Annotated in this window: 57 protein-coding genes (2 of these 57 only partly in view); 31 read left to right on the top strand and 26 right to left on the bottom strand. The window is 40.4% G+C overall.

Annotation, left to right across the window (positions count from 1 at the left end; translation table 11 throughout):
• Window positions 1-321 carry the 5' end (the start) of a 2-ketocyclohexanecarboxyl-CoA hydrolase gene (gene badI, locus AC5YCD_RS06215; RefSeq protein ID WP_496129218.1) on the bottom strand. The gene continues 462 nt to the left of window position 1, outside the view, so the window shows 321 of its 783 coding nt (coding positions 1-321); its start codon is at window positions 319-321; its stop codon lies beyond the left edge, outside the window.
• 66 nt (window positions 322-387) lie between these two features.
• The gene (locus AC5YCD_RS06210) at window positions 388-1155 is read right to left on the bottom strand and encodes a glucose 1-dehydrogenase (RefSeq protein ID WP_496129194.1); all 768 of its coding nucleotides are present in this window, start codon (window positions 1153-1155) and stop codon (window positions 388-390) included.
• 534 nt (window positions 1156-1689) lie between these two features.
• On the opposite strand from AC5YCD_RS06210, the gene plsB reads away from it, so the two are divergent.
• The 11 genes from plsB to AC5YCD_RS06155 all read left to right on the top strand — a co-directional run bounded on the left by plsB (window position 1690) and on the right by AC5YCD_RS06155 (window position 14841).
• Entirely contained in the window at window positions 1690-4164 is a 2475-nt protein-coding gene (gene plsB / locus AC5YCD_RS06205) for a glycerol-3-phosphate 1-O-acyltransferase PlsB (RefSeq protein ID WP_496129193.1), read from the top strand.
• A 171-nt stretch (window positions 4165-4335) separates the two neighbouring features.
• Complete coding sequence (locus AC5YCD_RS06200; protein WP_496129191.1) at window positions 4336-4647, top strand: metalloregulator ArsR/SmtB family transcription factor; 312 nt, start codon at window positions 4336-4338, stop codon at window positions 4645-4647.
• 68 nt (window positions 4648-4715) lie between these two features.
• Window positions 4716-6404, top strand: coding sequence for a SulP family inorganic anion transporter (locus AC5YCD_RS06195; protein ID WP_496129190.1), 1689 nt, complete (start codon window positions 4716-4718; stop codon window positions 6402-6404).
• 207 nt (window positions 6405-6611) lie between these two features.
• Window positions 6612-7808 (top strand): serine/threonine transporter SstT, encoded by a 1197-nt coding sequence (gene sstT / locus AC5YCD_RS06190; RefSeq protein WP_496129189.1) that lies wholly within the window; start codon window positions 6612-6614, stop codon window positions 7806-7808.
• A gap of 32 nt (window positions 7809-7840) precedes the next feature.
• Window positions 7841-8509 (top strand): YoaK family protein, encoded by a 669-nt coding sequence (locus AC5YCD_RS06185; protein ID WP_496129188.1) that lies wholly within the window; start codon window positions 7841-7843, stop codon window positions 8507-8509.
• Between the two features lie 10 nt (window positions 8510-8519).
• Window positions 8520-9053 (top strand): DUF2058 domain-containing protein, encoded by a 534-nt coding sequence (locus AC5YCD_RS06180; protein WP_496129217.1) that lies wholly within the window; start codon window positions 8520-8522, stop codon window positions 9051-9053.
• Window positions 9054-9214: 161 nt separating this feature from the next.
• Window positions 9215-10429 carry a mechanosensitive ion channel family protein gene (locus tag AC5YCD_RS06175; protein WP_496129216.1) on the top strand — a complete coding sequence of 405 codons (1215 nt, stop codon included), beginning with the start codon at window positions 9215-9217 and terminating at the stop codon, window positions 10427-10429.
• Between the two features lie 184 nt (window positions 10430-10613).
• Entirely contained in the window at window positions 10614-12452 is a 1839-nt protein-coding gene (locus AC5YCD_RS06170; RefSeq protein WP_496129187.1) for an ABC transporter ATP-binding protein, read from the top strand.
• A gap of 9 nt (window positions 12453-12461) precedes the next feature.
• Complete coding sequence (locus AC5YCD_RS06165) at window positions 12462-12905, top strand: MaoC family dehydratase (RefSeq protein ID WP_496129186.1); 444 nt, start codon at window positions 12462-12464, stop codon at window positions 12903-12905.
• 115 nt (window positions 12906-13020) lie between these two features.
• Window positions 13021-13395, top strand: a complete 375-nt coding sequence (gene gcvH, locus AC5YCD_RS06160; protein WP_496129185.1) for a glycine cleavage system protein GcvH — start codon at window positions 13021-13023, stop codon at window positions 13393-13395.
• A gap of 279 nt (window positions 13396-13674) precedes the next feature.
• Window positions 13675-14841 carry an MFS transporter gene (locus AC5YCD_RS06155; RefSeq protein WP_496129184.1) on the top strand — a complete coding sequence of 389 codons (1167 nt, stop codon included), beginning with the start codon at window positions 13675-13677 and terminating at the stop codon, window positions 14839-14841.
• Between the two features lie 389 nt (window positions 14842-15230).
• On the opposite strand, the gene AC5YCD_RS06150 is transcribed toward AC5YCD_RS06155, so the two are convergent.
• Complete coding sequence (locus tag AC5YCD_RS06150) at window positions 15231-16280, bottom strand: 3-deoxy-7-phosphoheptulonate synthase (RefSeq protein WP_496129183.1); 1050 nt, start codon at window positions 16278-16280, stop codon at window positions 15231-15233.
• Window positions 16281-17020: 740 nt separating this feature from the next.
• On the opposite strand from AC5YCD_RS06150, the gene hppD reads away from it, so the two are divergent.
• From hppD to AC5YCD_RS06135, 3 genes are all read left to right on the top strand, one after another.
• Window positions 17021-18079, top strand: coding sequence for a 4-hydroxyphenylpyruvate dioxygenase (gene hppD / locus AC5YCD_RS06145; protein WP_496129182.1), 1059 nt, complete (start codon window positions 17021-17023; stop codon window positions 18077-18079).
• Window positions 18080-18197: 118 nt separating this feature from the next.
• On the top strand, window positions 18198-19583 hold the full coding sequence (locus AC5YCD_RS06140) for an amino acid permease (RefSeq protein ID WP_496129181.1): 1386 nt from the start codon (window positions 18198-18200) through the stop codon (window positions 19581-19583).
• 4 nt (window positions 19584-19587) lie between these two features.
• Window positions 19588-20799 (top strand): amino acid aminotransferase, encoded by a 1212-nt coding sequence (locus AC5YCD_RS06135; protein WP_496129180.1) that lies wholly within the window; start codon window positions 19588-19590, stop codon window positions 20797-20799.
• A 37-nt stretch (window positions 20800-20836) separates the two neighbouring features.
• On the opposite strand, the gene AC5YCD_RS06130 is transcribed toward AC5YCD_RS06135, so the two are convergent.
• Complete coding sequence (locus AC5YCD_RS06130) at window positions 20837-21952, bottom strand: S-(hydroxymethyl)glutathione dehydrogenase/class III alcohol dehydrogenase (RefSeq protein ID WP_496129179.1); 1116 nt, start codon at window positions 21950-21952, stop codon at window positions 20837-20839.
• A 134-nt stretch (window positions 21953-22086) separates the two neighbouring features.
• On the opposite strand from AC5YCD_RS06130, the gene AC5YCD_RS06125 reads away from it, so the two are divergent.
• Both AC5YCD_RS06125 and AC5YCD_RS06120 read left to right on the top strand, forming a co-directional pair.
• On the top strand, window positions 22087-23631 hold the full coding sequence (locus AC5YCD_RS06125) for a phospholipase D family protein (protein ID WP_496129178.1): 1545 nt from the start codon (window positions 22087-22089) through the stop codon (window positions 23629-23631).
• A gap of 142 nt (window positions 23632-23773) precedes the next feature.
• On the top strand, window positions 23774-24211 hold the full coding sequence (locus AC5YCD_RS06120) for a hypothetical protein (protein ID WP_496129177.1): 438 nt from the start codon (window positions 23774-23776) through the stop codon (window positions 24209-24211).
• A gap of 8 nt (window positions 24212-24219) precedes the next feature.
• On the opposite strand, the gene AC5YCD_RS06115 is transcribed toward AC5YCD_RS06120, so the two are convergent.
• The 8 genes from AC5YCD_RS06115 to AC5YCD_RS06080 form a co-directional block, all read right to left on the bottom strand.
• The gene (locus AC5YCD_RS06115) at window positions 24220-24804 is read right to left on the bottom strand and encodes a uracil-DNA glycosylase family protein (protein ID WP_496129176.1); all 585 of its coding nucleotides are present in this window, start codon (window positions 24802-24804) and stop codon (window positions 24220-24222) included.
• Window positions 24794-25255, bottom strand: coding sequence for a hypothetical protein (locus AC5YCD_RS06110; RefSeq protein ID WP_496129175.1), 462 nt, complete (start codon window positions 25253-25255; stop codon window positions 24794-24796). The genes AC5YCD_RS06115 and AC5YCD_RS06110 overlap by 11 nt, the downstream gene beginning before the upstream one ends.
• 53 nt (window positions 25256-25308) lie before the next feature.
• Window positions 25309-26019, bottom strand: a complete 711-nt coding sequence (locus AC5YCD_RS06105) for an SGNH/GDSL hydrolase family protein (RefSeq protein ID WP_496129174.1) — start codon at window positions 26017-26019, stop codon at window positions 25309-25311.
• A gap of 113 nt (window positions 26020-26132) precedes the next feature.
• A complete protein-coding gene (locus tag AC5YCD_RS06100; RefSeq protein ID WP_496129173.1) occupies window positions 26133-27185 on the bottom strand; it encodes a fatty acid desaturase in 1053 nt (350 codons plus the stop codon).
• A gap of 283 nt (window positions 27186-27468) precedes the next feature.
• Window positions 27469-28215 carry an SDR family oxidoreductase gene (locus tag AC5YCD_RS06095; protein WP_496129172.1) on the bottom strand — a complete coding sequence of 249 codons (747 nt, stop codon included), beginning with the start codon at window positions 28213-28215 and terminating at the stop codon, window positions 27469-27471.
• Window positions 28216-28219: 4 nt separating this feature from the next.
• A complete protein-coding gene (locus tag AC5YCD_RS06090; protein ID WP_496129171.1) occupies window positions 28220-28918 on the bottom strand; it encodes a histidine phosphatase family protein in 699 nt (232 codons plus the stop codon).
• Complete coding sequence (locus tag AC5YCD_RS06085; protein WP_496129170.1) at window positions 28915-30036, bottom strand: phosphotransferase family protein; 1122 nt, start codon at window positions 30034-30036, stop codon at window positions 28915-28917. The genes AC5YCD_RS06090 and AC5YCD_RS06085 overlap by 4 nt, the downstream gene beginning before the upstream one ends.
• Before the next feature lie 44 nt (window positions 30037-30080).
• Window positions 30081-31313 (bottom strand): acyl-CoA dehydrogenase family protein, encoded by a 1233-nt coding sequence (locus AC5YCD_RS06080; RefSeq protein ID WP_496129169.1) that lies wholly within the window; start codon window positions 31311-31313, stop codon window positions 30081-30083.
• Window positions 31314-31395: 82 nt separating this feature from the next.
• Between AC5YCD_RS06080 and AC5YCD_RS06075 the strand changes: the two genes are divergently transcribed.
• Window positions 31396-32298 (top strand): LysR family transcriptional regulator, encoded by a 903-nt coding sequence (locus tag AC5YCD_RS06075; protein WP_496129168.1) that lies wholly within the window; start codon window positions 31396-31398, stop codon window positions 32296-32298.
• A 21-nt stretch (window positions 32299-32319) separates the two neighbouring features.
• Here AC5YCD_RS06075 and AC5YCD_RS06070 read toward each other — a convergent pair whose 3' ends face one another.
• The 5 genes from AC5YCD_RS06070 to AC5YCD_RS06050 all read right to left on the bottom strand — a co-directional run bounded on the left by AC5YCD_RS06070 (window position 32320) and on the right by AC5YCD_RS06050 (window position 36345).
• Entirely contained in the window at window positions 32320-33120 is an 801-nt protein-coding gene (locus tag AC5YCD_RS06070) for a hypothetical protein (protein WP_496129167.1), read from the bottom strand.
• A gap of 118 nt (window positions 33121-33238) precedes the next feature.
• Complete coding sequence (locus AC5YCD_RS06065; RefSeq protein ID WP_122897694.1) at window positions 33239-33346, bottom strand: DUF2474 domain-containing protein; 108 nt, start codon at window positions 33344-33346, stop codon at window positions 33239-33241.
• A gap of 9 nt (window positions 33347-33355) precedes the next feature.
• Entirely contained in the window at window positions 33356-34363 is a 1008-nt protein-coding gene (gene cydB / locus AC5YCD_RS06060; RefSeq protein ID WP_496129166.1) for a cytochrome d ubiquinol oxidase subunit II, read from the bottom strand.
• Window positions 34360-35781: a cytochrome ubiquinol oxidase subunit I gene (locus tag AC5YCD_RS06055; protein ID WP_496129165.1), complete on the bottom strand. Its 1422-nt coding sequence runs from the start codon at window positions 35779-35781 to the stop codon at window positions 34360-34362. Before AC5YCD_RS06055 ends, cydB begins: the two co-directional genes overlap by 4 nt.
• A 114-nt stretch (window positions 35782-35895) precedes the next feature.
• Window positions 35896-36345, bottom strand: a complete 450-nt coding sequence (locus tag AC5YCD_RS06050; RefSeq protein WP_496129164.1) for a DUF2946 domain-containing protein — start codon at window positions 36343-36345, stop codon at window positions 35896-35898.
• Window positions 36346-36539: 194 nt separating this feature from the next.
• On the opposite strand from AC5YCD_RS06050, the gene AC5YCD_RS06045 reads away from it, so the two are divergent.
• Both AC5YCD_RS06045 and AC5YCD_RS06040 read left to right on the top strand, forming a co-directional pair.
• Complete coding sequence (locus AC5YCD_RS06045) at window positions 36540-36983, top strand: MarR family winged helix-turn-helix transcriptional regulator (protein WP_496129163.1); 444 nt, start codon at window positions 36540-36542, stop codon at window positions 36981-36983.
• Window positions 36976-38169, top strand: coding sequence for an MFS transporter (locus AC5YCD_RS06040; protein WP_496129162.1), 1194 nt, complete (start codon window positions 36976-36978; stop codon window positions 38167-38169). The genes AC5YCD_RS06045 and AC5YCD_RS06040 overlap by 8 nt, the downstream gene beginning before the upstream one ends.
• Here the strand turns inward: AC5YCD_RS06040 and AC5YCD_RS06035 are convergent.
• On the bottom strand, window positions 38147-39145 hold the full coding sequence (locus AC5YCD_RS06035) for a GlxA family transcriptional regulator (RefSeq protein WP_496129161.1): 999 nt from the start codon (window positions 39143-39145) through the stop codon (window positions 38147-38149). The two genes, AC5YCD_RS06040 and AC5YCD_RS06035, sit on opposite strands and share 23 nt — an antisense overlap.
• Window positions 39146-39247: 102 nt before the next feature.
• Here AC5YCD_RS06035 and AC5YCD_RS06030 point away from each other — a divergent pair, with 102 nt between their 5' ends.
• Entirely contained in the window at window positions 39248-41032 is a 1785-nt protein-coding gene (locus tag AC5YCD_RS06030) for an acyl-CoA dehydrogenase family protein (RefSeq protein WP_496129160.1), read from the top strand.
• A gap of 33 nt (window positions 41033-41065) precedes the next feature.
• Here AC5YCD_RS06030 and AC5YCD_RS06025 read toward each other — a convergent pair whose 3' ends face one another.
• Together AC5YCD_RS06025 and AC5YCD_RS06020 are read right to left on the bottom strand one after the other, a co-directional pair.
• On the bottom strand, window positions 41066-41671 hold the full coding sequence (locus tag AC5YCD_RS06025; protein ID WP_496129159.1) for a nitroreductase family protein: 606 nt from the start codon (window positions 41669-41671) through the stop codon (window positions 41066-41068).
• A 151-nt stretch (window positions 41672-41822) separates the two neighbouring features.
• A complete protein-coding gene (locus AC5YCD_RS06020; RefSeq protein ID WP_496129157.1) occupies window positions 41823-42314 on the bottom strand; it encodes a hypothetical protein in 492 nt (163 codons plus the stop codon).
• Window positions 42315-42511: 197 nt separating this feature from the next.
• On the opposite strand from AC5YCD_RS06020, the gene AC5YCD_RS06015 reads away from it, so the two are divergent.
• A complete protein-coding gene (locus AC5YCD_RS06015) occupies window positions 42512-43108 on the top strand; it encodes a hypothetical protein (protein WP_496129156.1) in 597 nt (198 codons plus the stop codon).
• 86 nt (window positions 43109-43194) lie between these two features.
• Here AC5YCD_RS06015 and fumC read toward each other — a convergent pair whose 3' ends face one another.
• Both fumC and AC5YCD_RS06005 read right to left on the bottom strand, forming a co-directional pair.
• Window positions 43195-44589, bottom strand: a complete 1395-nt coding sequence (fumC, locus tag AC5YCD_RS06010) for a class II fumarate hydratase (RefSeq protein WP_496129155.1) — start codon at window positions 44587-44589, stop codon at window positions 43195-43197.
• A 108-nt stretch (window positions 44590-44697) separates the two neighbouring features.
• A complete protein-coding gene (locus AC5YCD_RS06005; protein WP_496129154.1) occupies window positions 44698-45705 on the bottom strand; it encodes an NAD-dependent epimerase/dehydratase family protein in 1008 nt (335 codons plus the stop codon).
• 56 nt (window positions 45706-45761) lie between these two features.
• Here AC5YCD_RS06005 and tusD point away from each other — a divergent pair, with 56 nt between their 5' ends.
• The 6 genes from tusD (at window position 45762) to AC5YCD_RS05975 (ending at window position 50613) form a co-directional block, all read left to right on the top strand.
• The gene (gene tusD / locus AC5YCD_RS06000) at window positions 45762-46130 is read left to right on the top strand and encodes a sulfurtransferase complex subunit TusD (protein WP_496129153.1); all 369 of its coding nucleotides are present in this window, start codon (window positions 45762-45764) and stop codon (window positions 46128-46130) included.
• Window positions 46131-46174: 44 nt separating this feature from the next.
• Window positions 46175-46525: a hypothetical protein gene (locus AC5YCD_RS05995; RefSeq protein WP_496129152.1), complete on the top strand. Its 351-nt coding sequence runs from the start codon at window positions 46175-46177 to the stop codon at window positions 46523-46525.
• An 11-nt stretch (window positions 46526-46536) separates the two neighbouring features.
• Entirely contained in the window at window positions 46537-46806 is a 270-nt protein-coding gene (locus AC5YCD_RS05990) for a hypothetical protein (protein WP_496129151.1), read from the top strand.
• Between the two features lie 12 nt (window positions 46807-46818).
• A complete protein-coding gene (locus AC5YCD_RS05985; RefSeq protein WP_496129150.1) occupies window positions 46819-47130 on the top strand; it encodes a TusE/DsrC/DsvC family sulfur relay protein in 312 nt (103 codons plus the stop codon).
• A gap of 81 nt (window positions 47131-47211) precedes the next feature.
• Window positions 47212-47727 (top strand): lecithin retinol acyltransferase family protein, encoded by a 516-nt coding sequence (locus tag AC5YCD_RS05980; protein ID WP_496129215.1) that lies wholly within the window; start codon window positions 47212-47214, stop codon window positions 47725-47727.
• Between the two features lie 195 nt (window positions 47728-47922).
• Complete coding sequence (locus AC5YCD_RS05975) at window positions 47923-50613, top strand: 3'-5' exonuclease (RefSeq protein WP_496129149.1); 2691 nt, start codon at window positions 47923-47925, stop codon at window positions 50611-50613.
• Window positions 50614-50708: 95 nt separating this feature from the next.
• Here AC5YCD_RS05975 and AC5YCD_RS05970 read toward each other — a convergent pair whose 3' ends face one another.
• Window positions 50709-52421 (bottom strand): glutamine--tRNA ligase/YqeY domain fusion protein, encoded by a 1713-nt coding sequence (locus tag AC5YCD_RS05970; protein WP_496129148.1) that lies wholly within the window; start codon window positions 52419-52421, stop codon window positions 50709-50711.
• A gap of 168 nt (window positions 52422-52589) precedes the next feature.
• Between AC5YCD_RS05970 and AC5YCD_RS05965 the strand changes: the two genes are divergently transcribed.
• Both AC5YCD_RS05965 and AC5YCD_RS05960 read left to right on the top strand, forming a co-directional pair.
• Window positions 52590-53099, top strand: coding sequence for a peptidylprolyl isomerase (locus AC5YCD_RS05965; RefSeq protein ID WP_496129147.1), 510 nt, complete (start codon window positions 52590-52592; stop codon window positions 53097-53099).
• A gap of 86 nt (window positions 53100-53185) precedes the next feature.
• Window positions 53186-53899 (top strand): UDP-2,3-diacylglucosamine diphosphatase, encoded by a 714-nt coding sequence (locus tag AC5YCD_RS05960; protein WP_496129146.1) that lies wholly within the window; start codon window positions 53186-53188, stop codon window positions 53897-53899.
• Between the two features lie 31 nt (window positions 53900-53930).
• On the opposite strand, the gene hpaI is transcribed toward AC5YCD_RS05960, so the two are convergent.
• Window positions 53931-54725 (bottom strand): 4-hydroxy-2-oxoheptanedioate aldolase, encoded by a 795-nt coding sequence (gene hpaI / locus AC5YCD_RS05955; protein ID WP_496129145.1) that lies wholly within the window; start codon window positions 54723-54725, stop codon window positions 53931-53933.
• A gap of 161 nt (window positions 54726-54886) precedes the next feature.
• Here hpaI and nfsB point away from each other — a divergent pair, with 161 nt between their 5' ends.
• Window positions 54887-55540: an oxygen-insensitive NAD(P)H nitroreductase gene (gene nfsB / locus AC5YCD_RS05950; RefSeq protein WP_496129144.1), complete on the top strand. Its 654-nt coding sequence runs from the start codon at window positions 54887-54889 to the stop codon at window positions 55538-55540.
• Between the two features lie 106 nt (window positions 55541-55646).
• Entirely contained in the window at window positions 55647-55877 is a 231-nt protein-coding gene (locus tag AC5YCD_RS05945) for a hypothetical protein (RefSeq protein WP_496129143.1), read from the top strand.
• Here AC5YCD_RS05945 and AC5YCD_RS05940 read toward each other — a convergent pair.
• The gene (locus AC5YCD_RS05940) at window positions 55846-56694 is read right to left on the bottom strand and encodes an EamA family transporter (RefSeq protein WP_496129142.1); all 849 of its coding nucleotides are present in this window, start codon (window positions 56692-56694) and stop codon (window positions 55846-55848) included. The genes AC5YCD_RS05945 and AC5YCD_RS05940 overlap by 32 nt on opposite strands.
• A 76-nt stretch (window positions 56695-56770) precedes the next feature.
• Window positions 56771-57671: the 3' portion of a class II fructose-bisphosphate aldolase gene (gene fba / locus AC5YCD_RS05935; RefSeq protein WP_496129141.1), read on the bottom strand. It continues 140 nt past the right edge of the window; the window shows 901 of its 1041 coding nt (coding positions 141-1041); its start codon lies beyond the right edge, outside the window; it ends in the stop codon at window positions 56771-56773.

Genomic DNA, 57671 nt, shown 5'->3' with positions numbered 1-57671 from the left:
GGCATAACCTTGTACACGGGCAATCACAGGTTTGGGTACATCACGAATCGCGGTATGTAGTTCTTCCATCGGTAAACCAATGGTGCCACGGCCATCATAATTCCCATCATGTGCAGATTGATCACCACCAGTACAAAACGCGCGATCGCCAGCACCAGCAAGAACAATCGCACCGACATTTTTGTCATAACCCGCTTTATAGAGGGCTTTAATCAGTTCATCACAAGTTGTTCCACGAAAAGCATTCATTTTGTCCGCGCGGTTAATGGTAATCCACGCCACACCATTTTTAACCTCATATAAAATATCTTCAAAATTCATGCTTTTATTTACTTGATTAATCGCTTCGTAATGCATTGTTGTTCTTCCTTGTTTGTTATTGTTGAATTAACCATTCATGGTTAAACCACCAGACACACTAAGTACTTGTCCAGTAATAAATGCTGCATCATCACTTAAGAAAAAGCTAATGGCTGAGGCAAGATCATCTGGCTGACCTAAACGCCCAAGTGGAATAGCTTTGGTAAAGGCTTCACGTAGTTTTTCTGGATTAGGGGCAGCATCCGTTACACCTGCCAACAGCGCAGTTTCTGTCGGCCCCGGACAAATCACATTTAAAGTAATGTTATGGCGCGAATGTTCGCGTGCGAGGGTTTTAGAAAATGATAGTAATCCACCTTTACATGCGGCATAAACAGCTTCGCCTGATGAACCGACACGCGCCGCATCTGAGGCAATATTGACAATCCGGCCACCTTTACGTGCCACCATACCGCCTAACACGGCGTGATGCATATTCAGCATACCCACCAAGTTAATTTGAATCAGCTTTTGCCATTCATTGGGTTCGGTTTGTACAAAGGGTTTAAAAATATCCCAACCTGCATTATTGACTAAACCAGTAATTGGCCCCAATTTTTGCTCGACTTCAGCAACCGCAGTGCTGACCGCATCACTTTGGGTAATATCACACGCCACGGCTAAAGCTGGTGTACCCAAGGCTTCAAGCTCTTGTTGTAGGGCTTGGGCTTTATTTAAATCTAAATCAAAAATTGCAACTTTAGCGCCTTCTTGCGCTAAACGCTTACAGGTTGCCGAACCAATCCCACCTGCTCCACCAGTGACAATCACGACTTGATCTTTTAATCCACGCATCCTGCTCATCCTTACTTATTGTTTTAAAATTATGATTGTTGATTCATAATTTCAACATAACCAACCTACTCGTGAGTTTCAATAGAAAACTCACGAGTTTTTATAAGGACATATTGGCAAAAAATACCAATAAATTAACTAATCCTTTGATGTTTAAATAATTTCAAAACAAACCAAATTGATTTTAGAAATAATTTGCAATAATTATCATTAAGTACTTGTTTTTTAGTTATGAAATAAAAGCCAAACAGAGCAAAAATGAAATTTTTTATTTTAATTCATGCTTAAAATTCCACTTTTGCAATTGTGACTTGATTAAGTCATGAATTCTATCAATAAATGAGCGTTTAATATGTTTTACACTGGCAAACTCTACCAAAACGACGAACCAACAAGCGAAAATTTAAGCCTCTAAATTAGAGTGAATAGACTAAATATTTTAAATAACCGCATAAATTCTCAGCAATCGGGTTTGTAATCAGAGAAATTATTACCGACAATAGCGCGATATGACACGTTTACTCAGGGAATGTAATGTCTAACGCTCGCTCTAGCCGTTGGTATCGCAACTTCACACAATCCATTTTAAAAAAAATGGTCTCGCCTCAGTTGCTTGGCTCCACTGCAGAATTAGCACAATTGCTTGAAACCCAACCCAACAGCCCTGTGTGCTATGTCGTTGAAGATGATTATGTTAGTAATGCGGTTTTAATTGATCAAGAAAGCCAAAAACAAGGCTTGGCGGCGGCCTTACACCCCTTGCAAGTTGGTCAATTGACAGAGAAAGATGCAATTTTAGTCCTGAATGAAAAAAATCCGCAGCATGTGCCTTATCATTATCCTGCTAAGTTGATTCGTTTCATTGAAGCTTTAGAACAAGACCCAAGCCTAGATGTACAATTTGTCCCAGTGACAATCTTATGGGGACGGGCTCCAGATTATGAAGATTCTTGGTTCAAAGCCTTATTTTCTGATGCTTGGGCGAAACCATCCCATTTAAAGCAAATGTTAAATGTGTCTTTATATGGTAAAGATAACTATATTGAGTTCCATAAACCGCAGTCCTTACGTGCTTTATTAGAGCAAGCCAAACAACAACAACCCAACTATTCACCTGCGCACCACATTGTAGAGCGTCTAGGGAGCGATTTAACCAAATCCAAAGAAGCCATTATGGGACCCGATTTATCGGATCGTCGTAATTTAATTCAAAATTTAATGCAAAGTGAAGCCATTCAAAAGGCCATTTTACAAGAAAGTATTCATAAAAAAGTCAGCATGTTTGAAGCAGAAAATCGTGCCAAAAGCTATTTAAACGAGATTAGCTCAGATTTTTCTTATTCAACTTTACGTTTTGCAGCATTAAGTTTAGAAAAACTATGGACTCAGCTCTATGATGGGATTGAAGTACATAACTTTGATACGGTACGTGAACTAGCCAAAGATTACGAAATTGTCTATACCCCATGCCATCGGAGTCATATTGACTATTTACTGTTGTCCTATGTGATTTTCAATCGCGGTTTGATGGTGCCACATATTGCCGCAGGTATTAATTTAAACTTACCTGTGGTGGGTAATATTTTACGTGGTGCAGGCGCCTACTTTATTCGTCGTAGTTTTAACGGCAATATGTTGTACACGGCGGTATTTAAAGAATATGTACATAGCTTATTGTCGCGTAACAGCCCAATTGAGTATTTTATTGAAGGTGGACGTTCGCGCACAGGCTTATTATTACCGCCTAAAAAAGGCATGTTGTCGATGACCATTCACAGTCATTTACGCGGTGCAACCAAGCCGATTGCTTTTATTCCCACTTATTTTGGTTATGAAAAACTATTTGAAGGCAGCTCATATATTAATGAGTTAAATGGTAAACCTAAAGAAGCCGAGTCGGTGTGGGGTTTACTTAGCTCAGTGCGTAAAATTGAAAAAGTCTTTGGCTTAGTGCATGTCAATTTTGGTGATCCAATTTATTTAGATGACATCTTAAAACAAAACGATGCTTTAGGTTTACAGCTGGGTATTAATGACGATTTACCCAAAAATGTCGTCAATAGTGTCACTCAAACAGCCAATGCCATTTTAGAGAACATTAACAAAGCAGCAGTGCTGAATCCCATTGCGTTACTGTCATTACTCCTACTGAAGGCACCTCAACATCGTCTTGAAAAAGCCAGTTTAATTGAGCAGTTGGATGACTATCGTGCTTTATTGGCTTTAAGCCCGTATGACAGCCGTATGATGCTAACCGAACTCTCAGGCGCTGCGATTATTGACTATGCCTTAAAACTAAAACAAATTGAGCAGCATCAAGTTGACGCTGTGGAGGTTATTCAAGTCAGCGATAAGCAACAAGGCTTACTCAATTACTTTAGCAATAACGTTTTACATTGCTTTAGTTTGCCTGCCTTAGTCGCAACTGCCCTTATTCGTGGTTATGTCAATCTGACGGATTTAAAAGCCTATGTTGCCAAGCTTTATCCATTCTTTAAAGAAGAACTGTTCTTAAAATGGCAAAACCATGAATTAGATGCGGCAATTGATGAGATTCTCGCGGCTTTTGTGCAATTAAATTGGTTAAATCGAAGTACACACACATTACACATCATTAAAGCTGCTCAGATTAAAGCCTTAGCAGAACTTGCCGATTCGAGCTTAACGAATTTTGTTTTAATGGCGCATTTTTTGGCGCAATTTGGTCACGAAGATAGTCTTGGTCTAGCCAAACTTGAAAAAATGACCAAATTGGGCTTAAAGACTTTACTATCCAACAGGCATTTGCATAATAGTTTTTATTTTGACAAAGCTACGGTCAAAAGTTTTGCACAAAGTTTAAAACATACCAGGTTGGCCCAAGTACAAGGCGGCAGTATTCAACTACCACAACCAGATGCATTGGCCTTCTTTAATCCAAGTGACACTGCAAAACTCGAGGCGATTCAACACGCCACCCAATTGAGCGACAAACTACTCAAAGACTTTGATCTTAAGGCAAAATCTTAAAATCATTTGAATTAATCAGCACGCTTTGTGGCGTGTTGGTTAAGTATCAAAATAACTAATAATACTCTTCATTAAAAACCATTGACTTTTGCAAAGATTAAATAATTCTCATTCTCTAACTGTTTTATACTAAGCGCCGTTTTTTATTTTGTAACCTACGAGACAGCTTTCATGAATGATGCGCTTGAGATTAAAGCTATGCGTGATGCCTCTGAACATGTGGTCACAGTTTTAAAATCATTAGCCAATAGCGACCGCTTAATGATTCTGTGTCATTTATCGCAACAAGAATTAAACGTCTCACAAATTGAGCAAATGACTCATATTCATCAACCCACCTTATCTCAACAACTGATGATGTTGCGCAAAAGTGAGATGGTCAGCACACGCCGTGAAGGTAAACAGATCTTTTATTCGATTCAAGATCCCAAATTGGTCAGCGTCCTAAATACGCTCTATCAGTTGTATTGCCCAGCTCGCTAAAGATTAGTTTTGGTTCTTTAGCATTTTTTATGCATAATATATCTAAAATTGTGATTTAGATAAATCTTATGCGTATCTCACTTCCAGCATGGCAATGGCTCAAGCACTATCAGTATGCTGATTTTCGTGCCGATATGATGGCAGCATTTATTGTCTTAGCCATGCTGGTTCCCCAAGGGATGGCCTATGCTATGTTGGCAGGGCTTCCCCCTATGATGGGCTTATACGCCAGTATTATTCCCATGATCCTCTATGCCATGATTGGCGGTAGCCCAACCTTATCGATTGGACCCGTAGCAATTATTTCCATGATGACCTTTGCCACCTTAAACCCCATGTTTGAAGTGGGTTCACCGGTGTATATTGAGGCGGCTTGTTTATTGGCACTGATGGTTGGGGTCATCTCATTTTTATTGGGACTTCTTCGCTTTGGCTTTTTAATTCAACTAATTAGCCACCCTGTGATTAAAAGTTTTATTATTGCCTCGGCATTATTAATTGCTTTGGGACAAGTTAAATTTTTATTGGATGTGCCTTTACAAGCCAATAATATTCCTGAATTTATAGCCAGTCTGTGGCACTATTTTTCACATATCCAGATCAATAGCTTGCTGTTTGGACTTGCTGCAATTTTATTTTTAATTTATCTGCCTGAGCTCTTTAAACGCTTGCATCTGAATACGTTTTGGGTCAGAGCAATCCCGTTATTTTTGGTGGTGATATCAATTGTTTTGGTCATGACATTCAATTTAAACCACGCGGGCATTAAAACTGTAGGTGAAATTCCCTCAGGTTTTCCACCACTTGATTTTCCTCATTGGAATACAGATTTGCTGATACAGCTGCTCCCGGGTGCTAGCATGATTGCCATGGTGAGTTTTGTTGAATCACTTTCCATTGCCCAGGCCACTGCCTTACAACAGCGGAGTCAACTCAATAGCAACCAAGAATTGATTGCCCTTGGTGTGGCCAATATCAGTGCAGGCTTAAGCTCGGCCTTTCCTGTTACAGGCAGTTTGTCGCGAACCGTGGTCAATGCCGATGCGGGTGCCAAAACCCCTATGGCAGGTGTGATTTCATCTTTATTGATTGTCCTAGTGAGTCTCTACTTTACCGGATTTTTCCGTGATTTACCGTTAACCATTTTGGCGGCGACCATTATGGTGTCGATTTGGAAGCTGGTGGACTTTAAGCCCTTCATTGATACTTGGCGCTATTCTAAAGCGGATGGTTTGGCGATGTGGATTACCTTTTTTGCGGTGATTTGCATTGATATTAGTACAGGCTTGATGATTGGGATTATTTCCACATTTATTTTAATGCTGTGGCGTATTAGTCGACCGCATATTGCTCATATTGGTTTAATCCAAGGCACACAGCATTTTCGGAATGTACAGCGTCATCAAGTCAATACTGCAGAGCATGTTTTATCGATTCGTATTGATGAAAATTTAACATTTTTAAATGCACAAACCTTAAAAGGGTTTTTAATTAACGCCGTGAGTGAGCATCCTAAGCTACAACACGTCGTTATCAACTGCTCTAGTATTAGCAATATCGATTATAGTGCACTTGAAATGCTAGAAGATTTAAATGCCGAGCTGGCTAAGCTCAATATCCAGCTCCATTTTTCTGAAATTAAAGGACCTGTGATGGATAGCTTAAAGAATTCGCATTTGCTCACTCATTTAAGTGGCAATATTTATTTAAGTCATTATCAAGCCATACGTGAGTTAGCCCCTGAGATCCTAAACTAATATGCGGATATTCGATATTTTTTTAAAAAACAACAGCTAAATTCAGCCATAAAGTGAATTTTTAAAGTGGAATTTAATTTTTTGTTTTTAAAAAACATATATTTATTTTTTATATCAAAATATTTTTTTAGGCATAATGGTTTTCAGTATAAAATATCGATTCATTTTGTAATTTTTTGTCCTCGTAATTTCTGACAAGGCCCTCCTATGTTTTCAGCTTTTACGCGTTTGAGCTTAGTCACACGAATTGTGATTGCCATCATTTTAGGTGTGCTCGTCGCGGTAGTTACACCGCAATATGCACCTTATTTAACGATTCTTGGCGATCTGTTCATTAAGGCCCTCAAATCCGTTGCCCCAATTCTTGTATTTGTTCTGGTTTTGTCTTCTATTGCGAACTTTAAAGTCGGCAGTAGCAATGCGTATATCAAACCCATTATGTTGATGTACGCAGCTGGCATGTTCTTAGCTGCTTTAAGTGCAGTGGTTGCCAGTATGCTGTTCCCAAGTACTTTATTCTTAGACATGCCTGCACAAGGTGAGTTAACGCCACCGGGTAGCTTGACAGAAATCTTTAGAAACTTACTTTTAAGCTTTATTGCCAATCCAGTGACTGCGATTGCTGAAGCGAATTTTATTGGTATTTTAGCTTGGTCAGTGGCTTTAGGTTTAGCCTTCCGTCATGCATCGGACACGACTAAAGGTGTGCTCAATGACGCGGCCAATGCTGTGAACTCAGTCATTCGCTTAGTGATTAGTTTTGCGCCTTTTGGTATTTTTGGTTTAGTGGCAGTCACTTTTGCTGATGCTGGCTTAAGTACCTTAATGAGCTATGCGCAATTACTGGCCGTCTTATTGGGTACTATGTTCTTTGTCGCCTTAGTAATTAACCCGATTATGGTGGCTATGGTGACTCGTGGTAATCCATATCCGTTGGTATTGCAGTGTTTACGTGAGAGTGGTATTACTGCCTTCTTTACCCGTAGTTCGGCAGCCAATATTCCGGTCAATCTAGATTTGGCAAAGCGCCTTGGTGTACCTGAATCTACAGCTAGTGTTGCAATTCCTTTGGGGGCTGCGATTAATATGGCGGGTGCTTCGGTGACCATTACGGTACTTTCGCTGGCTGCAGTGAATACTTTGGGTATTCCAGTGAGCTTTACTACCATGCTGATTTTATCTGTGGTAGCGACTGTATCTGCATGTGGTGCTTCAGGTGTTGCAGGTGGTTCATTGCTGTTAATTCCTGTTGCATGCGGTTTATTTGGTATTTCATCTGATATCGCGATGCAGGTGGTGGCCATTGGTATGGTGATCAGTGTGCTACAAGATTCAACTGAAACTGCACTCAATTCATCCACAGATGTATTATTTACCGCAGCAGTGGATCGCGGTATGCGCTAATATACGTTGATTCGTATAGTTATTATAAAATTATGCCGTTTCAAAATTTACCTAATTGGGTGCAATTAGGCGCATTCTTTCTTGCTGTCAATGCAGGAATGATCAATGTACTTGGCTTGATGACCGTATTACATCAAGCCATTTCACATATGACTGGCAATGTCAGTGTCATCGCCATGAGTTTAGTACAAAGCAATCTTGACACTTTGTTATATGCCTTGGCCATTGTGATCAGTTATGTTTTAGGCTCAATCTATAGCGGCCTGATTCTTGCCAATAGCCACTTTCGCTTAGGGCGCCGTTATGGTATTCCTTTGAGCTTAGTGGCTTTTTTTATTGTCTTGTGTTGGCTATTTTTACCCTATTGGCCCCGTTATGCACTACTTTGGGCTGCTGTAGCGATGGGTTTACAAAACGCTATGGTCAGCCATTATCAAGGTGCCATCATTCGCACCACGCACTTATCCGGTGTTTTAACTGACTTAGGTTTAGCCTTGGGGTATTGTTTACGTGGTTTAAGTGCAGGACGCCGCCGTGTGATTTTACATCTTTTGATTTTATTTGGCTTCTTATGTGGTGGAGTCATTGCCAGTTGGATTTATCCTTTATTACAATCCAATGCATTCTTAGGGCCAGCTGCTTTAAGCTTGGTGATGAGCTTAGTGTATTGGCTCATTTATTGGTATTATCGACACAATTAATTTGGGAAACATTATGAAAAATGCATTACAGGCTCAACTGCTCAAAGCAGGTTTAGTCGATAACAAAAAAGCGAAAAAATTGTCTAAACAAGCGGTGCATGAGCAACGCACTGGTCAAAGCAATGAAGCTGAACTTAAAGCCAAAATTGCCCAAGATCAACAAGCCAAACTTGAAAAAGATTTAGCTTTGGCAGCCGAAAAGAAAGCTCAGTTGCAACAAAAAGAACTCAAAGCTGCCATCATTCAAATGATTAAACAGCATAAAATTGGCGATATTGATGGTGAAATCAGCTACCAATTTATTGATGGTACGATTAAAAAAATCTACTTAAATCAGCAAATTTACAATGCCTTAGTTGCTGGTTCTTTAGTGATTGCCAAAGATGGTGAAAGCTATGCAGTTTTACCTAAAGCCTTAGCTGAACGCATTGATGCCAAAATGGAAGGCTTTATTTTAGTGAATAATTCACAGAAAAATGAAGACACCACCGATGAAGAAGATCCATATGCAGCTTATGTGATTCCTGATGATTTAATGTGGTAAGTATCTTTGAGTTGTCAAAACCCGCAAGTTGCGGGTTTTTTTGTATAAATCTCTTATGATCGCGTTATAAATCCGTCATTAGACTTTTTTTTGGCCTACCGCTCACTTAAGCTCTAGTTCTATTTAATTGGTGAGGTTTTATTTTGCAACGCATCCAAACAATGACTCATGAGATACAGGCTTGGGCAGATCAATATCCATGGCTAGAAATGCTAACATCGTTGAGTTTAGTGCTGTTGGTCGCTATTTGCGCCAACTTTATTGCTAAACATATCGTCGTTCGGGGTATTCGCGCCCTGATTGCACGAATTAATAGCCAGCACTATGCCATTTTAAATCAACATAATGTGATTCGTCGTATTGCCAACATTGTGCCTGCAGTTGTAATCATGAATGGCATTGTAACTGTGCCACATTTATCTGAAAAAGTGATTACTCTGGTACAGATGGGTGCGCAGGCTTTTATTTTCCTTACTATCGCGCTTGCCATTAGTGAGATTCTCAGTATTTTTAATGTACTGTACCAACGCAATCCTAAATCACGCAATAAACCGATTAAAGGCTACTTACAGCTGATCAAGCTGATCATTTTTATTGTCTGTGGTCTGATGATTCTCGGAACTTTTCTTAAAAAAGATGTATTTACCCTGCTCGCTGGTTTTGGTGCCATGGCGGCTGTATTAATGTTGGTCTTCCAAAATACCATTTTATCTTTGGTGGCTTCGGTTCAAATCTCTTCTTATGACATGGTGAGAATTGGTGATTGGATTGAGATGCCTTCCTTAAATGCAGATGGCGACGTGATTGATATGTCTTTACATACCATTACGGTGCAAAACTTTGATAAAACCTTAACCACTATTCCTACCAATAAGCTGGTGACGGACACATTTAAAAATTGGCGGGGTATGAGCAATGCTGGCGTACGACGTATGAAACGTGCTTTGTTTATTGATCAAAACAGCGTGCACTTTATGAGCAAAGATGAACAACAACATTTAAAAGAGTTCTTACTTTTAGATCAATATTTAGATCATAAAAATTCTGAGTTGGCGCATTTTAATGAACAATTATCTAATCAAGCTGTATATAACCAACGTCGTTTAACCAATTTGGGAACTTTTCGCGCTTATGTTGAATTTTATTTGCGTCAACATCCTGGTATTGCTCAAAATCAATCGATCTTGGTACGTCAACTGCAACCCACTGCACAAGGTTTGCCTTTAGAAATTTATGCCTTTAGCAATACGACAGTCTGGAAAGATTATGAAGCCATTCAATCCGACATTTTTGATCATTTGATCGCAATTTTACCAGAATTTGGTCTAAGTATTTATCAAGCACCCTCTGGACAGGACTTTCAAGCGTTAAAGTAAAAATGACTTAGCCAAGCTCAGCCAGAATGGGCTGAGCTTTTATAATGTAAATAAAAAACTGAATAAGGCATGTGGTCTTTTCCTTCAATTTTTATCATACTTAAAGATTATGCTCTGTCTTATGCTCGCTGTAGCGGTCGGCAGAATCGAAAATATTTCTTTTAGTCTTCGAGTAGTCAGTTCTATGTTAAAGTGGTTTGAAAAGCGCGTGAATCCTTATCCAATGGAGGATTTAAACAAACCACTGCCCACCACTTTTTTTGCCTTTGTCTGGCAAGCCTCTAAAGGCGTACGTCCTTATTTATTGTTTTTGGTCCTGTGTACCGCAGGTGCCGCCAGTTTTGAAGCGTTACTGTATGCCAAAATTGGCGATTTAGTCACATGGCTCAGTCAAACAGCGCCACAAGACTTTTTAACACAGCATCAAAATAATCTAATTATTTTAACCTGTATCTTATTGGCCAATGTGTTTTTTGCCACTTTACAGTCGATTCTCAAACATCAAATTTTGTATAGCAGCTTTCCGATGCGCTTGCGCTGGCGTTTTCATAATTTACTGCTGCAACAAAGCTTAGATTTTTTCCATAATGACTTTGCTGGGCGATTATCTGCCAAAGTAATGCAAACTGCGCTTGCGGTGCGTGAATTTTGGGTGATTTTGGGCGATATGCTGGCTTACGTGACTATTTACTTTATTACCGTTAGTTTGGTATTGGGTGCAATCTCACCCTTATTAATTTTACCTTTATTGGTATGGTTGGCTTTATTTATTTGTGCCGCTTGCTACTTTATTCCACGCTTAAGCAAAATTTCCAATGAACAAGCTGATGCCCGCGCCGTGATGACAGGACGCGTGACAGATGCTTATACCAATATTCAAACCGTCAAGCTGTTTGCCCATGCGGGGCGTGAAAGCCAATATGCCAAAGAATCAATGCAAAGCTTTATGATCACGGTATTTAAGCAAATGCGCTTAGGTACAGGTTATGAATTCAGTATTAAAGCCTTAAGCTTGGTGCTGTATATTGGTGTACTTGGTACTGCAATTTGGTTATGGATGAATGGTCGGGCTGAACTGGGCATTATTGCCGCAACCACCGCCATGATTTTAAAACTCAACAGTATTGCTGAATTTATGATGTGGCAAACCTCTGCCTTGTTTGAAAATGTCGGTACCATTCAAGATGGTATGAAAACCCTTGGCACTGCCATTCATATTCAAGATGCCAAAGATGCCAAAGATTTAGTGCTCACGCATGGTGAGATTGAGTTTAAAAATCTAGAATTTGCCTATAACGAGCGTAAGATTATTGATGGTTTAAGTCTAAAGATTCGCCCTGGTGAAAAAATTGGTATCGTTGGGCGCTCAGGTGCAGGTAAATCCACCTTAATTCAACTGTTATTGCATTTTTACCAACCACAACAAGGTCAGATTTTAATTGACGGCCAAGATATTCAAACAGTCACGCAAGATAGCTTACGTAAAAATATTGCGCTTGTAACCCAAGACACCTCTCTATTGCATCGTTCCGTGGCAGAAAATATTAAATATGGCTGTCCTGATGCTACAGATGCACAGATGTATGCGGCAGTCGCGAAAGCCAAAGCTAAAGATTTTATTCCAGAACTTACGGACTTACGTGGTCAAAAAGGATACGACGCTTATGTAGGCGAACGAGGGGTCAAACTCTCAGGTGGACAACGTCAACGGATTGCCATTGCGCGAGTCTTTTTAAAAGACGCACCAATCTTAATCTTAGATGAAGCCACCTCAGCGCTTGATTCTGAAGTTGAAGCGGCCATTCAAAGCAGTTTAGATGAATTAATGCAAGGTAAAACTGTGATTGCCATCGCGCATCGTTTATCGACCATTGCGCAAATGGATCGTCTCATTGTGCTAGATCAAGGTCAGATTGCTGAACAAGGCAGTCACGACGAATTGGTCGCTTTAAATGGCATTTATGCTAAGTTATGGCAGCGCCAAACGGGCGGTTTTTTAATGGATAAAGAACAAACACAATAAAGGAACACTATGTTGTATTTAGATGATTTAACTGTAGGACAACGTTTTATCAGTTCAAGCTATGAAATGTGTCTCGATGAAATTCTACACTTTGCCAAGCAATATGATCCGCAGAGTTTTCATACCGATGAACACGCGGCTAAGCAACATCAAATTTTTAAAGGCTTAGCCGCCAGTGGTTGGCATACGTCTGCCGTATGTATGCGCCTTTGGACAGAATGTATGCCAATCGCCAATGGTTTAGTGGGTACCGATTCACATGTGCGCTGGCTAAAACCGACGCGTGCAGGCGATCAGATTCATGTTGAAGTAGAAGTTACCCATATTCGCCGCTCTAAAACTAAGCCCAATCAAGCGATTGTCAGTTATCATACCCAAGCCATTAATCAGCATAATGAAGTCTTAATGACATCGGATACCAATATTGTGGTATTTAGTCAGACCAGCCATTAATCTATAACAAGTTAATTAACTATTAAATATCAATTAGTTTAATACATGAATATCTTTTGTTTTTGGCAAAAAGCATGTATAACACAGCATAAAAGCACGTTGTAAGGAGTTATCCATGAATCACCCTTCAGAATTAAAATATGCACGTACGCATGAATGGGTCAAAATTGAAGGTGATCTTGTTATTACCGGTATTTCTGATCATGCTCAAGATGCATTAGGCGATTTAGTCTATGTGGAAGCACCAGAAGTTGGACAACGTGTCACTGCAGGTCAACAAGCCGGTGTGGTGGAATCCGTCAAAACTGCTTCAGATATTCATGCCCCAGTATCAGGTGTGGTGGTTGAAGTGAATCCAGATCTTGAAGATGATCCAGATTTTGTCAATGATGCCCCGTATACCAAGGGTTGGATTTATAAAATTAAGCCAGATAATTTAGCGGATGTAGAAGCTTTGCTGTCAAGCGAAGAATACCAAGCAGGTCTATAAGCTAAAAAAGAATCAGCCCATGGGCTGATTCTTTTTTATTGATTAGTTTTAAATATACTTATCATCACATTGAGATATTATTGCGCATTTTTTTAAATTAAAACCATAATAATGAGCTAAATTCTCATTATACGCTATACTTTTGAATATTTTTTGACTAATATAATTCTATTATGTTCTCTCGCTGCCTTGCTTTAATGCATGTCAATAATAATTAAAATCTTTAACGCCTAGGCCTTAAAACAAGCAGCCGTTCTTGATTGATGTTTTAGGTTGGTTATGTCTCCTACAATTCCTGTGTTATGGAATAGATCATTCATTTTATGTCTATTCAATAATTTATTTTTGTTTATTTTCTATTTTGCTCAAACCACGATTTTACCCATTTATATTTTAAATGAGTTAGGTGGCACGCTAACCCAAGCGGGTTTAGCGATGACCTTATTTATGGTCTCGTCTATCGCCGTGCGGCCTTTTAGTGGTTTAATTATTGAAAAATTAGGACGTAAGAAGACTTTATACTTATCAGAAAGTTTATTTTGTCTATTTGCAGCAGCTTACATTTTTGCTGACAGTCTTAGTGCTTTATTGGTGATCCGTTTTTTACATGGTATTTGGTTTAGTATTTTAACGACAGTGACTGTACCGATTGCGAATGACTTTATCCCGCCTCAGCGTAAAGGTGAAGGCATGGGTTATTTTGTGATGTCAGTCAATTTAGGTATTGTATTAGGTCCACTGATTGCTTTAACCCTGATTCAGGATTTCTCTTATTTATTTGTCACCAGTATTTTAGCCAGTATTATTTTTCTAGGCTTTATCTTCTGCTTTATGATTCCTATTGCCAAGCATGTACCCGCGGTAACTATGGCAAAAAGGCGCTTAACGATTCATGATTTTGTTGAGAAAAAAGCTTTATCGGTTTCTATCCTTGCCCTTATGATTTCATTTTCCTATGCCAGCATTATGTCGTATATCTCACCTTTTGCAGATGCCAAGGGTTTACTGGAATATGCAGGGTTATTTTTTGTGGTCTTTGCCATTGCGATGATGAGCCTGCGCCCAATTACCGGCAAAGTTTATGATCGTAAAGGTCCAAGTTACGTGATTTATCCTGCGATTGCCTTGTTTGCTATTGGTTTAGCATTACTCAGTCAAATTGAAACCCTTACTGGTTTTATGTTAGCCGCAGTGTGTATTGGTATGGGATTTGGCTCAGTGCAGCCTTGTTTACAAACTTTAGCGATTCAACGTGCACCTAAAGCGCGTATTGGTCATGCAACATCAACATTTTTTACTTGTTATGACATTGGTATTGCATTGGGTTCATTGTTATTGGGTATGGTCATTGCTCAACAAGGTTATAGTTTTGCTTATTTAATATGTGCTGCCTTAACTTTATTGAGTCTTGCTTTTTTTGCTTTTTTTGTGAATCGGAGAAATTGATTTAATTGTATAAATTTGATTTTCTGTTTTAAAATTTTATTATACTTAGGCTATTTAAGATAATCCAGAGATTCAGTGTGTCTTTGTATCATGAAACATCATGGGAAAATAATTTATACATTATTGTTTGACAAAATAGTTTTGATTAAAACTCACGCTTTCCAGCTTGATATAGCAGCCTAATTTATGTATTGAGTAAAATTTTATCGCAGCACATTACTCTTCTATTTTGAAGGTAAACCAATCGCTTTAAGGTTGCCCTATTCCACGAAAGATTGCACATAGATTTAATCTCTATTCTTTGGCCTTACGAAGCCCTGCACATTTCGAGTCATTCATACAGGCATAAAAAAGACGCCTAGCAGGCGTCTTTTTTAATGATATGCATTTTAAGCAGTGTGTGCCAATTGCTGAGCACGTAAAGTGGTCGCCACTTGTAAAAATAATGCTTCAGTTTTATGCCAACCCAGGCAACCATCTGTAATGGATTGACCATATTGCATCTGTGCTGAAATTTTTTGTGCCCCATCTTGTAAATGGCTTTCGAGCATTACACCACGGACTTGGCTTTGTGAACGTTCTGCAATAATGGTTTTGAGTACTTCAGGCTGTAATAACGGGTTTTTACTGCTGTTGCCATGACTGCAATCAATCACTAAAGCAGGTAGCGCTGTTTTGGCGTTGGCTTGAATTTTTTTAATCTCTGCTAAGCTGTAATTTGGGCCTGAGTTAGCACCACGTAAAATTAAGTGTGCTTGAGGATTGCCCTGTGAGCTTAAAATTGCGGGTAAACCACTTTGGCTCAACCCTAAGAATTGATGTGGCTGACTTGCGGATTGAATGGCATCTAAAGCAATCTGAATCGAACCATCTGTACCATTTTTGAAGCCTACTGCAAATGGCATATGGCTAGAAATTTCACGGTGAATCTGTGATTCGCTGGTACGTGCCCCAATGGCACCCCAAGCTAATAGGTCATCGAAATAAGCAGTGGCCATTGGACTTAAGATTTCAGAGGCCAATGGCAAACCCATTGCGATCATTTTTAAGTATAAAGCACGTGATTTTTCTAGACCCAATTGCATATTGTTTGAGCCATCTAAAAGAGGATCGTATAGAAAACCCTTCCACCCTACAGTAGTACGTGGTTTTTCAATATAAGCACGCATCACAAAAAAGATTTGATCTTGAACTTGTTGTTGTAATTGTTGTAATTTTTCTGCGTATTCTAACACTGCCGCTTCATCATGAATTGAACATGGCCCAGTCACAATTAATAAACGCGTATCACGACCCGCTAAAATATCTTCAATGGTTTGACGTTGGGCTGCAACTTGCTGAGCCAATGCACTGGTTAGAGGCAATTGATTTTTAAGTTGTTGTGGTAAAACTAAACTGGTTTCTTGCTGAACGTGTAGCGCAGTATTTAAAGCATTCATGATTATTTTCCTCTGGACGGTACCACGTCCAATCTTTTATTTAAGCGTTATGGGTCTATTCAAGTGATGGCTAAGTTGCATAAAGTAAAACCAATACACGTTGCTAAAATATGACTTTTTAAATGTAAACATGAAATTTCTCCAAAAATGAAAGACATAAAAAAACCTGAGCGGGTTGCCGCTCAGGTATTAACTGGTGGGCAACCTTTTTGTGCCCGAACGCCTTCAGGCAACTATTGAAATTGCCAAAAATAAAAATAAGCGTGAACGGTTGCAGGTTGCCAAAGCATGTCGATGTCTTTTAATAAAATCTTAACGTGTAAAATAACATACGCGCTCTTTTAAGATTTGACAATGTTTTTATTTAAAAAAAATAGTTGATGATTCATTAACTTATTTTCATTACCCGATTGATTAAAAATAAATCATAGTTTAAGAATAAACTCTAAAATTAAATAAATTATTTAAATCAAATATTTATCTTGCAAAAGCTCTAATAAAAGCTTATCAATTACAAAAAATAACAAATAGACATATATCCAAAATAAAAACAATTTATTATGAATATCATGAATTTATTTTATGATAATTACTTATTCTAAATAGGAATTACGTATTACGTAATTAAGAACCCTTGTTTACAGCATTGAGCTTGTTAAGATGAGCGCATTCACCTCAAGGCTTGAGGTTTAAAAGTTTTAAAAATGCAATTGGATTGCACACAATAAGAGGATGTTTTCATGCACACGATGGCAAACCCACTGCAACTTTGTGGTTTCGAGTTTATTGAATTTGTTGGCCAAGATGGCTCCTTAGATCATATTTTCCAAACCCTTGGCTTTAGCTGTGTAGCCAAGCATAAATCTAAACGGGTAAGCTTATGGCGCCAAGGTGGCATTAATTTAATTTTAAATTATCAACCTGAATCTTATGCTTCAACTTTCTTTGAGCAGCATGGGCCTGGTGCTTGCGCGATGGCCTTTGGTACACAAAATGTTGCAGCAGCTTATGAGCAAGCACTCAAACTAGGTGCTGTGGCCCTAGACAATGTAGTTGGGCCAATGGAATTGAATATTCCTGCGATTCAAGGCATTGGCGGCGCACCGATCTTTTTAGTGGACTGTGACATATATACGCAAGACTTTATCTTTTTAGAGGGTGTAGATCCTCATCCTGTGGGTACAGGTCTATATGAGATTGATCATTTAACTCATAATGTTGAAAAGGGTCGTATGCAATATTGGGCAGATTTTTATGAAAAAATCTTCAATTTCCAAGAAATTCGCTATTTTGACATTAAAGGTGAATATACCGGCCTTACCTCAAAAGCGTTAACTGCACCTGATGGTAAAATTCGTATTCCACTCAATGAAGATTCAGAACAAGGTAATGGCCAAATTGCTGAGTTCTTAAAAGAATTTAATGGTGAAGGTATTCAACATATCGCTTTTGCCACCGATGATTTAATTGCCACTTGGGATCAGCTTAAAGCTTTAGGTGCTCAGTTTATGACTCCGCCACCTGCCACCTATTATGAAATGCTGGCAGAGCGCCTGCCTCATCACGGCGAACCCACTGAAGAATTACAACAACGTGGCATTTTACTCGATGGCAATACCCAAGGTGAAAAACGTTTGTTGTTGCAAATTTTTTCCCAAAACATGATTGGTCCTGTGTTTTTTGAGTTCATTCAGCGCAAAGCGGATGATGGTTTTGGTGAAGGTAATTTTAAGGCCCTATTCGAATCAATTGAACGTGACCAAATCCGTCGCGGTGTATTAGATATCTCGCACGGTTAATTTTTCCTCTTTAAGGGACAACATTGTCTAAGGGATCGGCATACAGCTGATGCCTTAGCCCTTTTTTAGTTGTAAATCGGCAAAAATAACAATAATGCCGCAACACGGATGATGAACCATGCATAGCTCTGAAGCAGGCCAACTGAAAAAAGGCCTTAAAAATCGCCATATCCAATTGATTGCCCTAGGGGGTTCGATTGGTACTGGTTTATTCCTAGGTGTTTCTCAAACGATTCAATTGGCTGGCCCTGCAGTAATTTTAGGTTACGCAATTGCTGGCTTTATTGCCTTTTTAATGATGCGCCAATTGGGTGAAATGATTGTGCATGAGCCAGTGAGTGGCTCATTTAGTCATTTTGCTTATAAATATTGGGGTAAATTTGCAGGCTTTATGTCAGGTTGGAATTACTGGGTACTGAATGTTTTAGTCTGTATGGCAGAACTCAGTGCTATTGGTCTTTATATTCATTATTGGTGGCCTGAGCTACCGACGTGGATCTCTGCCTTAGGCTTCTTCATTTTTATTAATTTAATCAATTTATTACACGTTAAGCTATTTGGTGAAATGGAGTTTTGGCTGTCGATTATTAAGGTCTTAGCCATTATTGCAATGATTGCCTTTGGTAGCTATCTACTCGCAAGTGGCTCAGGGGGTCCAAGCTCATCGCTCACGAATTTATGGGAACTCGGTGGCTTTTTTCCCAATGGTGTGATGGGGCTCGTGATGGCCATGGCCATGATTATGTTTGCCTTTGGTGGTATTGAGTTGGTTGGTATTGCTGCTGCAGAAACTGATAATCCGCAAAAAACCTTACCTAAAGCCATTAACCAAATTGTCTATCGCGTGTTGCTGTTTTATATCTTTACCTTGGTGGTGATTTTATCCCTATATCCTTGGAACCAGATGGCGCAAGGCGGTAGCCCTTTTGTGCTCATTTTTGACTCCTTAGGCAGTCAAGGCGTAGCCACTGCACTCAACTTTATTGTCTTGACCGCAGCGGTTTCGGTGTATAACAGCACCAATTATTGCACCAGCCGTATGTTGTTAGGTTTGGCTCAGCAAGGCAATGCACCGCAGTTTTTAGCCAAAATTAATGCACGTGGTATTCCAGTCAATGCCTTAATGGTTTCAGCATTTTTTACTTTACTGTGTGTGCTACTCAATTTTCTCTTCCCCGAAACCGCTTTTAGCTTACTGATGATGTTGGTTGTGGCAGCGATTGTGATCAATTGGGTGGTGATCTCGTATACACACCTCAAATTTAAGCAACATATGCTGAGAAATGGCCAAACCACCTTGTTTCCAAGTTTATTTTACCCATTTGGCAATTATTTATGCATTGCCTTTATGGCGGGCATTTTGCTGATTATGAGTCAAAGCCCAATGCGTGTTGCAGTATTACTATTGCCGTGTTGGATCTTGCTGCTGACCCTTGCTTATTATGTACAACAAAAAAAGCTGGCCAATAAAGCCTTAAGCCACAAAGTGAATATTTCAGGATAATCCCATGTTTAATCATATTCCACCCTATGCCGGTGACCCAATTTTATCCTTAATGGATGCCTATCAAAAAGATCCGCGTGCTCATAAAGTCAATTTAAGCATTGGCTTATATTATGATGAACAGCAACAAGTACCGCAGCTTGAGGCCATCCAACAAGCTTATACTGATTTAGATACACAGCTCAAACAGGTCAAATTATATTTACCTATGTCAGGCCTTGAAAGCTTTAATCGTGGTTCACAGCAGTTGGTTTTCTCAACGAATGACCCAGCAGTTTTGGATCGCATTGCTACGTTACAAACTTTAGGCGGATCAGGTGCATTAAAATTAGCAGCCGATTTTATCCATCAATTTTTCCCTAGCAGCCAACTTTGGGTTAGCGATCCAACTTGGGAAAATCACCTCAGCATTTTTCGTGCTTCCGGTGTGATGTGTCATGAATATCCTTATTATGATGCAAACCGTAAAGCTGTAGACTTTGATGCCATGTTAACCTGCTTAAAGCGTTTGGCACCACACAGTGTCGTGCTATTACACCCCTGTTGTCATAACCCTACTGGTGTAGATTTAGATTCAGCACAGTGGGATCACGTGATCAAGGTACTCAAAGAACAGCAACTGATTGCGCTGTTTGATATGGCCTATCAAGGTTTGAGCCAAGGCTTACAACAAGACAACTATGCGATTCAACACGCACTATCTCAAGGCTTAAGTTTTATGGTGAGTCACTCATGCTCCAAGATTTTTTCTTTATATGGAGAACGTGTTGGTAGTTTAAGTATTGTGTGTCCTGATGTCGAGGCTCGGCTACGTGTAGCAGGTCAGCTTAAGTCTTTAGTCCGTAAGATTTACTCGAGTCCACCTACTACAGGTGCGCTTTTAGTCAGCCATGTCCTCAACACAGCAGCCTTAAATAGCCTTTGGCAACAACAGCTGGAACAAATGCGTCTACGTATGCACGCCATGCGTCAGGCTTTACGCCAACAACTAGAACAACAACTACAGCAAGACTTTTCTTATCTGACCCAGCAACAAGGGATGTTTAGTTATACGGGTTTAACCCAAATGCAAGTACAACAGTTACGCGATGATTATGCGATCTATTTGGTAGGGAGTGGGCGCTTATGTATTGCCGGTCTTAATCAGAAAAATCTAAATTACGTGGCGCAGAGTTTTGGCCAAGTACTTAAAAGCGCTGTTACTATGAGTGCATAAAAAAACGGGCAATATGCCCGTTTCTTTTTATTCAAATTTAGTCTTGAAAATGTACCACTGAGCGAATCGATTTACCTTCGTGCATCAGATCAAAAGCTTCGTTAATTTTATCTAACCCCATAGTATGGGTCACAAATGGTTCAAGTTGAATTTCACCTGTCATGGCTTCTTCAACCATTCCTGGCAACTGTGAACGACCTTTGACCCCACCAAATGCGGTGCCTTTCCAAGTGCGGCCTGTTACCAATTGGAATGGACGGGTTGAGATTTCTTGACCTGCACCCGCAACCCCAATAATCACTGATTGCCCCCAACCACGATGTGCACATTCTAAAGCTGAGCGCATCACATTCACGTTACCAATACATTCAAAGGAATGATCAACCCCCCAACCTGTCATTTCGACAATCACTTCTTGTACAGGTCTGTCATAATCTTTTGGATTGACAAAGTCAGTTGCACCAAACTCTTGGGCCAATTTAAATTTATCTGGGTTGGTATCTACTGCAATAATACGGCCGGCTTTGGCTTTTTTGGCACCCTGCACCACCGCCAAACCAATGCCACCTAAACCAAAGACTGCAACCGTATCCCCTTCTTGTACTTTCGCCGTGTTTTTCACTGCACCTAGACCAGTTGTGACACCACAGCCGAGTAAGCAAACATGTTCAGGATTGGCTTCTGGGTTAATTTTTGCCAAAGACACTTCAGCAACCACAGTATATTCAGAGAAGGTTGAGCAGCCCATGTAGTGATAAATTGGCTCACCGTTATAAGAAAAACGTGTGGTCCCATCTGGCATAAGCCCTTTACCTTGGGTGGCTCGTACTGAAGTACACAGATTCGTTTTACCTGATTGACAGAATAGACATTCGCCACATTCTGCAGTATACAGTGGAATCACATGATCACCCGGTTGCACCGAAGTCACCCCTTCACCCACTTCCACCACAATCCCTGCACCTTCATGACCCAAAACTGCTGGAAAAATCCCTTCAGGGTCATCACCTGATAAAGTAAAAGCATCGGTATGGCACACACCCGTATGGGTAATCTTAACTAAAACTTCACCTGCTTTAGGTGGTGCGACGTCAATTTCTACAATCTGGAGCGGTTGGCCCGGACCAAAGGCAACGGCAGCACGTGATTTCATGGTATGTCTTTCCTTAAATATTGATATGCTTTAACAGTTTACTAACAGTAACCGCTTTTTATTGGGCGTTTCAAGCGTTAACATCAAATCATTATCTTTATAACTCATAAAGTCACCGTATCCCAATGAAAGATATGCAAATACAAAAAATAGGTGCAATATTGTTGCTGTTGAGCCTATGTACAGGCTGCAATTTACCTGCCAACTCTGCGCAAAATTCCCAGCCAATTTCACCTCAAGTTGCGCATTGGCTCCCAAATCAACAGTTTGAGGCACAGTTAGCGCAAGGCTTAAGCGCTTATTTAGCATTAGATGACGCATTTTTAAGTATTGCTTCACGTTTGCATCTGATTCGCCAAGCCAAACAGCATTTAGATTTGCAATATTATATTTGGAATGATGATGAAATTGGCCGCATGATGTTGGCAGAATTACTTAAAGCGGCTGATCGTGGTGTCAAAGTTCGGCTCATGTTAGACGACCAAAATGGTACTCAGTTAGATGAACAACTGAAAGCTCTAAGTCAACATCCTAATTTTGAAATCAGAATTTTTAATCCCTATCAATTTCGTCATTTTCGCGTGTTGGATTATGCCTTTCGTTTAAAATACGTGAATCAGCGTATGCATAACAAATTAATTATTGCAGATGGTGCCATTGCAGTCACAGGTGGGCGTAATATCAGCCGTGAATATTTTGATGCTAGTGATCAATTCCAATTTACCGACTTAGATATTTTGTTTTATGGCAGCGCTGTCAAAGAGGCCAATCAATTATTTTTAGATTTTTGGAATGATGATTTAAGCTATTCAAGCCAACAATTATTAGGTGCAGCTTCTGCACACGCACTAGATGATTTACGCCGCAAGTATCAAGCGGCTCGACCAGAGATCCAACAGACCCAAGCACGCATACAAGCTGCCAATGATGAAATCGGTCTCCAACTCAAAGATCGTCCGATTCAATGGGCCAAAGCACATTTTGTTGGGGATCATCCAAATAAAATTCGTGGACAAGCACAGCAGCATGAACTGATCTACCAGCAAATGCTACAACGGATGGGAATGCCAAAACGGCATTTGGAGCTAGTGTCGGCCTATTTTGTGCCGACCCAAGTTGGAACCGATTATCTCTCTCAACTACCACAGCAAAATATTCAAGTGAGAATTTTGACCAATTCTTTGGTGGCCAATGATGTGGCCTTAGTGCATGCATTTTATCAAAAATATCGGATTGACTTACTCAAAAGCGGGGTAGAACTATATGAGTTTAAGCCTTACTTACAACGTCCTGAACGTACCTGGTACGAAAAAATAACTGGTAATATTATTCCAGCCCAAGGTAAAAACACTTCAAGCCTGCATGCAAAATTTTTTGATGTAGATGGCATGGTATTTATTGGTTCATTTAACTTTGATCCACGTTCTGCTCATTTAAATAGTGAAGTGGGCTTGGTGATTGAGTCAGAGAGCTTACAGCGTAATATTAGCCAAAGTTTAGATCGTTACTTACCGCAAATTGCTTATAAATTACAATTAAATCAACAAAATGAATTAATCTGGTTAGAACAAAAACCAAATGGAAGAGTTATTGAACATCAGCATGATCCTGAAACGACCCGCTTTCAAAGGTGGAGCATGCATCTGGTGTCTTATTTACCTATAGAGTGGATGATGTAATGTATATGTCATTACATTTCATGTGTTTATTTATATAAAAAATATATTACATAATTTTTATTTTAGCTTAAATTGGTCAAGAAATTTACTCACCTATTAATTTGTTTTAAGATGCGGCTTTAAAATTATCCCACCCTCTCCCATGCAATTTTTTGATCTCCATCGTCAATTTAACTTTAATGATTTACTTACCCCACATATGACGCTGTCGCAACTCGGTGGTCAGGATTGGTACTTGGCTAAAGTCCGTGTGGAACATGATTGTCTCAATGAAAGTCCAGCTCTATTTGGCCAAGTGGTGCTGCAATCCGATCAGTCTATTCAAATTGAATTAGATTGGGTGATTCAAGATACAGGTCATGAATTACAAGTCTTATTTAAAGGCATCGAAACTAAAGAATTTGGCCCAAGTCGCTTATTACTCAGCGGTGCACAATTGGTAGATGAAGCGGATCAAATCTTGTCTGCTGAAGCATTTAGTCTATGGATTGAGGGTACCCTATTGCCGATGTTACCCAATTTACGTCGTGATATTAAAGCATGCCTAAATTTGTGGGACTATGTTGAATATGATGTTTAAAACTTAGGCTATTCTATCAAGCCTATATCTTGAAATACCGCTGCATATGCTGCGGCCTTTTTAGCAAGTGCTAAGGGATAAGCCCTTGATGAAGACGGCAGTCGGTATAAAGTCAGCAATCGATCATGCCATTGCACTTGACTGGCTTGACCAATTTTGGGTTTAGCGGTGCCATTTGGCATCGATGCAAGCAAAGTTTCGGTGGCTTTTTCACCTGTGGTGATGATATGTTGACAATGTGGAATATGGGCAAACAAAGCCTTGAGATCTGTTAGAGTATAAATCTGTAAAAACTTATCTGCGGCATTATCATTGAGACGAATCACTTGATACGCGGTATCATAAATTGCAATACCCTTCTGCTGTAAAAACTGTCGAATTTCTGCTTCTTTAAAATTTTTTTGTTCTAAATTTAAAAAATGATTGGCATCATCAAAAAAAATTAGACCAAAAATCCGCCACATATCGTTTTGATAATTAGGATAATAGAATTGCATTTTCCAACGATGTGCTTGTGGGGGAAAAGACCCTAATAATAACAGTGTGGCTTTTTTTGGTAAAAATGGCGGTAATGGATGAGTTTCAATCTGCATCTTGATTTACTTTTTGTTGAGCTGTGCTATAGCGTACCCGATATTGAAAATGCTCTAAAGTCCCCTCGGTCGCAGATTGATGGTGGCAAATATAGCTTAAGCGCTGAAAGGGTTGTATCTGACAACGTACAGTGCGCAGCTTCTGCAACTGACTGAGCCATTCCTGTGGCAATTGCCCTGCGATACCCACAATACTCTGCCCCTGATTAAACAGATAAATTGGATTGTCACTGTCTAAATATCGAATCGCATTGCCATTTTGTCCCCAATTCATCTGATCACTTTTGTAATCAAAGGGATATTTTTGTAAAAATGCTAAACTCTGCCCTGCTGAACTATGGTTTTGTCCAAACAGCAGCACTAAGTCTTGCGCCAAATGCCTGTCTGTTTCTGCTGCCAGTGTATTGGCAGCAAGCAACATGACCAATGCCGCATAAATTACTTTATGCATAGTGTCCTCATTATTTTTATGATGGCTTATTATTTTTTTTGCGAATGCTATGTTTAAAATTGCGTTTGGATTTTTTCTGCCATCGTCTTTGCCCAGAATGCATAAATTTCTTGGCTAGGATGAAAACCATCTTTCGCCATTGTGAGATTCATGGCTTGATATTGTTCAAGATCATAATCTAAATACAACATCTGACTTTGACGATGCACATAGGCCTGTAATTGTTGATTCATCTGCTTGGCATATTCACCCAATAGCCATGCCATAGGTTGCGGTAGTGCAGGAAACAAATGCATAGGTGGCACACTGGCAGCTAAAATCAATTGTGGATTAAACTTATTTTGAATCACAGCATATAAACGTTTTTGCTGCTGCATCCACAAATTTACTGGCATTAAACGCGTGACATCATTTACCCCAATTGAAGTGATCACCACATCTACTTTTTGAATAGATAAAGCTTGTACAGCTCGAATTAACTGTGCTGTGGTACGCCCCGTTTTGGCCTCAAGCAGATAACTAATTTGATAATCAGTTTTTAAACACGCCAACAATTGACCCAGTAAAGCTTGGCTTTGCGTGGTTACGCCCACACCTGCTGCTGCAGAATCACCTACAATTAAAATAGACAATCGCTGCCCTTGACCTACACATCCTTGACGCTCACCCTCAGGCTCCCCTAAACGTAATGTATTGCTTTTGACGCGCTGGGCTTGAACAGCCAAAATGGGCAATAGCGCCAGCGTGGTAAGTTTTAAATCCATTGTATTTTGATTAAGCTTTATTTTTATTCAGATTAAAAAAAATTACACCTAAAAGCAATGCGGCAGGCATAAAAAAAGTCGGAGCAAAGTCCGACTTTTTTTATGTTTGAATTTTAAGCCTTATTCCAACGATTGACGCGTTTAAAAGTGCCATAATCGTTAAAACGCACTCCCACTTCACGCATGACTTTATGCGCGGTTTTTGAGGTCATTTGACGAATGTAAAACGGCTCTTTAACCACAAAATGGTGAATCGCATGGGTAGAACCAAAATTACAGCAGAAAATTTGGAACGGTAATAACCACCAAGGCGTTAACACTTGGGTTTGCTTAATCACATCACGCGGGTCAATATCGCCATAGTAATGCATATTTGAGCTAATAAACTGTAAGCTAAATGAACGAATAAAGTTAGGAATGACCCAAACCACAGCTAAAAAGTTAATCACTTTCATTGCTGCGAGCGTATTACTTGACCATTCAATCGCAGAGCCCCACCAAACTGCCATATGATCCACCACATGGAAAATCACAAAGCAATACCATAAACCGTAGTACATTAAACCCAGTGGAATAAAGCCAAGTAACTGTGAAATGACCGTTCTACGACGTTCATTTTCTGGTTGTTTAGATACAAACAACTGAATCATCTTAAACATTTGTAAAGGACGTAAATATACGGTCATGAGTTGGTCACTGGTCACCAAAATACGACGAATGCCCCATGGCATCCCATTGCCAATGCCACGCTCTTCTAGGTCATGTTCAGTGCCTGAAAACTTATGGTGATGCAAATGCATACGACGACGTGTCCATGGACTAATAGTATTTGGACGCGCCAGCCACACCAAAGTCATCATTAAATGATGCGCCCATGGGGTCTTTTTAAAATACATATAGTGAATCAGGTCATGTTCCAATTCATGCGTGAATGACGCAAAAATAGCAATTAAGGGAATACATGCCCATGCAGGTAATACACCTGCTGCATATAATGCAGCACAGCCGAGCATACCGGACAACGCAAAGACCAAAATACTCGCACCAATAAAGTTTTGATGTTTTAAGATGGGATGACGTTGACGTAGCTCCTCTCCTGCCTGAGTGACCACAGTTCGGACCTTCTGAATCCGCTGCTGATCTGTCATTTCTGAGGAAATTGACATATGCAAAACCTTTAATTTATGGACAGTTGTACATTAAAGGAAATTTGCAAAAAAAGAATCGGCTAATGCGGTTTTTTTGGCGGGTTTGTTTAAATTTTAAACAATTTTAACGTTTTTTATCAATAAAATTGGCAAATTGTATAGTTTTTCAGCCATGTCAATAAAAATAAGAATCATTCTATTCATGTGCATATTTATGTGAATTTAATCCTATGCCAAGCATAGGATATCACTTGAGCTTTGAATCCTGAAACTGAAGTTTAGCTCTCTTTGTCAACAGGATCTAACTTAATTTATTGACCCATTTAAGCGGCAAGACTTTCATCGCTAAGCCTAAAGGTTGCCAAGGCCATTTGGGTACATAGGCTTTTGCAGGTGCTTTTTCAATTTCATTGGCCAATAAACGCGAGCCCGTCTGTTCATCGACTTCAAAAGGTAATTTTTTCGCGCCCGCATTAATTTCCGTACGAATATAACCTGGAAAAATCGTGCTGACTTGAATCGGGGTATTGATTAATTCTGCGCGAATGCCTTCGGCTAAATGGGCGATGCCTGCTTTACTGGCGCCATAAGCAGTGAGATGTTTAGGCATCCCGCGCATGGCACTCATGGATGAAATCACCACCAAATGGCCAGCATTTTGGGCACGGAAAATTTCGACTGCCGCTTCACACTGCGCTAAAGCGGAAATAAAGTTGGTTTCTACGGTAGTGCGGTTAATTTCAAAATTGCCTTTACCAATTCTACGCCCATCGCCAATCCCAGCATTGACAATAATACGATCAATGTGCCCAAGTTCTTGCTTAAATTCCTTAAAGACGTGAAACACCTGCTCATACTGAGTGACATCGAGCACTTTGACATGCACTCGAATGGCGTATTGTTGTTCAAGTTCTTGTTTAAGGGCGTCTAAACACTCTAAACGACGCGCACACAGCGCTAAATCGTAGCCTTTTTGGGCAAATTCGCGTGCCATACCAGCACCAATTCCAGAACTCGCGCCAGTAATTAATATAGTTTTATTGCTCATTATTTTAAATCCAAGTAAGTAAATTATTGTTATGTACTTTTAAGTAATGATGTTCGTTTAAACTTAATAATTGCGGTTCATCCCCCACCAATCTTAAAGTGGTTAAACTACAATTACTGATGGCCCAATTTAAGGCAAAGGTTTTTTCAGGCGATAGGCCTAAAATTTTGCCCGCCACCACAGAAATCACCCCACCTGAGCTAAAGACCACGGCGTAACGAGGCTGGTTTTTTGCAAGTGTTTGACACAAATCAGTTAAACCTTGTTCGACACGCTGTTTAAAGGCCGGCCAACTTTCATCATATTCATGATGGAAATCGCCATCGGTCCAGCGCGCAATGGCTTGGGTAAAAATTTGTGCCAAATAAGCACGCGGGCTGCTGGCTTTGGCCACTTCTGCTTTGAGTAATTCTGGCTGAGCAAAACGCGCATCATATTGGCTAAAAACTTGTTGATGATTAAACTCATTCCATGCGTTAAGCGTGTGTATCTTGGCCTCAGGGAAAGATTCAGCTAAAGCCAGCTGCGCGGTCTGTTGATGACGCTGCATATCCCCAGCCACTACAACCGGTGCCTCCTGTAAAATGTGTGCCAAATATCCCCCTAGCACTTGCGCCTGTTGCATACCAATGGTGGATAGCTGGTCATAACTTTTGGCACCAAATGATGCTTGCCCATGGCGAACGAAATAAATGGTGGTCATAAGCCGGCATATCCTTTGATTTTTTGATAATAGTGCGTGGTTTTCGGATGCTGGGTTAATTCGTAATCGGCAATTTTTCTTAAAGCCCGCACATGCAAGGCATGAATAATCAACCAAAAATCTTTAAACGCAGGGTTACGGGTTTGCTTATGGTAATAACGATAATAAATTTGTTGGGCAATCACCGCTAAACGGAAGATACCAAATACCTCATAAAAGGTCCAATTCTCAGGTACCAAACCGGTTTTCTCACAATAATAGTCTAGTACTTGCTGACGCGTTAGCATGCCTTGTAAATGAGTAGGTTGGCGCCGCGTAGCTTTGAAGATTGGATTATCTTTAGCTTCAATCCAATACGCCAAGGCCGAACCTAAATCCATAAAAGGATCACCCAAGGTGGCCATTTCCCAATCCAATACGCCAATGATTTGAGTCGGCTGCTTCGGGTCTAAAATTAAATTATCAAAGCGCCAATCATTATGAATTAAACAGATGGCAGACTGCTGCGGAATATGTTGTTTGAGCCAGCGTCTCACCCATTTAAACGACGGTACATTGATGGTTTTAGCTTTTTCAAAGCGTGCGTCCCAACCCAGCACTTGGCGTTTACAGTAGCCCTCCCCCTGACCTAACTGGGCAAGCGGTGTCTCTTGATAAGGCACTTGATGCAAAGCAATCAATTGATCAAGCATATTTACACACAATTCATGCACTTGCTGTTCAGAAAAGTCCAAAGCTTTGGGTAAATTTTTACGTGGAATAATCCCTTCTATACGCTGCATGACATAAAAATCACAGCCGATGATAGTTGGGTCTTGACATAGAGCCAGCATTTGAGGCACTTGTGGATAATATTCAACCAAATGCAGTTGGACATGATATTCTCGCGCCATGTCATGCGCCGATTTAGCTTTGGTACCTTGCGGAGGACGTCTTAAAATTAAGTCGTGGTTCAGGTATTTAAGCCGATAGGTCCAGTTGGACGCACCACCTGCATATTGCGTAACTTCAGGCTCACCGTTTACCTCAATGCCTTGCTGTCTTAGCCATTGGCTGACTGCCTGATGATCCAGCGCTTCACCTGATCTGACTCTTCCGGCAACATCAATGCTGCTCATATGCTTATCCTTTATTGTTGCTTTTATGGCTGTGAGTATAGGTTTTAATGGCCTGTATAACCATGTTTTTTTAATTCCAGTTTGGCAATCATAGCTTTATGTACTTCATCCGGGCCATCGGCTAAGCGTAATGCGCGTGCTTGGGCAAAAAATGCGGTCAATGGCGTATCTTGTGACATGCCCATCCCCCCATGGATTTGCATGGCCATATCCACCACCTGTTGTAACACCTGTGGTGCGACCACCTTAATGGCAGAAATTTCGGTCATGGCTTGACGATTGCCTACAGTATCCATTTTATAAGCGGCATATAAGGTTAGTAAGCGTGCTTGATCAATGGCTATCCTTGCTTCAGCCACACGCTCTAAATTACCGCCCAAATGTAAAATCTTTTCGCCAAATGCTGTGCGTTGCATGCCGCGCCCAATCATTAAACTTAACGCTTTTTCTGCCGCGCCAATACAACGCATACAATGGTGAATACGCCCTGGGCCTAAACGCCCTTGAGCAATAGCAAAACCTTCGCCCATACCGCCAATGACATGATCTAGCGGTACACGCACATTGTCAAAACTCACCTCGCCATGCCCGTGCGGTGCATCGTAATCACCAAATACTGGTAACATACGTTCAATCGTAATACCTTGCGTATCTATAGGTACCAGCACCATAGAATGTTGATGATGACGATCTTTGTTTGGATCTGGGGTATGCGCCATAAAAATAATAATTTTGGCATTTGGATCACCTAAACCTGATGACCACCATTTGCGCCCATTGAGGACAATTTCATCGCCTTCTACAATGGCAGTGGCTTGCATATTAGTGGCATCACTTGAGGCTACATCAGGTTCAGTCATACAAAATACCGAGCGAATTTGACCTGCCAATAAAGGCTCTAACCATTGTTGTTTTTGTGCTTCAGAACCATAGCGCCACAGCACCTCCATATTGCCCGTATCGGGTGCATTACAATTAAATACCGTGGGTGCCAATAAGCTTTGTCCCATTTTTTCTGCCATATGGGCATATTCTTGTACCGACAAACCACGGCCTAATTCAGCATCGGGCAAAAAGAGATTCCATAAACCTTGGGCTTGAGCTTTTTGTTTTAAACGCTCTAACTCTGCAGGCCAGCGCCATGTGCGCCAATCACCCCCAACATTTTCACGATGTACCTGTTGCCAAAATGCACTTTCAATTGGGGTAATTTCTTGGTCTATAAACTGTTGTACTTGTTCTAGGAGCTGTTGTGCATGCTCAGATAAATTAAACATAGAATTTTCATCATTTTTATACTTTACAGCAGTCTAAAACAAAACTTACTATGCACAAAATGATTTAATTTTATACAACACTATGCATAAAATTCATAACCTCGATTTAAAACAGCTGTCACGAATTGACCTAAATTTATATCCGCTCTTTATTGCCATTTATCAAGCTAAAAGTATTTCACAAGCGGCTGAGCACTTATGTATCAGTCAATCTGCCGCCAGCCATGCCTTACAGCGTTTACGCACCCAGTTACAAGACCCATTATTTGTGCGTATGGGACAAAAAATGCAACCCACACCGACAGCAACCGAACTTTATCCTCGCATTTTAAATAGTTTACATGCCTTTGATGCATTGCAAACGAGGCATGAATTTCAGCCACAACAGCTTACTCATTTACGCTGTGCGATTCATGATGAAATTGAACCCTTTATCTTGCCCAAAATTTATCAGCATTTTTCTAGATTACATCCCGAAATTCAAATTGAAAGCGTTAAACTACAACGTAAACAGCTATTGAAAGAATTAGACACTCAGCAAATTGATTTTGCGATTGATTTCGGTCCACACTTAAATCAAGGCTTAGGCTTTTGTGCTTTATTTGAAGATCAACTGATGGTGTGTAGCCAGCAACCTACGCTTGATTTAGAAGATTATTTAAATGCGCATCATATTGGCGTGTCTTCACGGCGCAGCGGCATTTTACTCGAAGATGTTTTTTTACAAGCTCAGCAACTCTATCGCCATGTCGTGATGCGTTGTCAACATTATCGCAGTGCGTTACAGATTGTCGCGCTACAACAGCATATGATGTTAACTCTGCCCCAAAATGCCTTAACTGCAATTGATTTGCCAAGCCATATACATATACATTCCCTACCGATACAAATGGCAAGCATCAGCATGGGCATGTATCACGCTGAGGTCACACATCCCCGACAACAATTGATTTTAAGCGAAATGCAGCAGTTATTTAACCGCTAAAGTGATCTTGGCAAACACGCATTAGGCAATCAACTTATGCTGCTGTTCAAGCTGATGCTTATAAATGGTATCGCTGAACTCACCGAGCACTGATACTTTTTCAAAAACGTGCTCACCATACATTAAGTCTTCAATAAAGCGCTCTGCATCGGTACGGGATAACTGACATAACTGAGCCACCATACGCGAGTTGTCATAAGCAATCGACTGACTGACTTGCGCTAAATGAGCGTCTTTACGTTTCCAAAATAATTTTTTCAATTCTAGTTCAGAGAGTTTAACACTGCTAAATGGCTGTACAATTTCTAAGATCTGCACGCCATAATAGGCTTGAATTTGCTGCTTTAATTCAGCAATCAATTGGGTGCTCCCCAACGTGACAATGCTGCGGGTCGTTGGATCGTATAAAGCTTGGAGTAAGCTTGCAATGTAAAACTCTACATCTGTTAACTCTGATGTGACTAAATCTAAGCACAGTTGCATATCAGTTAAAGATTGGGTTTTGGCTGACGCCAGTGCATCAATACGGAAGTAATTTTCATAAAAATCAAGCAACCAATTTTCCGCTTGAGCCAGATAATGGGTGGGATAATCTAAAACACTGCTTAATAGCGGTGCAACTGCATAAGAAATAGAAGGGTTTTGCTGGCTTTGTTGTAACAGATACAGTTTACTGGCTTGTGCTTGACGTTGTCCTGTGGCCTGCTCTAACGCTTGATCTAACTCAGCCATATCTGCACAATTTAGATATGCCAAAATATGAGTGAGGTTTTGCTTAGAAAGCGCGAATGCATGAAAAATATTTTGCAATTCTAAAGACACAGTACAATCCACTTGATCGCCAATAAAGCCGACTATTCTAGCAAATATGCTGCTGATTTTCTGTACTGTTCGTCATAAAAATGGCGCGTTAAACGCGCCATTTTAGAACACATTTCACTTAATAGGCCCATTGCACCAATAAGCGAAAAAAACCTGCAATCAAAGCCAAGGCTGCAAAGCCTGCCACCCACAAAACAATAAACCATTGTGTTTGTGAAAGTTTCATCTTTAACTCCTAGTGATAACCTGAATCCCCAACGCGAACTTTGTCACGAAATACCCAATAAGAGACAATCGTGTACATCAAAATAATCGGGATTAAGATTAACGCACCAATTAGGGCAAACAATTGACTGCTTTGTGGCGCAGCTGCCTGCCAAATGGTCAGACTTGGTGGAATGATGTAAGGCCATAGGCTGATGATAAAACCACTATAAGCTAAAAACACCAAGGCCAAAGTATATATAAACGGTTTAAGCTCATCACCATGACGGCAAGCACGAATCGCTAAAAAGGTAAAAATAACCACCAACAACGGTACTGGGCTTAAATACACGATTAAATCTGGATTAAACCAACGCGCTGCAATACTCGGATGTGCTATCGGGGTATAAATACTGACCGCTGCAAAGATAATGAACAGTGCCATAAGTAATTTGGGCATTAATTCATACATCACCTTTTGTAGTTGATCGGCTGTTTTAAAAATCAGCCAACCACAACCTAAAGCAGCATACAATACCACTACCCCCACACCCGTAAACAACGAAAATGGTGTTAACCAATCCCAACCTTGACCGGTATACACCCCTAATTCATTGGTTGGAATGCCTTGGATATAAGCACCTAAAATCACACCCTGACAGAAACTCGCCACCATTGAGCCCCAAATAAAAGCTCGATCCCACCAATGTTTAGAGCGTGTGGCTTTAAAACGAAACTCAAACGCTACACCACGGAAAATCAACGCAATGACCATAAAAATAATCGGTAAATACAGCGCAGATAAAACCGTGGCATAGACCACAGGAAAGGCTGCAAACAAAGCCGCACCACCAAGCACCATCCATGTTTCATTACCATCCCAGACTGGTGCAACAGTATTCATCATCACATCACGTTCTTGTTGGTCATGAATAAATGGAAATAAAATGCCAATGCCTAAATCAAAACCATCGAGCACTACATAAATAAAGACGCCCAGTGCAATAATGACCACCCAAATTAATGATAAATCAATCATAACTGATCCTCCTGTTGATCAAGGCCTTCTTTGACACTACTCAATGGGCGTTTTGAAGCTAAAATCACCTCTTCTTCATTGGCAGCTTGCGAATGAATAAACTCTGGGCCTTTGTGCATCAGGCGTAGCATGTAGTAAATGCCAATCCCAAAAACCACACAGTACACCACTACAAATATAATTAAGGTAAAGCCCACTTGTTCAGCCGATACCGCAGATAAAGCATCTTTGGTACGCATGACCCCATAGACCACCCACGGTTGACGCCCCACCTCTGTGGTAAACCAACCTGCCAGTACCGCAATAAAACCAGATGGGCCCATGATTAAAGCAAAGCGTTGTAAATTTTTATTTTCGTATAAACGCTCTTTACGACGTGACCATAACCCCCACAGTGCCAAGATAATCATCAACACGCCTAAGCCAACCATGATACGGAAGCTCCAAAACACCACCAATGAATTAGGACGATCTTCTGGGGCAAATTCTTTTAAGCCTGTGACCTTACCATCTAAAGTATGGGTCATAATCAAGCTGCCTAAATTTGGAATTCCAATCGCGTATTTGGTTTCTTCGGCTTGCATATCTGGAATACCAAATAAATACAGTGGCATACCATGATCATGGTTGGTTTCCCAATGTCCTTCAATCGCTGCAAGTTTGGCAGGTTGATGCTCTAAGGTATTTAAACCATGAAAGTCACCAATCACGGCTTGTAGAGGTGCTAAACCGAGAATCATCCATAGCGCCATGGAAAAAGAGGTTTTGACTAAACGATCACGGCGACCTTTAAGCAAATGCCAAGCAGCCGTCGCAGCCACTAACAAAGCAGATACTAAGAATGCCGCAGCGGCCATATGTAAAAAGCGATATGGAAATGAGGGGTTAAACACAATCGCAAACCAGTCTTCTGGCACAATTAAACCGTTTTGAATGCTAAAACCTTGTGGGGTTTGCATCCAACTGTTTGACGATAAAATCCAGAACATGGAAATACAAGTACCAACCGCAACCATTAAGGTGGCAAAAAAATGTGCTCTTGGCCCAACACGTCCCCAGCCAAATAACATAATGCCCAAGAAGCCCGCTTCCAAAAAGAAAGCACTTAACACTTCATAGGTCAGAAGTGGACCTGTGACACTGCCTGCAACACGGGAAAACTCACTCCAGTTGGTACCAAACTGGTAGCTCATCACTACCCCAGACACCACGCCCATCCCAAAGGCAACCGCAAAAATTTTGACCCAAAATTTAAATAAATCTTGATAGACAGGATCGCGGGTTTTTAACCAACGGTATTCAAGCACAGCTAAAAAGCTGGCTAAACCAATCGAAATTGCAGGAAAAATAATGTGAAAGGACACAGTAAATGCAAACTGAATCCGTGCCAACTCTAATGCGGTGAGACCTAAGTTCATACGACCACCTCTAAATTAGATTGATTTTGGGCAACAAATCGCCCTGCCCACTTCAATTGGACAAAGATAAAACACAACATATCTATTACTCAGTCAAAATTTAAAAACAAGAATTTAAAGTGACAGAGCAAAAGGCGGCGCCCGACCTTGTGGCATTAAAAAAAGACGTTGCAGTGCAAAATAGACATGACTGCTATTCTCAACAAAAGCCAAATAACGTACTTGAATGCGATCAATCACTTGTTTGACATGCAAATCTAAAGGCAACACGATATCGCCATACACGGTACAGTATTGGCAATGATGATGATATGGATCATGCACATGCTGATGATGTGCGGTGAGAAGTTGCTTTAAATCCCAAGCCTCAAGCAGCGTTTGCTCTGCATGGCTAGAATTATGCTCAGGGCTATGGTCATCTAAAGCACGCGTGAGTAAATGATGGGTCAATGAGTGGCACGCCGGGGCAATATGATATTGCTCCGGTAATAGCGGTTGTAAGTGAACCGCCAACTGTAAAAGTACTGTAGCAAAAGCCAACAGTAAACCACTACGTCTTAGCATCACCAGATCCTAAAAAAGGACAGAAATTTTGCTAAACCTTTGATCTATAAGATATACAAAAGTTTACATTTGACTAATATAGATTATAAAAACATATTTTAAAAGTCTTTTTAGCATTTTTTTTGTTTTTTTATTGATCAATTTTTTAGACAGGCGTAAAGTAGCTTTAATTTGGTTACCCTAGTTAACTATTAATGCCTACTGCACTTAAATTTCGCACTGCTTTACTACACACTGCCCGTCTGATCAGTGATCAAGTCAATCAACTTCTCCTACCGTATCAACTCAATTACTCCCTGTGGCAAGTCATGTATGTGCTCCAACTCAAATACAGCTGCACCAGTATTGAAATTGCACACTATTTAAATGTGTCTAAGCCTGCCATTGCCAAACGCATTCATACCCTCAACCAACTTGGGCTGTTAGAGCAGTTAAACAGCGAGGATAAACGTGAGAAAAAACTCAGGTTAAATCAGCAAGGTCAAACGCTATTTACCCACTGTGCTAAACAGATTGACGAGCTTGAGCAACAGTGGTTAGAAGGTATCGATGCAAGTCAATTACAACATAGCCTAACTACTCTGCATACGCTGATTGCGCGTTTAGAAATGTCTGAACAAGGAGCGACTCATGTCTGAAGCACGATTATGGACGCGTAATTTTATTTTGGTCAGCGCCATTAACTTTTTTTTAGTGATGGTGTTTTATTTACTGGTCATTGTGATTGTGGGCTATGCAGTTACAGAATTACAGGCCTCTACGGCTGCCGCAGGCTTAATTTCTGGCTTGTTTATTGTCGGCACCTTGGTGGGACGTTTGGTGGTAGGTCAAGTACTGTTACGCTTTGGGCGTAAAACCACCATGCTGATTGGCTTAAGTGGCTTCTTTATCTTATCCTTGTTGTATTTTTTACCTGTTGGTGTCAGTGGCTTACTGGTGATTCGTTTTCTACATGGTTTTATGATGGGTTTGGCCTCTACAGTATTGGGTACTATCATTGCACAAATTCTGCCACCCACACGCCGTGGCGAAGGCATTGGCTATTTTAGTATGAGTAGCACCTTAGGCACCGCAATTGGCCCATTTGTCGCAATTTGGATGATGCTGCATTTAGGTTATAACGCCATTTTTGCTTTATCAAGTGGCTTTGCTCTCATGTGCCTTTTGATTGGTCTATGTTTAGCTGTCCCTGATGCGATTATTACTAGCAAAACTGCTGCTCATCGCCTTGATGAACCCAACGACTTCATCTCCAAAATCATAGAAAAAAAAGCGATTCCAATTGGGGTCGTGATTCTATTGGTGTCTAGCTGTTATTCAGGCGTGTTGTCTTATATTAATTTTTATGCCAAAGAAATTAACTTAGTCGAAACTGCCTCAGTATTTTTCTTAATGTATGCCGTGGCAATTTTAATTTCGCGACCATTTACTGGACCATTGATGGACCGTAAAGGTGAAAACATCATTATGTACCCTGCTTTTATCCTTATGGCCCTAGGTTTACTCACCTTAAGCCAAGTGGAAACAGCGACTGGCTTACTCTTGAGTGCCGCGTTACTCGGCTTAGGCTACGGTAATATTCAATCGGTTTGTCAAACCATTGCCATTAAAAGTACTGATTTGGCACGTATGGGCTTTGCTACCTCGACCTTCTTTATTTTTCTAGATGCTGGTTTAGGTTTTGGGCCTTATTTTTTAGGCTTGGCATTAAATCATATTGGCTATAGTCAATTATACCTGTATAGCGCAATTGCCAGTTTAGCTGCTATTGGCTTGTATTATGTACTACATGCACGGCATCTTAAGCCGAAACCGAACGGCTAAAACGACGGCGATATTCCAAGGGGCTAAGGCCAGTATGACGCCTAAATAACCGCCGAAATGAACTTGGATCTTGATAACCCACGGCGAGCATAATTTGGTCGATACTTTGCTCGGTTTGCTCTAAACGTTTTTGTGCCGCTTCCATCCGCATAGCCTGAATATAGCGATTAGGCGGCACATCAAGCGCAGCTTTAAAACGACGAATGAGCGTGCGTGTAGTCAGATTAAACTGTTGGGCTAAATCTTCTAAGGATATACTGTGCGCTAAATGTTCAGCTAAAAACTTTTGAATCTGTTGTACGAGTAAATCTTGATGCGGTTTGGAAATCCGAAATAACGCATAAGACAATTGACTCTCGCGCTGATAATCAATCACAAAAGATTTCGCCGTTTCAATAGCAATTTCAAAGCCATAAAAACGCTCAATAAAATGCAAGCCCAAGTCAAACCAAGCCAAACCACCGCCAGCACTATAAATATGACCATCACGGCTAATCATTTGTTCAGGTTGCAAATGAATATCGGGATAACGGGCACGAAACTCGCGTTCAAACCCCCAATGAGTAGTGGCAGTTTTACCATTTAAAATACCTGCCTCGGCTAAAAAAAAGCTGCCGGTACAATTACTGGCCAAACACACACCTTGCTGATGCATGCGTCGAATTAGCGTAATGAGATGGCTTTGCTGAGCCAAAATGGCTTCAATCGGACCACCAATGGTCGGAATCACCAACACATCTGGCTGTTGAATCTGGTGATACGCCATATGGGCCTGAATCTTTAATCCATTGATACAATGAATCATCCCGCCATCAGGTGAAGCCAATTTCACCTCAAATAGGCGCTGAATATGCTGTTGCTGAATACGATTCCAACTCACCCCAGATAAAGACAATAAATCCACAATACCTGTAATGGCGGATGCTAAAGCACCATCAAAGCCTGCCACCACCACTTTAATTTTATTATTTTGCATGCTTATGTCATTTTTCGCTTGTTTGCTGTCATTATGAACAATGTTGCTTGGCTTTGCATCTTTTTATACTCAGCACTAAAAACTAATAACGCTGGATCAAGCATGACACAACTGATTAATTGGAAAGATTTAAATTTTTTACTTTACGATGTTTTTCAAGCACAAAACTTAAGCCAATATACACGGTACCAAGCTTATGACCAACAGAGCTTTGACAGTATTTTAGACACGGCGCATAAAATTGCCGCACAACATTTTGCGCCGCACAATGCTAAAGCCGACCAACATGAACCTGAATTTGATGGTCAGCAGGTTAAAACCATTGCTGAGCTAAAAACGGCATGGCAGCATTTTGCCCAAGCAGGATTTATTGGAGCACAGCACGATGAAGCCTTAGGCGGTATGCAGCTGCCTAAATTGATTCATATGGCCGTAAAAGCGCTCTTTATGTCCGCCAATCCAAGCTCAGTCGCCTACCCTTTTTTAACTTCTGCCGCAGCCAATGTTATTCATGCTTTTGGTACAGATGAACAAAAACAACGCTTTTTACAACCGATGTTAGACGGTCGTTTTGCCGGCACTATGGTCTTAACCGAGCCTAATGTCGGTTCTTCTTTAGGTGATTTAACCACCAAAGCCACACCACACGGTGAGCATTATTTGATTAAAGGTCAAAAAATGTTTATTTCTGGTGGCGATCAAGATATTACCGAGAACATCGTGCATTTGGTGTTGGCACGTATTGAAGGTGCGCCAGACGGCGTTAAAGGCATTTCTTTATTTATCGTGCCTAAATTTTTAGTGAACCAAGATGGCAGTTTAGCTGAGCGTAATGATGTACAGTTGGCAGGCTTACTGCATAAAATGGGCTATCGTGGTACAACGTCTACCGTGCTGAATTTTGGTGAAAAAGACCAATGCTTAGGCTATTTAATTGATGAAGCCGGTCGTGGCTTAGGCTATATGTTTAAAATGATGAATGAAGCGCGGGTTGGTGTGGGACTCGGTGCTGCCATGATTGGTTATCGTGGCTATTTAGAATCATTACACTATGCTAAACAGCGTCCACAAGGTCGCTTACCAAGCGAAAAAAATGCGCATAGTCGCCCTGTCAATATTATTGAGCATAGTGATGTCAAACGGATGCTATTGGCGCAAAAAGCGTATGTAGAAGGCAGTTTAGCACTGTGCTTATTTGCTGCACGCCTCATTGATGATGCGCATGGCTTATCCTCTGAAGATCATCATATTTTACTCGATCTATTGACCCCGATTGTCAAATCGTTCCCCTCTGAATATGGCCCTAAAGCCAATGATTTGGCCATTCAAGTGCTTGGTGGAGCTGGTTATACCAAAGATTATCCAGTCGAACAGTGCTATCGTGACAATCGCCTCAATCCGATTCATGAAGGCACCACAGGTATTCAAGCTTTAGACTTATTGGCACGTAAATTATGGCAACATCAAGGTCGGGGGTTAGAGCTGTTATTAGCGCGTATTGAGCATACCTTAGGCCAAGTCAGTCATGCTGATCTTGTGCCACTGGCGGAGATTTTCCGCACTCATTTAACCACTGCCAAAAATACTACAACGACTTTAGGGCAGCATTTACACCAAGGTAATGTAGATTTAAGCCTTGCCAATGCCAGCCTATATTTAGATCTAATGGGCAAAGTGGTCATTGCTTGGTTATGGTTAGACATGGCCAATCATGCTGCACAGCGTTTTGCTTGCTCCACCCAACAAGAAGATGTTGATTTTTGGCAAGGCAAATTACACGCGGCTCGTTATTTTATCACTTGGGAATTACCGCAAATTGAACAACATGCTGCGATTTTAACCCGCTTTGATCGTACCTGTTTAGATATGCAAGCTGATTGGTTCTAATAAAAAGCCACTCAATTGAGTGGCTTTTTTGCTTTATGCACCAAACACTTTAAAGCGTGCAGCATCATCCATATAGGCTTTTTCTTTTGGTTCACCTTCAATTGAACCAAATACCAATTGTGCGCGTAGTTTCCAACTGCTTGGAATTTCCCATTCGGCATGCACTTGTGCATCAACCACTGGATTATAATGCTGTAAGGATGCACCTACACCTTCGCTATGCAATGCTGTCCATGTTGCAAATTGGGCAATTGCTGTTGAATGCTCTGCCCAAATCGGAAAGTTTTCTGCATAAGATGGGAAGCTGGCTTGCAAACTTGCCACAACATCTTGATCTTCAAAAAATAAAACTGTACCTACGCCTGCGGCAAAGCTATCCATTTTTGCATCAGTTTTGGCTGCGCCTTCTGCATCTTTGGCATAGGCTTTTAACGCTTCTTTTACAAAGTTCCAAAATTTTTCATGTTCTGCATGAAATAAAATCACGGCGCGTGATGACTGTGAATTAAATGAAGATGGACTTTGTTTAATGGCGTTTTGAATCAAATCAGTTAAATATGCTGGGCTATGTTGTACATTTTTACCAATGGCATAAATCGTACGACGTTGTTGAATTAAGTCTAAAAACTGATTTGACATAGAATTTTCCTGTTTGTTGTTAAAGTAAATATCTTTCAAGGCATTTTAACAAGCAAGCTTTGATATGAAAGCGCATGCTTGTATTTTTACCTGAAAAATTATGCAATTTTTATGCTAAAAAAATCCTCCGCATGGGAGGATTTTAGATAATTTAGATTTGTGCACTCAGCACGTTTTGTGACACATACGCTTTCCAAAGATCACGTAAGCTTGGTAAGTAGAATTTCTCACCCACTTCAACCAACTCAGCATCAATTAAAGTATGGATATGGTGCAACAATAAATAGTCTAATTCCATATTAGAGAGTTTTGGATTTTTTTGTGACCATTGTTTACGTTGCTGTTGCGCTTTTTTAACTAATTGATCTGCAAAGTTTTTATTTTTAAATTGTGCAATCGCGCTTAAACGTAATTCAACCACACCCCAACCACTCAATAGTAGTTTAAAGATTTCAAAATCTTTGCTGGTGGATTCCCATGTCATTTCTTCTAGGTTTTCGTTATCTGGTAATACAGGTAAAATCAGTTCCATGACACTTGGGAAAATCTTTTTAAAATTGAGAATAAATTTAACAGGATGTTCACCCGGATAATCCTTAAATTGTACTTGTTTACGAACATCTGTTAAATAAATAGAAAGCATTGAGAGAACCTGTAAGTAAGATGCTATTTTTCATAAATTTATTTTAAAGCATGGAAAAACGATGCAAAATAAAAATAAAATAGCAGTAAAAAACGAAGTGTATTTTAGCAACTATGACAATTTATTCAATGTTGTTTCCAATTATCACTTATTCTTGATAAAGCATCATCAAAATAATATTTTTATAGGTTAAGCTTATGATTGATTATCTTCAAAAGTATAGCGGTGCTATACAGGCAATTGTTGCTATATTGAATCTAGTAATTATTGCCATATTAAGCTTCAGAGGTTTTCAATTACAGAAAAAGAGCTCATCTCTTGAAGCTTATTCAGCATTACAATATGAAATTATGATGTGTTTTAACGAGTTAGAAAAATCAATCCAATATTTTGAAAAATCTGATCGAGAAAATTCTCAATATTTGTACAACTTGTCGAACGAAACCAATATTGACCATGAAAACGATGAACATATAAATCTTTCAAATAATATTGCAGAAGATTTGAGTGAGATCTTAAAGAATCTACATTGCATTAGGGATAAAGTGCAGCAGCTTTCCTTAAAATCCAATAAAAACAGTATAAAGATTGAAGATTTGACCGAAAAATTGACGAAAATCTGCGCATTCAAAATCGCTTTAATCAACCAAAATCCTAGTCGTGAATATCAAGAGCATACCAAGGGTGCGCTCGCCACATGGATAGATGCTCCTGAAGTTCGCTATTCAGATGCATATCAAAACACTATGAATAATATAAGAAATCTTAAAAAAATATTACAAGATATGAAGTAGCAGCATATACATTGGTGATTGATTTTTTCTAATGTAAAGAATCAGCTGCTATTACATAACAGCTGATTCAGTTCAAACATTTTCAATCACTTTACATTTGGTGCAACCATTTCTTCAGGTTTTACCACAGCATCAAATTGCTCTTCCGTCACTAAATTGAGTTCAACTGCAACTTGCTTTAAAGTTTTACCTTCTTTATAAGCCGTTTTAGCCACTTTAGCGGCATTTTCATAACCAATTACAGGATTTAATGCAGTCACCAACATCAGTGAGTTATGTAAGAAATGATCAATTTTGTCACGGTTTGGTTCAATACCCACCGCACAGTGCTCATTAAAGCTATTACACGCATCACCTAATAACTGAATCGATTGTAATAAGTTATGGGCAATCACAGGCATAAATACATTCAGCTCAAAGTTACCAGAAGCCCCCGCAATATTGATCGTGGTGTCATTACCCAAGACTTGTGCCACTACCATCGTCATAGCTTCGCTTTGAGTTGGGTTGACTTTACCTGGCATAATACTTGAACCTGGTTCATTTTCAGGAATACGAATTTCACCAAAACCACAGCGCGGGCCACTGGCTAACCAACGAATATCATTGGCAATTTTATTTAAACTTGCCGCAAGGGTTTTTAAAGCACCTGAAGCAAATACCGCAGCATCACGCCCTGCCAAAGCTTCAAATTTATTGGGTGCAGTGACAAAAGGTAAACCGGTTAAAGTTGCCAATTGCGCTGCAGCCTTGACTGCATAGTCAGGATGCGCATTTAGCCCCGTACCTACCGCAGTACCACCAAGCGGTAATTCGTATAAGCCTTCTAATGCTTGGTTTAGGCGTTTTAAACTATGATCAAGCTGTGATACATAGCCACTAAATTCTTGACCTAAGGTGAGTGGCGTTGCATCTTGTAAATGAGTACGACCAATTTTTACAATATCATTAAATTCTTGCGCTTTCGCATCTAGGGTATTGCGTAGCGCTGTCACCGCAGGAATCAATAATTCGTTGATTTGTAAACTTGCTGCCACATGAATGGCAGTAGGAAAGGAATCATTGGTCGACTGGGCACGATTGACATGATCATTTGGATGCACAGGATTTTGAGAACCTAAAGTATTACCGAGTTTCTGGTTAGCAATATTGGCAATCACTTCGTTACAGTTCATGTTGCTTTGCGTACCTGAACCAGTTTGCCAAACCACAAGCGGGAATTGACTGTCCCACTGCCCTGCAATCACCTCTTCAGCAGCATCCACAATATAAGTGGCAAGCTGTTCAGGCATTTGTGCTAACGCTGCGTTGGTTTGTGCCGCTGCTTTTTTGACTAAGCCCATCGCACGAATCATTGGACGCGGCAAACGCTCATTACCAATCTTAAAGTTTTGTAGACTACGCTGTGTTTGTGCGCCCCACATGGCTTCGCTTGGTACTTCAACCTCACCCATCGTGTCATGTTCAATACGTGTCGACATGTTCAACCTCTGTTTTTTCAATTATTGGCTTTAGCACAACCCGTATGCTATGGCTGGAAAATTTATTCTAATGTAAGCTTAAAGTTTAGTAAATGATAATTATTTACATTACTGACCATTGAGGACATTTTGATAAAATTCCCACTGATCCTGAATCATGTCTTTAAGGCTATGTTCAGCTGTCCAACCTAAGATGTGTTGTGCTTTGCTTGACTGACTGCCCAATTCGGCAATTTCACTTTCACTATGCGCAATTGCGGTCTGTACAGGAATAGGTTTTTGAGTCACTTCTGCTACTTGATCTAGCAATTGCTGAATAGATACCACATCCCCGGCAATATTAAACGCTTCACAGACATTATGCTGTTGGAATAACCATTTTAAGCTAGCAATCACGGCACGACTGGCATCCATGACATGTAAAAAACTCCGCTCTACAGTATGGTCTTGGGTGACAGCATCTTGACGTAGTTCAACAAGATCTCGCTGTTCGGCCGCAACTTGTAAAGCCAATGGTAAAATATTTTTAGGTAATGGTGCGATAATTTCACCTAACACTCCATTACCAAATGCACCCGCAACATTCCCCAAACGTAAAATGGCAATTTTCCATTCACTGTCTGTGGCAAAGGTATCTTGAATGATTTGTTCAATCATTTGCTGGGATTTAATATAAGGGTTTGGGAAATTATAATGAATGGGGGTATCTTCATCTAAGCTTAAACTGGATTGACCATAGACAGTAAGGCTTGATAAATGCACTAAATTACGTACACCAGTGCGTTGCATAGCACGCAATAAACTCATGATACAACTGACATTATCATTATAATATTCCAGCGGTTTGAGCGCAGACTCATGCAAGGATTTAAAACCTGCACAATGTACAACAGCATCAATTGAATATTGTTCAAAGACTTTATTCAAGGCAGGCGTATTTCGGATATCCACCTTAACAAAAGGTACAAACATGCCCGAACTATATTCAAGACGTTGTAAAATTTGCATATTGGCATTGGAAAGATTATCCACAATGACCACTTCTTGGCCTTGCGCCATAAGGCTTAATGCAATGTGGGAGCCAATAAAGCCTAAACCACCCGTCACTAAAATCATTGTATACTACCTTTTTGTTATGAAGTCTAAAGTCCCGTGGGGGACAATGAGATGCCATGTCTACTTTATTACTGATTACCTCCGCTCCAAGCACTATCCACGCTTGGCATGCGCTCGGTCTGGCTCAAGCCTTACAGGAAAAACAGCACAATTTTCGTGTATTTTTCTATCAAGATGGTGTTTATGTAGCTAACACGTTGCAATGGCAACCTGATGATCAACGCAACTTAAGTCAAGAATGGCAAAAGTTGGGTATTCGTTTACCAGTATGCGTAAGTGCAGCTTTAGCACGTGGTATTACCGATCCTGAAAATGCTAAGCGACATCAGCTTGAACAACATAACCTAGCAGCTCATTTTGAGTTGGTGGGATTAGGTGAACTGGCTGACGCTGTACAAAGTGCAGAGCGCATTCTTCAATTCTAAGTGGTTATTTTTGCAACATTGTTGCGTTTAAAAAGGTAAATTGTGTGAAATCTGTATTGGTTATTTTAAACCATCCCAATTTAAGCAGTCTGCAAGTGCATGAAAGCTTAGCCGCCACCATGGTTTTAGCCACCTTTGGCTGTGAGGTAAAGGTGTTACTACAAGATGCTGCCTTAAGCTTATTAAAATCCGATCTCAGCTTTGATAGACTCAAACATGCTTTTAAAGTGGCCTCTAATATGGTTGATAGCTTTGAGTTTTATGACTTGAGCCCAATTTTAATATCGCGTGAGCAGGCTACCAACCCATTTGTTGTTCATGCGCAACAAGAACTACAAGTGATTGATTTTAATGCTGAGTTTTTAGCTCAATTTCAACATGTGCTGTATTGGTAAGGTAAAACATCATGTCAAATTGTTTGTATTTGATTCAATCTGATTATGCAGCAACTGAACGCGCTCTAACTCAGTTGCAGTGCATCTATCAGCAAGGTGATGCGGTTGTAATTATGGGTGATGCGGTACTTCAAGCTCAAAGTTTTAGGTTTAGCCAAGCCTATATTTTAGAACACGATGCACACATGTTGACGGCTATGCCTGAGCAAATCCAGGTTTTGTCTTATGCTGAGTTTGCAGATTTAAGTTTAAGTTATCAACGTTGTATACGCTTTAAATAAACGAGTGAAATTATGAGTTTAGCTTTAGACCAAGATGGTCATTTAGTTGATTATACTGTGTGGAATGAACAAGTTGCGCAAGAATTAGCACAAACGCTAGAACTTGAGTTAACCGCTTGGCATTTTGAAGTTTTACATGCAGTGCGCGCTTTTTATCAACAATTTGGTCATTCGCCTGCAACTCGCCCCTTGATTAAATTTTTAATGAAAACAGTGAGTCCTGAGATTGATAATGCCCTATTACAAGCTCGTTTTAACACTGGACTAGTGGCACGTCATTTAAGTCGTTTGGCCGGGGTGCCTAAACCTGCCAATTGTTTATAAGCAAGTGGGCCAATCTTGAGGTTGGCGCTCATGCAATATGCTCTTTTAAGGTGCTTTTTTCTGAGTCATCGTATCATGACAATGCAGCAAAATTCTAAAACGCATTATCGTTTAGGTGCCCATTTGGTGGTGAAACACTTAGGCTATTCTCATCATGGTATTTATGCTGGGCGTGGTCGTGTCATTCATTATTCAGGTTTTGCTCATCTTTTTAAGAAACATCCGATTGAGATCACTACTTTGCAACATTTTAGTCGTGGCAAAAAAATTCATATTCAGCATTATCAACAGCCTAAATATCAAGGGCGTAAAGTGGTTAGGCGCATGCGTTCACGTATGCACGAAAATAATTACCATCTCATCATTAACAATTGTGAACATTTATGCACTTGGGCCATTACAGGGGTGGAAAGTAGCCCACAAGTGGTAATGATGATGAATCGTCTTACCACCATTGGCTACATTAGTTCGATTTTGAGCTATATGAACGGTATGCTCTTGACCATTACCACCACCTGCTTTGCTTTGGTGTTGTATATTAAAAAAAAGCTCCGTGATAAAGCCAAAGCAATGAATGCATTAAAACAACATAAATAAAAAATCACTGTATATCAAAGCATTATAAGAAAATGAAAATGATATTTCACTTTAAATAGGCAAATTTTTAGCTTCTGTGTCAATCGAATTAAATTGCGCAACTGGTAGCTTATATGCAAAAGATTGATGCGATGTTGAACATGGCCTATTTTTGTTATAGTAACACTCCTTGACCGCGCATTCCTTTTAGTTGTTATGTTGTCTTTTCGTCCTGCCCAAGCACATGTGATTGCCTTATCTAGAGGTCAACACGCTTGCCTTGCACCTGCGGGGAGCGGCAAAACAGCCATTTTAACTGAGCGCATTTATCAGGCCTTGCAACAAGGCATAGCGCCAGCACAGATGCTGTGCTTAACCTTTACCAATCGTGCTGCTTTAAATATGCGCGCTCAGATTGAACAACGTTTAGGACAACTGCCACAGAACTTGTTTATTGGTAATTTACATCGCTATTGTTTTATGCGCCAGCAGCAGCAAAAACAGCCAGCAGGCTTAATGCAAAGCGCTTTGCAACAAAAATTGTTACAGCAAAGTATGCACCAGCTTAATTATTTATTAAGTCAGTCTTTCTCGTATATTCAAGCAGAGTTTTTTAGCTGTTATCAACAGTTTAACTTAGATGCTACAGCCATTTTAAGCTTTGATCAGTCGCAGATTGAACATGCTCAACAAGCCATTTTTGCCCATAAAGCTTATCATGCATGGCAAATTGAAAAAATTCGCTGCCTTATTTTACCGCTGCTTTGCTCAGCTAGTGCTTTACTCAATCTACAGCATAAACAGTCTATTTGGCAGCAACTAAAATGTTTAGATGAAAATATTGCTGCTGATGACATTCATCTCGCCTTGGCTTGTGCGGTGTATGTACAGGCCCAATATCAGGAGCTCAAACACTATTATCAAGTCCAAGATTATGATGATTTATTGTTACAGCAACTCATTCGACAAGCAACAGCGCCTACTCAGCAGTATAGCTGGCTACAAATTGATGAAGTACAGGATTTATCTCCACTGCATTGGTTGTTTATTGATTATTTAAAAGCACCCGACGCTCACCTAGTACTATTAGGTGATGTAGATCAGTCGATTTATCGTTTTCTAGGTGCCTCGATTGAAGTCACCACCCAACGCTTGGGTCAGCAGGCTTATCATTTGCTGGAGAATTTTCGTAATCCTGAAAATCTAGTTGACTTAAGCAATGCCTATCGGCAAGCTCATTTCAGCAAGCAATTTTTTATTGCAGCGCAAGCCACTCAAGCTGCAGATCCATCTGCCCTCATACATATACAGCGTGAATTTGATGATCAACAGTATGCTGCGATTTTTGAGATTTTAGCCCAAGCCTGCCACGATCAGCACACCAGTGCAGTTTTATGCCACAGCAATCAACAGGTTCAAGCATTCTCCCAACAGCTGCAGCAGCAAGGTATTACACATTTTTGTGTCACCCAACATGATTTACTCAGCCGCCCTATCTATTTAGATTTTATCGCGTTTTGGCGCTGTTTAATCAGCCAAAATGATCAGGCTGCTTGGGCACGTATGCTTTGGCATTTTGGCAATATCGAAATGCATCCGCCACGGCATTTGGCTCACTTAGATGCAGAACTCGCAGCGATTAAATTACAACATGATTTAAAACATTATGGTTTAACGCTACAGGATTTTCAGCAGGTGCCCGATGGCTTTGCCTCTCAACATGAGCTGTTTTTATATCTGTATCAACAACAGCAACTGCTATTTATTGATACTGAAACCACAGGCCTCAATCCAACGCAAGATGACGTTATTCAAATTGCAGCCTTTAACTCAGAACAGGAATTAGACCTCTATTGCCATAGCCAACAAGACTTAAGCCAAAGCCAAAAAATTCATCAGATTAGTGCGGTGCTGTTACAACAGCACGCACAGGATTTTTCTATACAAATTAAAAAGCTACTTGATCAAAGCGAACCGTATGCCTTAATTGCACATCATCTGCACTTTGATGATCAAATGCTGATTGAAAACTTAAAACGCTATGCACCTGATGTACTGCCAAAGTATCTACAGCGTATAAAATTTTGCTCACTGCAATTGATGCGGCAACTGTATCCACATTTAAGTTCGTATAAGCTAGGAGATTTACTCAATACCTTTCAACTCCAAGGCATCAATAGCCATAATGCTTTAGATGATGTGAAAGCAGGTTTTAATCTATTGCCGATGATTGCCCATAAAATAACTGAAAATCAGCAGGCGATGGTAGGTTTATATCAGCGTAGTCAAACTTGCTTAGAACACTTTAATATCAAGTTTAGTCCTTTATTTAAAGCCGCCCAGTACTATCTATCCAAGCATAGTTTCAATCTTGAGGCGCTCATGGATTTATTTTTTGATTATGTTCAGCAGCATTTACCCCATCTCTATGCACAATATGAGCCATCTGAACGCAAGCAACTACAAGATAAACTTGGCCGACATAGTCAACTGCACTTTGCATCCTTACGTAGCTTAAGTGACTGGCAAAAAGCCTTAGATTTCTACCAAAATGCCAAAGAGTCAGATTTAATTACCCACAATGACTATGTGATTGTCAGCACCATGCATCGTGCGAAAGGATTAGAGTTTGATCAGGTTATTTTGCCTGATTTAGTTGACCGTTATTTTCCGAGTTATCCAGTTATTAAAAAATTACACTCTCCTGATCCATTACATCAACAAGAGGGGTTACACCTCTTCACTGAGCAACAGCGTTTACTTTATGTTGCCATCACTCGGGCCAAGTCTAAATTAATCATCACAAGCTTTCGTAAAAAGCGTAGCGAACAGCGCTATGCCAAAGCCCATACGTACCAAATCACTCCATTTTTAGCCGAGTTTCAGTCACGTTTTAAAGCCATATAAAAAAAGCCCAACCGAAGTTGAGCTTTTAAAGGTCTTGTTGAAGTTAAACTTGAGCCACCACATTCAAACAGAATATGCCTGTGTTGTAGAGTCGATTATTTAGCCGGTTTAAAGCTATCTTTTAAATCTAAAATGCGGTTAAACACTGGTTTTTCGCTGCTGTGATCATGTTGATCCGCCACGAAGTAACCTTCACGTTCAAATTGAAAACGATCTTCAGGCTGTGCGGTCGCCAAAGCAGGTTCCACAATCGCTTCAACCACTTTGAGTGATTCAGGGTTTAAGTTATCCAAGAAATCATCACCCACTTCTGGGTCTGCTTCTGTAAACAAACGATCATAAATACGCACTTCTGCTTTTACACCTTTTGTCGCAGATACCCAGTGGATCACACCTTTCACTTTACGACCTTCAGGATTTTTACCTAAAGTGGCTGGGTCAATCGAACATTTCAGCTCAATCACTTCACCATTTTCATCTTTAATCACTTCGTCACATTTAATCACGTACGCGTGACGTAAACGAACTTCACCGCCCGGAATTAAACGTTTAAAGCCTTTTGGTGCCACTTCTTCAAAGTCTTTACGATCAATAAAGATTTCTTGGGTCAATGGAATAATACGTTCGCCCATATCCACATTTGGATGACGTGCATGAACCAAATCCATCGCTTCTGGTAGATTGGTTAAAGTCACTTTCAGTGGATTGAGTACCGCCATACCACGTGCCGCAGTATTTTCTAAAGACTGACGGATACAGAATTCAAGCATCGCCACATCAACAATACTGCCATCAACTTTAGTGACACCAACACGCTTACAGAAGTCACGTAAGCCTTCAGGAGTAAAACCACGGCGACGCATACCGACAACCGTTGGCATACGTGGGTCGTCCCACCCTTGTACATAACCACCTTCCACTAAACGACGTAATTTACGCTTAGAGGTAATGGTATAATCTACATTTAGACGGCTAGATTCGTACTGACGTGGTACCGATGGTGATTGTACTTTTGCCACAACCCAATCATAGAATGGACGGTGATCGACAAATTCTAAAGTACACAATGAATGGGTAATGCCTTCAATCGCATCTGATAATGGATGCGCATAGTCGTACATTGGGTAAATTTTCCACGTATCGCCCGTTTGGTGATGCTCGGAATGCAAAATACGGTACATAATTGGGTCACGCATATGTACGTTTGGTGACGTCATGTCAATTTTAGCACGTAAGACCGCTTGACCTTCTGCATATTCACCACTGCGCATTTTTTCAAAACGCTCAAGGTTTTCTTCTACACTGGCATCACGTTGCGGAGAGTTTTTACCTGGTTCAATAAAGTTACCACGGTTTAACTTAATTTCTTCCGGGCTTTGTAAATCCACATAGGCATCACCTTGCTTAATCAGCTGAATCGCCCATGTATAGAGTTGATCAAAATAGCTTGATGCATAACGTGGTGCGCCATCCCAGTTAAAGCCTAACCATTTTACATCGTTAGCAATCCCATCTACATATTCTTGTTCTTCAGCATCTGGGTTAGTGTCGTCAAAACGTAAGTTACATGCACCACCAAACTCTTCCGCAATACCAAAGTTTAAGCAGATGGCTTTCACGTGACCAATATGTAAGTAACCATTTGGCTCAGGTGGAAAACGCGTCACCACTTTTTGCGTACGCCCCTCAGCTAAGTCGTCAGTAATGACTTGACGTACAAAGTCTAAGCCTGGCTGTTGTTCTTGCTGCGCAGCATCGACTGAGGCATTGGTATTTGGCAGAGACGCAACAACATCATTTGGCTTCATAACAGTAAAATCACTTCTAAAATAAAAAATTAGGATAATTAAAACGCGTTTTCCAGTTTTTCACAAAGAAAATCACGTTTTTTGCTTGCTATGTAGTTTACAGTTTGCTTATGCTTCTCTCAACCAAAAAACCCATGGCTTTAGTGTCCATGTTTAGGAGATTACCCAATGAGTTTTCCTCAAGTTGAATTAAACACCAATAAAGGCCGTATTGTTCTTGAACTGAATACAGAAAAAGCACCAAAAACTGCTGAAAACTTTTTACAGTACGTACGTGACGGTTTCTATGACGGCGTAATTTTCCACCGTGTGATTGATGGTTTCATGGTCCAAGGCGGCGGCATGGACGAAAACTTCAAAGAAAAAGCAACACGTGATGCAATTGAAAACGAAGCAGATAACGGCTTAAGCAATGACATCGGTACCATTGCAATGGCACGTACGCAAGCACCTCATTCTGCTTCTGCACAATTCTTCATCAACGTATCTAACAATACATTCTTAAACCACACTGGCAAAACTGCACAGGGCTGGGGTTATGCTGTATTTGGTAAAGTAGTTGAGGGTATGGACGTTGTCAACGAAATTAAAGGCGTTCGCACAGGCAACCGTGGCTACCACGCTGACGTTCCTCTAGAAAACGTTGTGATTGAATCTGCAAAAATCATTTCTGAATAAGAATCCCTCCCGACCTCCCTTTATGAAAGGGAGGAGAAGTCCCTCTTTGATAAAGAGGGATTTAGGGAGATTCAAAGGAATCGATTGTGACCTATCTGTTTATCGCTGATTTACATTTGTCACCTGAACACCCTCGACTCATTCGAGGGTTTTTGGCTTTATTGAACCAGTATCAAGATCAACATACCCAACTATATATTTTAGGTGATTGGTTTAATGCGTGGATTGGTGATGACAATCCTGCACCATGGCTCAATGACATTGTGAGCGCCTTAGAAAAATTTCATCAACAAGGCAATCAAGTCTACTTCTTGGTGGGCAATCGTGATTTTGCTTTAGGACAGAAGTTTCTGGATCAGTTTCATGGCATTTTGTTAAACGATATTCATCATATTCAAGTGAATAAGCAACGGATTCGTTTAGAACACGGCGACGGTTTATGTACCGATGATGTCTCCTATCAACGCTTTAAAAGAATTATCCGCAATCCGCTTTTGCTTAGGCTATTAAAAGCCACGCCTTTAAGTTTTAGACAAAAACTCGCCAATGGTTTTCGTAAAAAAAGTCAACAAGCCAATCAAGTGAAAAGCTATAGCGTGATGGATGTTAACCTGCAGACCGTCGAACTTGCCTTACAAGAGGTCGATGTGCTGATTCATGGTCATACCCATCGTCCGAATATTCATGATGTAGAGGGTAAACCGCGTATTGTACTCGGTGATTGGCGTGAAAATAGCGCGCAAATTTTGGTTATCAATGACACTAAGTCAGACTGGCAACTATCAGAATTTAAATACTAAAAAAGCCTAACCATGTAGGCTTTTCGAGCAGTTAATAGCCAGCTTCAATTTTAGGCCGATTGGTATCGTTTTTATATTGCGCCAATAAGTCGCGCAATGCGTTCATCAACACACTGGTATCTACTCCCACAGCCACAAACTCTGTACCTAAATCTAAATACTGCTGCGTAACTTCATGCGTGGTGGATAAAATTCCTGCCGCCTTACCTGCCATACGAATCCGTTTAATCGCATCGATCACGGCTTTTTGTACTTCAGGATGATTCGGATTGCCTTCATAGCCCATGGTGGCAGATAGATCCACTGCGCCAATAAAGATACCATCAATCCCCTCGACTTGTAAAATCGCATCTAAGTTTTCTAAACCCGCGACAGATTCAATTTGAATCAGCAAGCAGATATTTTCATGGGCTGTGGCATAATAATTGGGAATACTGTTCCAACGTGTGGCACGCGCCAGCGCCGCCCCAACCCCACGGATTCCATAGGGCGGATAACGTACGGCTTTGACCATCAGCTCAGCTTGTTCAACGCTTTCAATCATTGGAATCAGTAAAGTCTGCGCGCCAATATCTAATAGTTGCTTAATTAACTGCACGCTGCCAATGGGTGGACGCACCACAGCTTGTGATGGATAGGCCGCAATACTTTGTAGCTGCGCCAATGTAGTTCTTAGATCACTCGGTGCATGTTCACCATCAATCAATAACCAGTCATAACCAGCATTGGCGGCAATTTCAGTGCCATAAGCATCAGCAAGCCCAACCCATAAACCAATTTGCTGTTGAGTCTTTAAGCGCTGTTTAAAATGGTTCTCAAATCTCATATTGGCTGTCTTCATGTGTATTCTTGTTGTTATTAATACGCCTTTTTTGACCAATGACCAAGTCTAAAATACAGTGAGAGCTGTGAATAAAAGCTTAAATATCTGCCCAATAACATGAATTTTATCCTAAAATAACTTAAAAATAATTTTGGACGTTGTACATGAATCTGCTTAAAGTTTTACAAAGTCGTTATACCACTAAAGCCTATGATGCGAATAAGAAAATTCCGGCTGAGCAGTTTAATCAATTGCTTGAAGTTTTGCGTCTTGCGCCCTCTTCAATTAATATCCAGCCATGGCATTTTTTTGTCGCTGACAATACAGCAGCCAAGCAACGCATTGCGCAAGCTTTAGTGGGTAAATATGCCTATAACGCGCCTAAGGTTTTAGATTCCTCACATACCATTTTATTTTGTACCAAAGCAGATATTAATGCTGAGCATTTAGAGCAACTGTTACAGCAAGATGATCAAAGTGGGCGTTTTAAGGATGCACAAGCCAAACAAGGGCAAAAAGACACGCGTACAGGTTATATTGATTATTACCGCAATGAAAAAGGTGATATTGGGCGCTGGGCAGAGAATCAGACCTTTATTGCTTTAGGCCAAATGCTGCTTGCCGCAGGCATTGAAAACATTGATACTACGCCAATTGGTGGTTTTGATGAGCAGATTCTGACGCAAGAGCTTGGGCTGGATGCTTTAGGTTTAATTCCATCTGTACTGCTGACTTTAGGTTATCGCAGTGAAAATGATTTTAATGCCAAACTGCCTAAATCACGCCTACCTAAAGCACAAATTTTTACTCATCTATAAATTGTTACAACTTGGGCAAGTTCGCTTGCCCATTGGTCGCTTCATGACTTAATTTCTTCACAAAAATCGAGTATATTCTATACAAAATAAAAACGGTAGAATAACTATGTCAATTATTGCTCCCTTGCCCGTGAAATTTGAATGTGGCAGCTGTCATCAAGTTTATATGCGTCTTGAACAGGCACATCCTTTACATCAATACCCGTGCTGTCCACATTGTTCAGCTCAAGGGCGTTTGTTAGGTAGTGCAGAAACTATTGATCTGTTTATGCACCCTGTGCTGGTTGCCAAAAGTTACCTACATGTTACATTGCAAATGCTAGGCAAAATACACTGATTAAAGCCAGACTCAAGCCAAGTACCGAACTTGGTTTGAGTTGTTCCTTAAATAGCCACACACCAGCCATAACGCCCAAGACCACCACTAAAATATTCATACCGGCAAATACAATCGCAGGACTGTCTTTGAGCAGCATATGTGCTTTAACATACAGTGCAATATTGGCAAAATTTAAGCAGCCTAAAATTAAACCCGCCCCAATATTATTTAAACTTCCCCAAGTTTTATAGCGAAGCCTAATAAAGCTCAAAGAAATGATAAAAGCACAAATAAACATCAGGTTTAGAGCCACACTCAATTGCACCCCTAAACCTGTGGTATATTTGAGCAATACATCGACTAGCGCATATCCGATCCATACCAGTAGCAAATACACTAAGCTCTGAGAGGATGCCTGTTGGCCGCCACGATGTGAGTATAAAATTAAAGCAATAGCCGCTAGCCCTAAAGCAATACCAAGTAGTTTTAAAGCATTAAAACTCTCATTAAAAACAAAATAGGCTGCTGTTAAGGACAAAGTCACGGAAAGTCGCTGGGCGATTTCAGTTTTTAAAATTCCAGCATGGTTTAAGGCTTGAGATAAACATAAAAAAATGCTGGGTAAAGTGATCCCTAAAGCGATAATGAGCCACCACGGCGTATCATGTATAGAAATATGGGTTAAATCTGGCTGAAACCACAGCCAACACAAAACACTCGCGCTTAAATAATTCCAGCTAATCATGTGTAAGGGCTGATAGCCTTTTAATTTGGCGATTTTTAGAAGAATTGATACCAATACACTGCATAAAGCAGCAGAAAAAATAAATACCATACTTGTTTTAGCATCCTAACTGCCGAAAAAAAGCCCACATAGTGTGGGCTTTTTTTACAAGATAATCTATAGCAAATTATTTGCCGTAGAAACCTACCATTTTCTCTAAAGAAATTGGACGGATCTTGTCTGCATTACCCGCAGTACCAAATGCTTCGTAACGATCTACACAGATTTGTTTCATTGCTTCAACAGTGGCAGCAAAGAATTTACGTGGATCAAATTCAGCTGGTTTTTCAGCCATCATACGACGCATTGCACCTGTAGAGGCTAAACGTAAGTCAGTATCGATGTTGATTTTACGCACACCGTGTTTGATCGCATCAACCAATTGCTCAACAGGTACACCGTAAGTTTCGCCGATGTTACCACCGTATTCATTGATCACTGCTAACCATTCTTGTGGCACAGAGCTTGAACCGTGCATCACAAGATGGGTATTTGGCAATGCCGCATGAATTTCTTTAATACGGTCAATGGCTAAAATATCACCTGTAGGTGGACGCGTGAATTTGTAAGCACCGTGTGAAGTACCTACCGCAATCGCTAAAGCATCCACATTGGTGTCTTTAACGAATTGAGTTGCTTCTTCAACAGAAGTTAATAGTTGAGAATGATCTAAAACGCCTTCAGCGCCTACGCCATCTTCTTCGCCTGCCATACCTGTTTCTAGGCTACCAAGACAACCAATTTCGCCTTCTACAGAAACGCCACACGCGTGTGCCATTTGTACTGTACGACGGGTCACATCCACGTTATATTCGTATGAAGTTGGTGTTTTACCATCTTCACCTAGTGAACCATCCATCATCACTGATGAGAAGCCCAATTGAATTGAACGTTGGCACACATCAGGGCTGGTTCCGTGATCTTGGTGCATTACCACAGGAATATGTGGCCATTCTTCGATTGCCGCTAAAATTAAGTGACGTAAGAATGGAGCGCCTGCATATTTACGCGCACCTGCAGAGGCTTGC

Source organism: Acinetobacter sp. CY05, assembly GCF_059515805.1.
Note: the sequence above shows the minus strand (reverse complement) of the source record. Positions and strands in the feature narration are given on the sequence as shown.

What these genes read in the sequence shown, in the direction of transcription:
- AC5YCD_RS06210 (WP_496129194.1), bottom strand. Translation starts at nt 1,155, where the DNA reads ATGCGTGGATTAAAAGATCAAGTCGTGATTGTCACTGGTGGAGCAGGT.
- plsB (WP_496129193.1), top strand. Translation starts at nt 1,690, where the DNA reads ATGTCTAACGCTCGCTCTAGCCGTTGGTATCGCAACTTCACACAATCC.
- AC5YCD_RS06200 (WP_496129191.1), top strand. Translation starts at nt 4,336, where the DNA reads ATGAATGATGCGCTTGAGATTAAAGCTATGCGTGATGCCTCTGAACAT.
- AC5YCD_RS06195 (WP_496129190.1), top strand. Translation starts at nt 4,716, where the DNA reads ATGCGTATCTCACTTCCAGCATGGCAATGGCTCAAGCACTATCAGTAT.
- sstT (WP_496129189.1), top strand. Translation starts at nt 6,612, where the DNA reads ATGTTTTCAGCTTTTACGCGTTTGAGCTTAGTCACACGAATTGTGATT.
- AC5YCD_RS06185 (WP_496129188.1), top strand. Translation starts at nt 7,841, where the DNA reads ATGCCGTTTCAAAATTTACCTAATTGGGTGCAATTAGGCGCATTCTTT.
- AC5YCD_RS06175 (WP_496129216.1), top strand. Translation starts at nt 9,215, where the DNA reads ATGACTCATGAGATACAGGCTTGGGCAGATCAATATCCATGGCTAGAA.
- AC5YCD_RS06170 (WP_496129187.1), top strand. Translation starts at nt 10,614, where the DNA reads ATGTTAAAGTGGTTTGAAAAGCGCGTGAATCCTTATCCAATGGAGGAT.
- AC5YCD_RS06165 (WP_496129186.1), top strand. Translation starts at nt 12,462, where the DNA reads ATGTTGTATTTAGATGATTTAACTGTAGGACAACGTTTTATCAGTTCA.
- gcvH (WP_496129185.1), top strand. Translation starts at nt 13,021, where the DNA reads ATGAATCACCCTTCAGAATTAAAATATGCACGTACGCATGAATGGGTC.
- AC5YCD_RS06155 (WP_496129184.1), top strand. Translation starts at nt 13,675, where the DNA reads ATGTCTCCTACAATTCCTGTGTTATGGAATAGATCATTCATTTTATGT.
- AC5YCD_RS06150 (WP_496129183.1), bottom strand. Translation starts at nt 16,280, where the DNA reads ATGAATGCTTTAAATACTGCGCTACACGTTCAGCAAGAAACCAGTTTA.
- hppD (WP_496129182.1), top strand. Translation starts at nt 17,021, where the DNA reads ATGCACACGATGGCAAACCCACTGCAACTTTGTGGTTTCGAGTTTATT.
- AC5YCD_RS06140 (WP_496129181.1), top strand. Translation starts at nt 18,198, where the DNA reads ATGCATAGCTCTGAAGCAGGCCAACTGAAAAAAGGCCTTAAAAATCGC.
- AC5YCD_RS06135 (WP_496129180.1), top strand. Translation starts at nt 19,588, where the DNA reads ATGTTTAATCATATTCCACCCTATGCCGGTGACCCAATTTTATCCTTA.
- AC5YCD_RS06130 (WP_496129179.1), bottom strand. Translation starts at nt 21,952, where the DNA reads ATGAAATCACGTGCTGCCGTTGCCTTTGGTCCGGGCCAACCGCTCCAG.
- AC5YCD_RS06125 (WP_496129178.1), top strand. Translation starts at nt 22,087, where the DNA reads ATGCAAATACAAAAAATAGGTGCAATATTGTTGCTGTTGAGCCTATGT.
- AC5YCD_RS06120 (WP_496129177.1), top strand. Translation starts at nt 23,774, where the DNA reads ATGCAATTTTTTGATCTCCATCGTCAATTTAACTTTAATGATTTACTT.
- AC5YCD_RS06115 (WP_496129176.1), bottom strand. Translation starts at nt 24,804, where the DNA reads ATGCAGATTGAAACTCATCCATTACCGCCATTTTTACCAAAAAAAGCC.
- AC5YCD_RS06110 (WP_496129175.1), bottom strand. Translation starts at nt 25,255, where the DNA reads ATGCATAAAGTAATTTATGCGGCATTGGTCATGTTGCTTGCTGCCAAT.
- AC5YCD_RS06105 (WP_496129174.1), bottom strand. Translation starts at nt 26,019, where the DNA reads ATGGATTTAAAACTTACCACGCTGGCGCTATTGCCCATTTTGGCTGTT.
- AC5YCD_RS06100 (WP_496129173.1), bottom strand. Translation starts at nt 27,185, where the DNA reads ATGTCAATTTCCTCAGAAATGACAGATCAGCAGCGGATTCAGAAGGTC.
- AC5YCD_RS06095 (WP_496129172.1), bottom strand. Translation starts at nt 28,215, where the DNA reads ATGAGCAATAAAACTATATTAATTACTGGCGCGAGTTCTGGAATTGGT.
- AC5YCD_RS06090 (WP_496129171.1), bottom strand. Translation starts at nt 28,918, where the DNA reads ATGACCACCATTTATTTCGTTCGCCATGGGCAAGCATCATTTGGTGCC.
- AC5YCD_RS06085 (WP_496129170.1), bottom strand. Translation starts at nt 30,036, where the DNA reads ATGAGCAGCATTGATGTTGCCGGAAGAGTCAGATCAGGTGAAGCGCTG.
- AC5YCD_RS06080 (WP_496129169.1), bottom strand. Translation starts at nt 31,313, where the DNA reads ATGTTTAATTTATCTGAGCATGCACAACAGCTCCTAGAACAAGTACAA.
- AC5YCD_RS06075 (WP_496129168.1), top strand. Translation starts at nt 31,396, where the DNA reads ATGCATAAAATTCATAACCTCGATTTAAAACAGCTGTCACGAATTGAC.
- AC5YCD_RS06065 (WP_122897694.1), bottom strand. Translation starts at nt 33,346, where the DNA reads ATGAAACTTTCACAAACACAATGGTTTATTGTTTTGTGGGTGGCAGGC.
- cydB (WP_496129166.1), bottom strand. Translation starts at nt 34,363, where the DNA reads ATGATTGATTTATCATTAATTTGGGTGGTCATTATTGCACTGGGCGTC.
- AC5YCD_RS06055 (WP_496129165.1), bottom strand. Translation starts at nt 35,781, where the DNA reads ATGAACTTAGGTCTCACCGCATTAGAGTTGGCACGGATTCAGTTTGCA.
- AC5YCD_RS06050 (WP_496129164.1), bottom strand. Translation starts at nt 36,345, where the DNA reads ATGCTAAGACGTAGTGGTTTACTGTTGGCTTTTGCTACAGTACTTTTA.
- AC5YCD_RS06045 (WP_496129163.1), top strand. Translation starts at nt 36,540, where the DNA reads ATGCCTACTGCACTTAAATTTCGCACTGCTTTACTACACACTGCCCGT.
- AC5YCD_RS06040 (WP_496129162.1), top strand. Translation starts at nt 36,976, where the DNA reads ATGTCTGAAGCACGATTATGGACGCGTAATTTTATTTTGGTCAGCGCC.
- AC5YCD_RS06035 (WP_496129161.1), bottom strand. Translation starts at nt 39,145, where the DNA reads ATGCAAAATAATAAAATTAAAGTGGTGGTGGCAGGCTTTGATGGTGCT.
- AC5YCD_RS06030 (WP_496129160.1), top strand. Translation starts at nt 39,248, where the DNA reads ATGACACAACTGATTAATTGGAAAGATTTAAATTTTTTACTTTACGAT.
- AC5YCD_RS06025 (WP_496129159.1), bottom strand. Translation starts at nt 41,671, where the DNA reads ATGTCAAATCAGTTTTTAGACTTAATTCAACAACGTCGTACGATTTAT.
- AC5YCD_RS06020 (WP_496129157.1), bottom strand. Translation starts at nt 42,314, where the DNA reads ATGCTTTCTATTTATTTAACAGATGTTCGTAAACAAGTACAATTTAAG.
- AC5YCD_RS06015 (WP_496129156.1), top strand. Translation starts at nt 42,512, where the DNA reads ATGATTGATTATCTTCAAAAGTATAGCGGTGCTATACAGGCAATTGTT.
- fumC (WP_496129155.1), bottom strand. Translation starts at nt 44,589, where the DNA reads ATGTCGACACGTATTGAACATGACACGATGGGTGAGGTTGAAGTACCA.
- AC5YCD_RS06005 (WP_496129154.1), bottom strand. Translation starts at nt 45,705, where the DNA reads ATGATTTTAGTGACGGGTGGTTTAGGCTTTATTGGCTCCCACATTGCA.
- tusD (WP_496129153.1), top strand. Translation starts at nt 45,762, where the DNA reads ATGTCTACTTTATTACTGATTACCTCCGCTCCAAGCACTATCCACGCT.
- AC5YCD_RS05990 (WP_496129151.1), top strand. Translation starts at nt 46,537, where the DNA reads ATGTCAAATTGTTTGTATTTGATTCAATCTGATTATGCAGCAACTGAA.
- AC5YCD_RS05985 (WP_496129150.1), top strand. Translation starts at nt 46,819, where the DNA reads ATGAGTTTAGCTTTAGACCAAGATGGTCATTTAGTTGATTATACTGTG.
- AC5YCD_RS05980 (WP_496129215.1), top strand. Translation starts at nt 47,212, where the DNA reads ATGCAGCAAAATTCTAAAACGCATTATCGTTTAGGTGCCCATTTGGTG.
- AC5YCD_RS05975 (WP_496129149.1), top strand. Translation starts at nt 47,923, where the DNA reads ATGTTGTCTTTTCGTCCTGCCCAAGCACATGTGATTGCCTTATCTAGA.
- AC5YCD_RS05970 (WP_496129148.1), bottom strand. Translation starts at nt 52,421, where the DNA reads ATGAAGCCAAATGATGTTGTTGCGTCTCTGCCAAATACCAATGCCTCA.
- AC5YCD_RS05965 (WP_496129147.1), top strand. Translation starts at nt 52,590, where the DNA reads ATGAGTTTTCCTCAAGTTGAATTAAACACCAATAAAGGCCGTATTGTT.
- hpaI (WP_496129145.1), bottom strand. Translation starts at nt 54,725, where the DNA reads ATGAGATTTGAGAACCATTTTAAACAGCGCTTAAAGACTCAACAGCAA.
- nfsB (WP_496129144.1), top strand. Translation starts at nt 54,887, where the DNA reads ATGAATCTGCTTAAAGTTTTACAAAGTCGTTATACCACTAAAGCCTAT.
- AC5YCD_RS05945 (WP_496129143.1), top strand. Translation starts at nt 55,647, where the DNA reads ATGTCAATTATTGCTCCCTTGCCCGTGAAATTTGAATGTGGCAGCTGT.
- AC5YCD_RS05940 (WP_496129142.1), bottom strand. Translation starts at nt 56,694, where the DNA reads ATGGTATTTATTTTTTCTGCTGCTTTATGCAGTGTATTGGTATCAATT.